Annotated in this window: 47 protein-coding genes (1 of these 47 running past the window's edge); 18 read left to right on the top strand and 29 right to left on the bottom strand. The window is 60.2% G+C overall.

The window, feature by feature from the left end; all coding sequences use genetic code 11:
• Nucleotides 1–225: 225 nt before the first annotated feature.
• Both B0T39_RS16585 and dnaE read right to left on the bottom strand, forming a co-directional pair.
• Nucleotides 226–669 (bottom strand): GNAT family N-acetyltransferase, encoded by a 444-nt coding sequence (locus B0T39_RS16585; protein ID WP_081548509.1) that lies wholly within the window; start codon nt 667–669, stop codon nt 226–228.
• 121 nt (nt 670–790) lie between these two features.
• Nucleotides 791–4,240: a DNA polymerase III subunit alpha gene (gene dnaE / locus B0T39_RS16590; RefSeq protein WP_081548511.1), complete on the bottom strand. Its 3,450-nt coding sequence runs from the start codon at nt 4,238–4,240 to the stop codon at nt 791–793.
• Nucleotides 4,241–4,350: 110 nt separating this feature from the next.
• Between dnaE and B0T39_RS16595 the strand changes: the two genes are divergently transcribed.
• Nucleotides 4,351–4,959: a flavin reductase family protein gene (locus B0T39_RS16595; RefSeq protein ID WP_081548513.1), complete on the top strand. Its 609-nt coding sequence runs from the start codon at nt 4,351–4,353 to the stop codon at nt 4,957–4,959.
• Here the strand turns inward: B0T39_RS16595 and B0T39_RS16600 are convergent.
• The 7 genes from B0T39_RS16600 to B0T39_RS16630 all read right to left on the bottom strand — a co-directional run bounded on the left by B0T39_RS16600 (nt 4,934) and on the right by B0T39_RS16630 (nt 13,612).
• Complete coding sequence (locus B0T39_RS16600; RefSeq protein ID WP_081548515.1) at nt 4,934–5,857, bottom strand: VirK/YbjX family protein; 924 nt, start codon at nt 5,855–5,857, stop codon at nt 4,934–4,936. The two genes, B0T39_RS16595 and B0T39_RS16600, sit on opposite strands and share 26 nt — an antisense overlap.
• A gap of 120 nt (nt 5,858–5,977) precedes the next feature.
• Nucleotides 5,978–7,681: an ArnT family glycosyltransferase gene (locus tag B0T39_RS16605; protein ID WP_081548517.1), complete on the bottom strand. Its 1,704-nt coding sequence runs from the start codon at nt 7,679–7,681 to the stop codon at nt 5,978–5,980.
• 184 nt (nt 7,682–7,865) lie between these two features.
• Entirely contained in the window at nt 7,866–8,120 is a 255-nt protein-coding gene (locus B0T39_RS16610; RefSeq protein WP_081548519.1) for a PhaM family polyhydroxyalkanoate granule multifunctional regulatory protein, read from the bottom strand.
• A gap of 79 nt (nt 8,121–8,199) precedes the next feature.
• Nucleotides 8,200–10,476, bottom strand: a complete 2,277-nt coding sequence (locus B0T39_RS16615) for an NADP-dependent malic enzyme (protein ID WP_081548521.1) — start codon at nt 10,474–10,476, stop codon at nt 8,200–8,202.
• Between the two features lie 155 nt (nt 10,477–10,631).
• Nucleotides 10,632–11,960, bottom strand: coding sequence for a TRAP transporter large permease (locus B0T39_RS16620; protein WP_081548523.1), 1,329 nt, complete (start codon nt 11,958–11,960; stop codon nt 10,632–10,634).
• On the bottom strand, nt 11,957–12,547 hold the full coding sequence (locus tag B0T39_RS16625) for a TRAP transporter small permease (RefSeq protein WP_081548525.1): 591 nt from the start codon (nt 12,545–12,547) through the stop codon (nt 11,957–11,959). The genes B0T39_RS16620 and B0T39_RS16625 overlap by 4 nt, the downstream gene beginning before the upstream one ends.
• 60 nt (nt 12,548–12,607) lie before the next feature.
• A complete protein-coding gene (locus B0T39_RS16630) occupies nt 12,608–13,612 on the bottom strand; it encodes a TRAP transporter substrate-binding protein (protein WP_081548527.1) in 1,005 nt (334 codons plus the stop codon).
• A gap of 249 nt (nt 13,613–13,861) precedes the next feature.
• On the opposite strand from B0T39_RS16630, the gene B0T39_RS16635 reads away from it, so the two are divergent.
• The 3 genes from B0T39_RS16635 (at nt 13,862) to B0T39_RS16645 (ending at nt 17,267) form a co-directional block, all read left to right on the top strand.
• A complete protein-coding gene (locus B0T39_RS16635; RefSeq protein WP_254894578.1) occupies nt 13,862–16,108 on the top strand; it encodes a PAS domain S-box protein in 2,247 nt (748 codons plus the stop codon).
• Nucleotides 16,109–16,261: 153 nt separating this feature from the next.
• On the top strand, nt 16,262–16,594 hold the full coding sequence (locus tag B0T39_RS16640; protein ID WP_141111267.1) for a hypothetical protein: 333 nt from the start codon (nt 16,262–16,264) through the stop codon (nt 16,592–16,594).
• A gap of 166 nt (nt 16,595–16,760) precedes the next feature.
• On the top strand, nt 16,761–17,267 hold the full coding sequence (locus B0T39_RS16645) for a DUF1993 domain-containing protein (RefSeq protein ID WP_081548533.1): 507 nt from the start codon (nt 16,761–16,763) through the stop codon (nt 17,265–17,267).
• 163 nt (nt 17,268–17,430) lie between these two features.
• Here B0T39_RS16645 and nadB read toward each other — a convergent pair whose 3' ends face one another.
• From nadB to B0T39_RS16670, 5 genes are all read right to left on the bottom strand, one after another.
• Nucleotides 17,431–19,023, bottom strand: coding sequence for an L-aspartate oxidase (nadB, locus tag B0T39_RS16650; RefSeq protein WP_081548535.1), 1,593 nt, complete (start codon nt 19,021–19,023; stop codon nt 17,431–17,433).
• A gap of 84 nt (nt 19,024–19,107) precedes the next feature.
• Complete coding sequence (locus B0T39_RS16655) at nt 19,108–19,410, bottom strand: hypothetical protein (protein ID WP_081548537.1); 303 nt, start codon at nt 19,408–19,410, stop codon at nt 19,108–19,110.
• A gap of 191 nt (nt 19,411–19,601) precedes the next feature.
• Entirely contained in the window at nt 19,602–20,030 is a 429-nt protein-coding gene (locus B0T39_RS16660; protein WP_081548539.1) for a hypothetical protein, read from the bottom strand.
• A complete protein-coding gene (locus tag B0T39_RS16665) occupies nt 20,017–20,478 on the bottom strand; it encodes a hypothetical protein (protein WP_081548541.1) in 462 nt (153 codons plus the stop codon). Before B0T39_RS16665 ends, B0T39_RS16660 begins: the two co-directional genes overlap by 14 nt.
• A 12-nt stretch (nt 20,479–20,490) precedes the next feature.
• Nucleotides 20,491–21,036, bottom strand: coding sequence for a hypothetical protein (locus tag B0T39_RS16670; protein WP_141111268.1), 546 nt, complete (start codon nt 21,034–21,036; stop codon nt 20,491–20,493).
• A gap of 562 nt (nt 21,037–21,598) precedes the next feature.
• Between B0T39_RS16670 and B0T39_RS16675 the strand changes: the two genes are divergently transcribed.
• Nucleotides 21,599–21,928 (top strand): hypothetical protein, encoded by a 330-nt coding sequence (locus B0T39_RS16675; RefSeq protein ID WP_081548545.1) that lies wholly within the window; start codon nt 21,599–21,601, stop codon nt 21,926–21,928.
• A gap of 83 nt (nt 21,929–22,011) precedes the next feature.
• On the opposite strand, the gene B0T39_RS16680 is transcribed toward B0T39_RS16675, so the two are convergent.
• From B0T39_RS16680 to tssJ, 15 genes are all read right to left on the bottom strand, one after another.
• The gene (locus B0T39_RS16680) at nt 22,012–22,590 is read right to left on the bottom strand and encodes a DUF3885 domain-containing protein (protein WP_081548547.1); all 579 of its coding nucleotides are present in this window, start codon (nt 22,588–22,590) and stop codon (nt 22,012–22,014) included.
• A gap of 298 nt (nt 22,591–22,888) precedes the next feature.
• Nucleotides 22,889–23,284, bottom strand: coding sequence for a hypothetical protein (locus B0T39_RS16685; protein ID WP_081548605.1), 396 nt, complete (start codon nt 23,282–23,284; stop codon nt 22,889–22,891).
• A complete protein-coding gene (locus B0T39_RS16690; protein ID WP_254894579.1) occupies nt 23,281–24,144 on the bottom strand; it encodes an RHS repeat domain-containing protein in 864 nt (287 codons plus the stop codon). The genes B0T39_RS16685 and B0T39_RS16690 overlap by 4 nt, the downstream gene beginning before the upstream one ends.
• 104 nt (nt 24,145–24,248) lie before the next feature.
• Complete coding sequence (locus B0T39_RS26275) at nt 24,249–24,602, bottom strand: RHS repeat domain-containing protein (protein ID WP_081548549.1); 354 nt, start codon at nt 24,600–24,602, stop codon at nt 24,249–24,251.
• 202 nt (nt 24,603–24,804) lie between these two features.
• Entirely contained in the window at nt 24,805–25,119 is a 315-nt protein-coding gene (locus B0T39_RS25175) for a hypothetical protein (RefSeq protein ID WP_139795181.1), read from the bottom strand.
• Nucleotides 25,120–25,130: 11 nt separating this feature from the next.
• The gene (locus tag B0T39_RS25895) at nt 25,131–26,018 is read right to left on the bottom strand and encodes an RHS repeat-associated core domain-containing protein (protein ID WP_217806266.1); all 888 of its coding nucleotides are present in this window, start codon (nt 26,016–26,018) and stop codon (nt 25,131–25,133) included.
• 142 nt (nt 26,019–26,160) lie between these two features.
• A complete protein-coding gene (locus B0T39_RS16710; RefSeq protein ID WP_176219584.1) occupies nt 26,161–26,583 on the bottom strand; it encodes an NTF2 fold immunity protein in 423 nt (140 codons plus the stop codon).
• A gap of 7 nt (nt 26,584–26,590) precedes the next feature.
• On the bottom strand, nt 26,591–27,553 hold the full coding sequence (locus B0T39_RS16715; protein ID WP_081548555.1) for an RHS repeat-associated core domain-containing protein: 963 nt from the start codon (nt 27,551–27,553) through the stop codon (nt 26,591–26,593).
• Between the two features lie 91 nt (nt 27,554–27,644).
• Nucleotides 27,645–28,061 (bottom strand): NTF2 fold immunity protein, encoded by a 417-nt coding sequence (locus tag B0T39_RS16720; protein WP_176219585.1) that lies wholly within the window; start codon nt 28,059–28,061, stop codon nt 27,645–27,647.
• Nucleotides 28,058–32,677, bottom strand: a complete 4,620-nt coding sequence (locus B0T39_RS16725) for an RHS repeat-associated core domain-containing protein (protein ID WP_081548559.1) — start codon at nt 32,675–32,677, stop codon at nt 28,058–28,060. The genes B0T39_RS16720 and B0T39_RS16725 overlap by 4 nt, the downstream gene beginning before the upstream one ends.
• A 15-nt stretch (nt 32,678–32,692) precedes the next feature.
• The gene (locus tag B0T39_RS16730; protein WP_081548561.1) at nt 32,693–35,722 is read right to left on the bottom strand and encodes a type VI secretion system Vgr family protein; all 3,030 of its coding nucleotides are present in this window, start codon (nt 35,720–35,722) and stop codon (nt 32,693–32,695) included.
• A gap of 19 nt (nt 35,723–35,741) precedes the next feature.
• The gene (gene tssE / locus B0T39_RS16735; protein WP_081548563.1) at nt 35,742–36,221 is read right to left on the bottom strand and encodes a type VI secretion system baseplate subunit TssE; all 480 of its coding nucleotides are present in this window, start codon (nt 36,219–36,221) and stop codon (nt 35,742–35,744) included.
• Nucleotides 36,222–36,224: 3 nt separating this feature from the next.
• Complete coding sequence (gene icmH, locus B0T39_RS16740) at nt 36,225–36,926, bottom strand: type IVB secretion system protein IcmH/DotU (RefSeq protein WP_081548565.1); 702 nt, start codon at nt 36,924–36,926, stop codon at nt 36,225–36,227.
• A 7-nt stretch (nt 36,927–36,933) separates the two neighbouring features.
• Nucleotides 36,934–38,280, bottom strand: a complete 1,347-nt coding sequence (tssK, locus tag B0T39_RS16745; protein ID WP_081548567.1) for a type VI secretion system baseplate subunit TssK — start codon at nt 38,278–38,280, stop codon at nt 36,934–36,936.
• 268 nt (nt 38,281–38,548) lie between these two features.
• Nucleotides 38,549–39,088 (bottom strand): type VI secretion system lipoprotein TssJ, encoded by a 540-nt coding sequence (gene tssJ, locus B0T39_RS16750; RefSeq protein ID WP_081548569.1) that lies wholly within the window; start codon nt 39,086–39,088, stop codon nt 38,549–38,551.
• 375 nt (nt 39,089–39,463) lie between these two features.
• Here tssJ and B0T39_RS25185 point away from each other — a divergent pair, with 375 nt between their 5' ends.
• The 13 genes from B0T39_RS25185 to B0T39_RS16815 form a co-directional block, all read left to right on the top strand.
• Nucleotides 39,464–40,135, top strand: a complete 672-nt coding sequence (locus tag B0T39_RS25185) for a M15 family metallopeptidase (protein WP_254894580.1) — start codon at nt 39,464–39,466, stop codon at nt 40,133–40,135.
• Between the two features lie 27 nt (nt 40,136–40,162).
• On the top strand, nt 40,163–43,933 hold the full coding sequence (tssM, locus tag B0T39_RS16760) for a type VI secretion system membrane subunit TssM (RefSeq protein ID WP_081548573.1): 3,771 nt from the start codon (nt 40,163–40,165) through the stop codon (nt 43,931–43,933).
• 13 nt (nt 43,934–43,946) lie between these two features.
• Nucleotides 43,947–44,966, top strand: coding sequence for a type VI secretion system-associated protein TagF (gene tagF / locus B0T39_RS16765; RefSeq protein WP_081548575.1), 1,020 nt, complete (start codon nt 43,947–43,949; stop codon nt 44,964–44,966).
• Nucleotides 44,967–45,049: 83 nt separating this feature from the next.
• On the top strand, nt 45,050–45,562 hold the full coding sequence (gene tssB, locus B0T39_RS16770) for a type VI secretion system contractile sheath small subunit (RefSeq protein ID WP_081548577.1): 513 nt from the start codon (nt 45,050–45,052) through the stop codon (nt 45,560–45,562).
• 3 nt (nt 45,563–45,565) lie between these two features.
• Nucleotides 45,566–47,050, top strand: coding sequence for a type VI secretion system contractile sheath large subunit (gene tssC / locus B0T39_RS16775; RefSeq protein WP_043640828.1), 1,485 nt, complete (start codon nt 45,566–45,568; stop codon nt 47,048–47,050).
• A 112-nt stretch (nt 47,051–47,162) separates the two neighbouring features.
• On the top strand, nt 47,163–47,660 hold the full coding sequence (locus B0T39_RS16780) for an Hcp family type VI secretion system effector (RefSeq protein ID WP_043640831.1): 498 nt from the start codon (nt 47,163–47,165) through the stop codon (nt 47,658–47,660).
• A gap of 141 nt (nt 47,661–47,801) precedes the next feature.
• A complete protein-coding gene (locus tag B0T39_RS16785) occupies nt 47,802–48,236 on the top strand; it encodes an OmpA family protein (RefSeq protein WP_052370795.1) in 435 nt (144 codons plus the stop codon).
• 133 nt (nt 48,237–48,369) lie between these two features.
• Nucleotides 48,370–50,988 (top strand): type VI secretion system Vgr family protein, encoded by a 2,619-nt coding sequence (locus tag B0T39_RS16790; protein ID WP_081548581.1) that lies wholly within the window; start codon nt 48,370–48,372, stop codon nt 50,986–50,988.
• Nucleotides 50,989–51,018: 30 nt separating this feature from the next.
• Nucleotides 51,019–51,933, top strand: a complete 915-nt coding sequence (locus tag B0T39_RS16795) for a DUF4123 domain-containing protein (protein ID WP_081548583.1) — start codon at nt 51,019–51,021, stop codon at nt 51,931–51,933.
• Nucleotides 51,934–52,012: 79 nt separating this feature from the next.
• The gene (locus tag B0T39_RS16800) at nt 52,013–54,580 is read left to right on the top strand and encodes a T6SS effector BTH_I2691 family protein (protein ID WP_048415592.1); all 2,568 of its coding nucleotides are present in this window, start codon (nt 52,013–52,015) and stop codon (nt 54,578–54,580) included.
• Between the two features lies 1 nt (nt 54,581).
• Nucleotides 54,582–55,742: a DUF6708 domain-containing protein gene (locus B0T39_RS16805; RefSeq protein WP_081548585.1), complete on the top strand. Its 1,161-nt coding sequence runs from the start codon at nt 54,582–54,584 to the stop codon at nt 55,740–55,742.
• 90 nt (nt 55,743–55,832) lie between these two features.
• Nucleotides 55,833–56,996: a DUF6708 domain-containing protein gene (locus B0T39_RS16810; RefSeq protein WP_081548587.1), complete on the top strand. Its 1,164-nt coding sequence runs from the start codon at nt 55,833–55,835 to the stop codon at nt 56,994–56,996.
• A gap of 46 nt (nt 56,997–57,042) precedes the next feature.
• Nucleotides 57,043–57,671, top strand: partial view of a DUF6708 domain-containing protein gene (locus tag B0T39_RS16815; RefSeq protein WP_081548589.1) — the 5' portion only. The gene runs 535 nt beyond the window's last position; the window shows 629 of its 1,164 coding nt (coding positions 1–629); the start codon lies at nt 57,043–57,045; its stop codon lies off the right edge, out of view.

A 57,671-nucleotide genomic window follows, 5' to 3' on the forward strand; every position in this document is an offset into this window, starting at 1 on the left:
ATTGAATGTGTTGTGCTTTGCCAGTCTGGCATCAGCAGGTACGTTACCCGCCCAATTGGCGCGCTTACTGGAGCAGTCGAGGCTGTTTGTGCTGCCACCACGCAGACCAGGCCGACATTGCCCGCGAGTCGTGAAGAACAGGGCACACAAATATCCAACGAAAAATGCCAGTCAGCGTTAACTGACTGGCATTATCCCCATGGGAGGCTTGCTGCGTTTGGGGCGCTAGAAATCCACGCGCATGAGCAGGCGCGGATCGTTGTCGCCGAAGTAATGAGGCTGATGTTCGACGACGACAAAGCCAAGCTGCTGGTACAGCCTGACCGCGGAGTTGTCGGGGTGCACTGTCAGCTTCGCGTAGGTGGCCTGGCGAGTCCGCAGCGCTTGCAGCAGGGCCTGCAGCAGTTGCTTGCCGACGCCCTGTCCGCGGCAATGCTCATGGACCGCCAGCGACATGATCCAGAATTCGCCTTGCCCGCTGCCCGGAGCGCCGATGATGTAGCCGCCCAGTTCTCCGTCTTGAGCGCCTGCCGCGACGAAGAATAGATCCGGCCACAGGTCATGAGCCTGGCGGAAGAAAAAGTCCGGGTAGACGTGATGACCGAATACCGCTTGTTCGATCTGGAAGACCGGGGCGATGTCTTGGAGTTGCGCCGGGCGTGCCATCATCTGAAAACATCCTTTTGTGTAGTGCGTTTGAGCGGGCAAGCCTACTGTAATGTCCGGCGCTTGCAAAGGCGCGGGCAAGAAAAAAGCCGCGCTGGGCGCGGCTTGCAGCGAGCGCGGCGGCTCACCACATCACTTTGACCTTGTCGTTGCCCAGCCAGTCCTGTAGCGCCAGCAAGAGGCCGTCGTCCAAGCGGACGCCCCAGGGCGGCGGCAGCATCAGATCGCCGCTGGCCGCGCCGTTGTTGTAATGGATGCGCACTGGGCAGCCGGCATCCTCGCTACGGAACGGATGCAGCTGGGACTTGAGCTTGCTGACGTCCACCTTGCCGGCCAGTTTCAGAGACAGGCTGCGTGCGTAGCGGCTGCGCGCCTCGCCCAATTCATAGACTTTATCGGCGACGATGCGCAGGCCGCCGGAGAAGTTGTCCTCGCTTACCTTGCCTTCTATCACCAGTACTACGTCGTCTTTCAATCGGCTGCGGTTGGCTTCGAAGCTTTCAGCGAACAGGCTGACTTCCAGCTTGGCGCTGCCGTCATCCAACTGGACGAAGGCCATTTTGCCGCGGTTGCCCACTTTGACCCGGATGCCAGTGACGAAACCGGCCAGGAGTTGCGGCTCTTTACGCGGGCTGAGCCGGGACAGCGGGGTTTTGATGAAGCCGCGAATTTCCTTGGCGTACGCGGCGAAGGGATGGCCTGACAGATAGAAGCCGATGGCCAGCTTTTCCTCCGCCAGTTTGACTGCGTCGCTCCACGGCTTGATTTCCACCATTTCCACGCTGGGGGCGACATCGTCGCCGAACATGTCGAACAGGCCGCCCTGATTGGCGTTGGCGTGTTCTTGCTCGGCGGCGTTCATCGCCAGGCCGACATTGCCGAACAACTTGGCCCGGTTGGGTTCGATGCTGTCGAAGGCGCCGGCGCGGATCAGCGCCTCGATCACGCGCTTGTTGACGATTTTTTTATCGGTGCGGCGGCAGAAGTCGAACAGGTCCTTGAACGGGCCGGATTCCGCGCGTACCGCGACGATGTGGTCGACAGCCGCTTCGCCGGTGCCTTTGATCGCGCCCAAGGCGTAGCGGATGTGTTTGCGGTCTACCGGCACGAAGCGGTAGTAGCTCTGGTTGACATCCGGCGGCAGGAAGATCAGGCCGTTTTTGCTGTCCACGCTGTCGTCGTAGAACACCTTGAGCTGGTCGGTGTTGTCCAATTCAGAGGACATGGTGGCCGCCATGAAGGCCGCGGTGTGATGGGCCTTGAGCCAGGCGGTCTGGTAGGAGACCACGGCGTAGGCGGCGGTGTGCGACTTGTTGAAGCCGTACTCGGCGAACTTGGCCATCAGGTCGAACAGCATCTCGGCCAGCTTGGGATCGTAGCCCTTGGTGGCCGCGCCCTGGGCGATCTTGCCGCGGTGTTCGGCCATTTCCTCGGGCTTTTTCTTGCCCATCGCGCGCCGCAGCATGTCGGCGCCGCCCAGGGTGTAGCCGCCGATGATCTGCGAGATCTGCATCACTTGTTCCTGATACACGATCACGCCGTAAGTCGGGTCCAGGCAGGCCTGCAGGTCCGGGTGGTAGTAATCGACCTCCTGCTTGCCGGCCTTGCGCAGGATGAAGTCGTCCACCATGCCGGAGCCGAGCGGGCCGGGTCGATACAGGGCCAGCACAGCGATGATGTCTTCGAAACGGTCTGGCTTCAGTTTTTCCAGCAGCCGTTTCATGCCGTCCGATTCAAGCTGGAATACGGCGGTAGTGTTGGCCTGTTGCAGTACTTTGTAGGCGGCGGGATCGGTGAACTCGAGCAGGTTGAGATTGGTGTCGAAACTCGGGTCCAGGTTTTTGATGTAGTTGACCGCCAGTTCGATAATGGTCAGGTTGCGCAGGCCCAGGAAGTCGAACTTCACCAGGCCCACTTTTTCCACATCGTCCTTGTCCAGCATCGATACCGGCACCGCGCCGTCGGCGCTGGCTTGGTACATCGGGCAGAAGTCGGTGATCTTGCCCGGCGCGATCAAGACGCCGCCGGCGTGCATGCCGATGTTGCGGGTCAGGCCTTCCAGTTTTTTGGCCAGCACCCACAGCTCGCGCAGCTCTTCCTCGTTCTCCAGTCGCTCGCGCAGCACCGGCTCCATTTCCACCGCGTCGTCCAGCGAGTACTGCTTGCCGGGCGCGGCCGGAATCAGCTTGGATACGCCGTCGCAGAACATATAGGGCAGGTCCAGCACCCGGCCGACGTCGCGCACCACCGCCTTGGCGGCCATGGTGCCGAAGGTAGCGATTTGCGATACCGCCTCGGCGCCGTATTTCTGGCGCACGTATTCGATCACGCGGTAACGGTTGTCCTGGCAGAAGTCGATGTCGAAGTCAGGCATCGATACCCGCTCGGGGTTGAGGAAGCGTTCGAACAGCAGCGCGTAGGCCAGTGGATCGATATCGGTGATGCCTATGCTGTAGGCCACGAGCGAGCCGGCGCCGGAGCCGCGGCCCGGTCCCACCGGGCAGCCATTGTTTTTGGCCCAGTTGATGAAGTCGGCAACGATCAGGAAGTAGCCGGGGAAACCCATCTGGATGATGGTGTCGCACTCGATCTTCAAACGCTCATCGTAGCGCGCTCGTTCTTGGAGGCGCACTTCCGGGTCGGGGTAGAGCTTGGCCAGCCGTTCTTCCAGTCCTTCCTGGGACAGATGCACCAGGTAGTCGTCCAGCGTCATGCCGTCCGGGGTGGGGAATTGCGGCAGGTAGTTTTTGCCCAATTGCACGCTGATATTGCAGCGGCGGGCGATTTCCACTGAGTTTTCCAGCGCTTCGGGAATGTCGGCGAAGCGCTCCAGCATTTGTTCCGTGGACAGGAAGTACTGGTTTTCCTCGAAGCTGCGCGGCCGGCGCTTGTCGCCCAGGGTGAAGCCCTCGGCGATGCAGACGCGGGCCTCGTGGGCCTTGAAATCGTCCGGGTCCATGAACTGGATAGGGTGGGTGGCCACTACAGGCAGGCCGATCTCGCCGGCCAGCCACAGCGAGGCTTGCAACGCGTTTTCCACCTGCGGGTTGTCCAGACGTTGCAGTTCCAGGTAGAAATTGTCCGGGAAGCAGCGTTCCCAATATTCGGCGCGGCGGCGCGCTTCGTCGCGCTGCCCCATCAGCAAGGCCTGGCCAACGTCGCCCAGGTGAGCGCCGGATAGGCAGATCAGGCCGCTGTTGTCGCCGTTTTCCAGCCAGGCGCGCTTGAGTTCGGCGCGGCCGCGGTACTGGTTGTGGGTATAAGCGTCGGCCAGCAGTTCGCACAAGCGTCCGTAGCCCTGGCGGTTCTTTACCGTCAGCATCAGGCGATAAGGCTTGTCGCGGTCTTCCTCGTTTTCCAGCCAGACATCGCAGGACACGATGGGCTTGACGCCTTTGTCCCGACAGCCCTTGTAGAACTTGACCATGCCGAAGAGGTTCATCAGATCGGACATGCCCACCGCAGGCATATTGTCCTTGATGGCGCGCTTGATGGCGTCATCCAGGCGCACGATGCCGTCGGTGATGGAGAACTCCGAGTGGAGGCGCAGATGAATAAAACGAGGTGAGTTCATCGCGCCATTTTACCTGCCGAGCGGTTGCGACACCATCGCCGGGCGCATTTGACGCGCTGGTATTTTGCTGCTTTGCAGCATTAGAATGATGGCATCAGGGAGGAATCAATATGGACTGCGACATCAAGACGCTGCCGCCCGAGGCGGTGTATCCCTTGCTGGTGGGCGGCGTGCTGCCCCGGCCCATCGCCTGGGTCAGCACCCAGGACTTGCGGGGCGTGGCCAACTTGGCGCCGTTTTCCTTTTTCACCGTGGCCAGCGTGAAGCCGCCGGTGTTGGCGCTGAGCATTCTGACGCCGGCCGACGGCGGGGAGAAGGATACCTTGACCAATATTCGCGCCACCGGCGAGTTTGTGGTCAACGTGGTGCCGGAGCGCTTGGCGGAAGAGATGAACCTCAGCTGCGGCCCTTATGCGCCGGAAGTGGATGAGTTCGATCTGGCCGGCGTGGCCAAGGCGCGCAGCCGGCAGGTAAGGGCGCCGGGCGTGGAGCTGGCGCCGCTGCGCTTCGAGTGCGTGTTGAGCCAGTGTCTGACCTTGGGCGACGGCGCGGGCGCCGGCAACCTGGTGCTGGGCGAGGTGCGCCAGGTGTATGTGGCGGATGAGGCGTGGCGGGACGGCCGCGTGTCGGGCGAGGCCCTGGCCTTGGTGGGCAAGCTGGGCGGCGACGAGTTCAGCCGCGCCGAGCCCGCCTTCAGTTTACGGCGACCGGGAGCGTGACGGCGCGGCGGCTTTGGCTGATCAGTTCGTCCAGCAGCGCGTAGCGCCGCTGATATTCCGCGCGCTTCTTGCTGGCGATCTCGCTCAGGGGCTTGCGCGGCAATTGCAGCGGCAGGCTGAAGAAGCGTTTGCAAGCGGTGGGCTGGGCGTCGAAGGTATCCCAGAAGCTGTCGTAATCGGCGAAGAACTGGCGACGATAGCGCCAGGAGCTGTAGATATGCTGCCATTTGCTGACGGCCAGCACCTGGCTAGCGCCTATTTCCTGGGCCAGCGCGACCAAGGCCTCCACCGCCAAACGCTTGGGAAACAGACCGTGGCTTTGCTTGGTGAGCTGGTGCACGGCTTCTGCGCCATGGGGTTTGCGCGGGCCTTGGAGGCCGCCGATGATGATGGCGGCTTCACCTTGATGGCGGGTGATGGTGAAGGTCAGCGTGGCGATGGCGATCCCTTCCTCCGAGCAGATCTGCAAGGACAGTTCGCCTTCTTTGTCGAAGCTGTGGCGGTGCGTCAGCACCGCCGTGATCGCGGCCTCGTTTTTGCCGAGCAATTCGGCCAGCGTCAAGCCGGCATCGGAGAGGAGGCTGCGGTAAGCGGCGGGAGACACCCGCTCGGCCAGCGTCTGATAGTGTTCGCGCAAGGCCGCCAGCTTGCCGCTTGGGCCAAGAGAACGGTACAGGTAGGGGCGATGCAGCTTGCAGGCCAGCCTAGGATTGGCTTGCAGGTGGCGGCGCAGCGCGGGTTGACCCCAGCTGTCCAGCCAGCGCAGTGTCCAGGGCAAGGTCAGCAATCCGCGCAGCGCGAACTTACAGCGGTTCTTCCCTTCGTCGAATCCATCCTCGCGGGAGAAGCGCCCGCTGGCCAGGGACCAGAACAAATCCACCGCGTTCAGCGCCGACATACCATAACCTCAAGAAAAAAAGGGTTAAGGCTACGTTATCCCGGCGCTGTGATTGTTAAGAAATATTGGGCAAACTGTGACGAATTGTGACAATTTGATCGTAAATTAAATACGTTGTAATTATTTTGCCGCACCCAGTAGCTGGCCCAGCGGTTGTTCCAACCGATAAAGGCGGAAGCGTTCTTTCGGGTCGCCCGGACGCTGGAAGCTCTCTAGCGGCGTCAGGCCGGTCAGGTAGGGCGGCAACTGGTCATGCAGGGACTGGACCAGCAGCCAGCGGCAGTTTTTGGCCTGCGGCGTGCTTTCCAGCCGCTGAGTGCGGTAGTTGGCGTAGTAGTCCAGCAAGGCTCGTTGGGGCTCGCCGAGGCCGACGCTGGCGACGCATTCGCCCTGCCGGCCGATGTCGGCGAGGATGGGGCGCAGCGGAGCGAAGGTTTCGCGATAGCGCATGCCGTGATCCAGCGCGGGTAGCCATAAAGTGGCTAGGCCGCCCCACAACAGCATGATGGTCAGGCTCCAGCGCCAGGCGAAGCCGGGAGCCGTGTTTGACGGGAAACGTCGCCATAAGCAGACCACGCCGCCGGCAATCAGGCTGAAGGCCAGCCAGGTCCACGGGTGCCATTGCGGATGCCAGTCGGTGAATTTGCGGTGCAGCAGGTGGCGGGCGAATTGCGCGGGCTCGCCGGTGGAGAGCACCCAGGCGATAGCTAGCACGACGGCGCTCAGCGTCAGGCAGAGCAGAAGGCTGAAGCCAGACAGCGCGCGCCAGCCGCGGTGGGCTTCGCTGGCGCGCAAGCCTGTGATGGCCAGCAGCGCCAGCGGCAGCAGGAGGGGCATCGCATACAGTTCGCGGGCGTCGCCCGCCAGCGACAAGACCGCCAGCGTCACCAGCCAGAGCAGGGCCGGCGCGGCGGGCCAGGCGCGGGTCCATTGCCGGCGGCCGCGCCACAATCCCCACAAGGCCAGCGGCAACACCGGGATGCCGTACCAGGGCAGGGTGCGGCCGTAGAACAGGCGCGGCGCCTTGGGACCCAGGTGGGCGCTGCCGTCGAAGCGGCCGAAGTTGTTCACTTTGAACCAGAGCTGGAATAGAGCGGGATCGCGCAAGTACAGGCTTAGGCCCCACAGCGCGGTCAGCGGCAAGCCGATCAGCGCGGCGAGCAGCAGGCCGCCGGCGTAACGGCGGCTGCGGTAATCGGGATGCAGCGGCAGCAGCAAGGCGGTCAGGCCCAGGCAGCCGGGGCCCAGCAGTCCCTTGCTCAAGAAAGCGGAGGCTCCGCCCAAGCCCAGCAGCGCGCCGCCGAGCCAGGCGCGCCGGCGCAGCAGCACCAGCCCGGCCAGACCCCAGGCGACGCCGGCCAACAGAGCGGTATCGGTAATCATTTGATGGGCGCGCATCGGCAGGCCCAGGCATCCCAGCAGCAGCAAGGCGCCCCAGGCCGCGGCGCGACGGCCATACAAGGCCCCGGCGGAGACGGCGGTGCCGGCCAGGGCCAGCGCCATCCAGCCGCCGGCGGCCAGCCGCGCGGCGTCCGGCGCGCTGAGCCAGCCGCTGAACAATTGCATGGTGAAGGCAGCGCTGATGAAGAACAGCGGCGGCTTTTCCATGAAGGGCTCGCCGGCCAGCGTCGGCACGACCCAGTCGCCGGTCTGAGCGATATGGCGGATCAGGCCGAAGGTATAGGCTTCGTCCGGCTTCCAGGGCTCATGACCCACCAGGCCGGGCAGCAGCCAGGCGACGGCGATGAGCAAGAACAGCCAGGCGGGGATGGACGGCAGGCCGGAATCTGCGGGCTGCGCGGCGGGAGGGGTGGAAAAACGCATGGAGTCCGCGGAAAAGTTGTCGTTAATTGTTATGGGAAAGGGGAGGACGCGCCGTCCCGTTCATCAGGCTAATGCGTAGCGGCCACGGGCTTCTGCCAGGAAGGTCCGCGGCCGGATGGTAGAGTGTAGCGTTGTTTGCGCTTCAAGCAAACTTGAGCTCGGCCGCTTGGGGACGAGGGCGGCCTCAATTGGGCGGCGGGTCTTTCGGCCGCATCGAGTGCAGCGCGGACTTTTGCATTTCCAGGGCTTTGATCTGCATGCTCAACATGCCCATATTCATGGTCAGCCAGCTTTCCACCACGCGCAATTCAGCCAGTTTGCGGTCTATTTCTTCCTCGCTCATTGGCGGGAGAAAGGGTTGCATGCCCGGCGGGGTGGCGGTTTGCCAGAACTGGCGGAACAGGGCGAAGGGATCGTTGGGGTTGAATTCGTTGCTCATGGGCTGCTCCCTCGGCGAAGAAAAAACGGGCAAGCTGCGCTTGCCCGTTCAGTATATGCCTTTAAATCCAGGCCGACGCTTACTTACTGTTCTGCGCGTCCACGGCGGCCAGGGCCACCATGTTGACGATGCGGCGAACCGAAGCGATTGGGGTCAGGATGTGAGCCGGCTTGCTCATGCCCATCAGGATGGGGCCGATGGTCACGCCGTCGGAGGCGGAGACGCGCAACAGGTTGTAGCTGATGTTGGCGGCTTCCACGTTCGGCATGATCAGCAGGTTGGCGGAGCCTTTCAGCGTGCTGTCCGGCATCGCCTGGTTGCGGATGCTTTCCACCAGCGCGGCGTCGCCCTGCATCTCGCCGTCGATTTCCAGGTCCGGCTGCGCCGAGCGGATCTGGTCGAAGGCGGCGCGCATCTTCTGCGCCGACGCGCTGTTCAGCGTGCCGAAGCTGGAGTTGGACAGCAGCGCGGCCTTGGGCGCGATGCCGAAGCGCTTGATCGATTCGCTGGCCATGCGGGTGATGCTGGCTAGTTGCTCGGCGCTCGGGTCGGCGTTGACGTAGGTGTCGGCGATGAAGATGTTGCCGGTGGGCAGGATCAGCGCGTTCATTGCGCCGGCCACTTGCTCCGGGTTGTTGTAGCCGAGCACGGTTTCAACAATGTCGAAGTGCTGGCGGTACGGCCCGTAGGTGCCGCAGATCATCGCATCGGCGTCGCCGCGGCGCACCATCATCGCGCCGATCAGCGTGGTGTTGCCGATCACGCGGCGGCGAGCCTGCTCCTGGGACACGCCCTTGCGCTTGGTCAGCTGGTAGTACTCTTTCCAGTACTCGGCGAAGCGCGGGTCGGATTCGTTGTTGACGATCTCGAAGTCCTTGCCGGCCACCAGCTTCAGGCCCAGCTTCTGGATGCGCATGTCGATGACGCTGGGGCGGCCGATCAGGATGGGCTTGGCCAGGCCTTGGGTGACGATTTCCTGAGTGGCGTGCAGTACGCGCTCGTCCTCGCCCTCGGTCAGCACCACGCGCTTCTGTTCTTTCTTGGCCTGAGCGAACACCGGCTTCATGAACAAATTAGTCTTGTACACGAATTGGGCCAGTTGATCGGCGTAGGCGTCGAAGTCCTGGATCGGGCGGGTGGCCACGCCGGAATCCATCGCGGCCTTGGCCACGGCGGGAGCGATCTTGACGATCAGACGCGGGTCGAACGGTTTCGGAATCACGTATTCCGGACCGAAGGACAGTTCCTGGTCGCCGTAGGCGGTGGCCACTACATCGTTCTGTTCGGCCAGCGCCAAGTCGGCGATCGCGCGCACGGTGGCCAGCTTCATCTCTTCATTGATGGTGGTGGCGCCCACATCCAGCGCGCCGCGGAAGATGAAGGGGAAGCACAACACGTTGTTGACCTGGTTCGGGTAGTCCGAACGGCCGGTGCCGATGATGGCGTCCGGGCGCACTTCCTTCACCAGCGGCGGCAGGATTTCCGGCTCCGGATTGGCCATGGCCAGGATCAGCGGCGAGCGGGCCATGGATTTGACCATGTCCTGGGACACCAGCCTGGGGCCGGACAGGCCCATGAAGATGTCGGCGCCGGCCATGGCGTCGGCGAGCTTGCGCTGGCCGTTGTCCTTGATCGCGTAGCGTTTCTTGGAGTCGTCCAGCTTCTCGTCGCGGCCTTCGTAGATCACGCCCTTGGAGTCGCAGACGGTGATGTTCTCGCGCTTCACGCCCAGAGCCACCAACAGGTCCAGGCAGGCGATGGCGGCGGCGCCGGCGCCGGAAGCCACCACGCGCACTTTGGCGATGTCCTTCTCCACCAGGCGCAGGCCGTTGAGCACAGCGGCGGCGGCCACGATGGCGGTGCCGTGCTGGTCGTCATGGAACACCGGAATGTTCATGCGTTCGCGGCATTTCTTCTCGATATAGAAGCACTCGGGCGCCTTGATGTCCTCAAGGTTGATGCCGCCGAAGGTGGGTTCCAGCGAACAGATGATGTCCACCAGCTTGTCCGGGTCCAGCTCGTTGACCTCGATGTCGAACACATCGATGCCGGCGAACTTCTTGAACAGCACGCCCTTGCCTTCCATCACCGGCTTGCCGGCCAGCGCGCCGATATTGCCGAGGCCCAGCACCGCGGTGCCGTTGGAAATCACAGCCACCAGATTGCCGCGCGCGGTGTATTTGTAGGCGTTCAGCGGATCTTCCACGATGGCGTCGCAGGCGGCCGCCACTCCGGGGGAGTAGGCCAGGGCGAGGTCGCGTTGGGTGGTGAGAGGCTTGGTCGGGGCAACCTGGATTTTGCCCGGGTTGGGGTACTGGTGGTATTCCAGTGCGCTCTGGCGCAATTGCTCGTCCATTCTCTGGGACTCCTGAGGTTGATCTTTAGGTGGTTGGTTGGTGTAAGAGAGTAACTACACATTATACGGGCTTAAGGGCGGGCGGGGCTATCGCCTTGTCGGACAAAAAACGCGATGGCGCATGCCATCGCGTTTTCACGCCTGTCAGGCGGATGCTAATTCACCATGCCCAGCGCGCGCGGCAGCCATAGCGAGATCTCCGGAATGTAGGTGACGGCCACCAGGAAGCCCAGCATGGTCAGCAACCAGGGCCAGACCGCCACCGTCAGTTCAGTGATGCCCATCTTGGTGATCCCGGAAGCAACGTAAAGGTTCAATCCCACTGGCGGATGGCACATGCCCACCTCCATGTTCACCGCGATCAGAATGCCGAAGTGGATGGGATTGACGCCCAGTTTCACCGCCACCGGATAGAGGATGGGCGCCATGATCAGCACGATGGCGGACGGGTCCATGAAGTTGCCGGCCGCCAGCAGCAGGATATTGGTCAGCAGCAGGAAGGCGACGATGCCCAGGCCCTGGCCGGTCATCCAGGCCGCCATCGCCTGCGGAATCTGCTCGGACGCCAGCAGGAAGGAGAACAGCACCGCGTTGGTGATGATGTAGAGCAGCATGGAACTCATGGACGCGGCGTTCAGCAAGACTTTGGGCACATCCTTCAGCCCCATGTCCTTGTAGACGAAGACCGCGATCACGAAGGCGTACACCGCCGCCATCGCCGCCGCCTCGGTGGGCGTGAAGATGCCGCTGTAAATGCCGCCTATCACCAGCGCGATCAACAACAGGCCCCAGACGCTGTCGCGGAAAGCCTGCCAACGCTCGCCCCAGCCGGCGCGGGGCAGGCGCGGGTAGTCGAACTTCTTGGCGCGGAACCAGGTGGTCAGGCCCAGAAGCAGGGACAGGCACAGGCCGGGCAGTACCCCGGCCATGAACAGCTGGCCCACCGAGGCGGTGCTGACGCTCATGCCGTTGGGGCCGGTGACATCCATGCCGGCGGTGGCGATGCTGTACATCACCAGGTTGATCGACGGCGGAAACAGAATGCCCAGCGCGCCGGAAGTGGTGATCACGCCGGCGCCGAAGCGCTGCGGATAACCCTGCTTGACCATGGCCGGCAGAATGATGGAGCCCACCGCCACCACGGTGGCCACCGAGGAGCCGGTGATCGCGGCGAACAGCGCGCAGGACACCACGCCGGCCAGGCCCAGGCCGCCGTACCAGTGGCCCACCAGCGTGGTGGCGAAGCGGATCATGCGTTTGGCCACCCCGCCGTGCATCAGGAAGTTGCCGGCCAGGATGAAGAAGGGGATGGCCATGATTTCAAACTTCTCGATGCCGGTGAACAGCTTCAGTGCCACCGAAGTGACCGGCACGTCCGTCATGGTGAACAGGAAGGTCAGCACCGTCAGGCCCAGGGAGATGGAAATCGGCATGCCGGTCAGCATCAGCAGCATCAACAGGCCGAAAATGATCAAGGCGCTCATGGGCGGCCTCCGTGATGCATATCGTGCGGGTGCATATTGTCCAGCTGCTCGTCGCCCTCAATGCCGTCCACATGGCCGTGGTCATGCTTGGGCAGCGAGCCGGTCTTGACGAAGTTCCAGGCCACTTGCAGGAAGCGGAAGCACATCAGCGAGGAACCACAGGGAATGGCCAGATAGACCAGCCACATCGGCGCCTCCAGATCCGGCGAGGTTTGATCGGTGTGGGCGATGTTCCAGACAAAATCCCCGCCCATGACGGCGACGGTGCCGGTGAACAGCGCGCCGGCCAGCAGGCCGAACACGATGAAACGTCCGCGACGTTTGTCGCTGAGCCGGTTGATCAGCACATCGACGCCGACATGGATGCCGGTGCGCACGCCGTAAGCGGCGCCGAACTTGGCCATCCAGACGAATAGATAAATGGTCAGCTCCTGCGCCCAGGACATATTGATGTGGGCGAGCAGGGGCTGCAGAGTGGCGATGCCTGAACCATAGCGGTGCAGCACCGCGGTAAAGGTGATGAGGGTGGCCGCCCCCATCAGGCAGGCGATCATCCACTCCTCAAGGTGATCGAGGAATTTGAGCATGACGGTCTCCGCATGGAACAAGAGCATGCCTGGCGGACATGCTCTTGAGCCGGGCTGGCTTTATTTGGCCGGATTGAAACCGGTTTCTTTATAGATCTGGTTTAGCAGATCCTGGCCAATACGGCCGGCCATCTTGGTGTGAACCGGCGCCAGCGCCTTTTTGAAGGCGCTGCGTTCCTGCGGAGTGGGGGTGTAGATTTGGGTTTTGCCGGACGCCTTGATGCCGGCCAGCGCGCGCTCGTTTTCCTTCTTGGCGATATCGTTGGCGTAAGTGGACGCATCGCGGATCGCGCTGTCCAGCTGGGTGCGCACGTCGGCCGGCAGGCCGTCCCAGAACTTCTTGTTGACGATGACGGCGTAGCCGAGGAAGCCGTGCTGGGTCAGCGTCAGCTGTTTTTGCACCTCATAGGCCTTGCTGGTGTACAGATTGGACGCTTCCAGCTCGGTGCCGTCCACCACGCCGGTCTGCAGCGCCTGATACACCTCGGAGAAAGCCATCACCTGCGGCAGCGCGCCCAGGGTGCGCATTTCCTCTTCCAGCACCTTGGACGACTGGATGCGGATCTTCAGACCCTTGAGGTCGGCGGGGGTGCGGATGGGCTTGTTGGCGGAGAAGTTCTTGAAGCCGTTGTCCCAATAGGCCAGGCCCTTGATGCCCTTGCTCTCCAGCTTGCCCAGCAATTGCTTGCCGATGGGGCCGTGCATCACCTTGTTGACCTGATCGTAGTTGTCGAACAGATAGGGCAGGTCGAACACCTCGAACTCCTTGACTCCCAGCGGGCCGAACTTGGCCAGGCTGGGCGCCAGCATCTGCACCGCGCCCAGTTGCAAGGCCTCCAGTTCTTCCTTGTCCTTGTACAACTGGCTGTTGGGATACACTTGCACCTTGACCTTGCCCTTGGTGCGCTCCTCCGCTAGTTTCTTGAAATATTCAGCGGCTTTGCCCTTGGGCGTGTCCGGGGAGACCACATGGCTGAACTTGATGAGGATTTCGCCGGCGGCGTTGGCAACGCCGGATAAAGCGAACGCGGCGCAGAGGGCCGCGGCGGCTGTCTTCAGTTTCATTCTCTATCTCCATCGTACTTGTATAGTGTTATAGGGAAGCAACCAACCCATTGGCATTTTATGGCCGGCAAAAGAGATTTAGCCGGCGCCATGGGCGATTTTTCCTTATGCGCTGTCCTTGTGGACAGTCTGCTTGTTCCGTGTAAAGTAGAATTTCCTATTTCTTTCAACTATTAGGGACTTCCGCATTAGGGCTTTCCCTAGCATGTCATGCAGATAAAAAATTTATTGTCGCGTCGTTCCCCCCGCATGCTCTGGCTCAGCGCCGGCGCCTTGCTGTTGGCCCTGCTGCTGGCGTTGGGCAGCCTGTTCTATCTGGTATACCGCGACTGGCGCGACGAGCAACAAGACAACCTGATCCAGGAAGTGCTGTGGCTAGAGCAGTCCCTGCGCATGTATCTGGAAGGGCAGCAGGAATGGGCTGAAAACCTGGGCCGGGAAATCGAGAGCGGCAATATCGACAGCCAGCGTTTTGCCCGCCAGGCTGCGTTTTACCTGCGGGGCAACCCGGAATTGCTGAACATCGAGCAGGTAGATCCGGACGGCAAGGTGCTGCGCGACCAGCACGGCACCCGCCGCGACGGCAGCGTGCTGTCCGGCGAAACCTTCGACGCGCTGTGGCGCGCCAACCGACTGTTGCGACCCAGCTACGGCGCGCCCTATCAGGGCGGCGACGGCAAATATCGTTTCGACCTGGCCGTGCCCATCGTTCACGACGGCAAAGCCCTGGGCGGCTTGCGGCTGTCCTACCAGATGGACCTGCTGCTGTTCAACCAAGTGCCGTGGTGGATCGCCTCCAAGAACTACATCAGCATCCAGGATCTCAGCGGCAAAATCCTGGCCAGCAAGTTCGATCCGGCGGAGCGCCCCGGCACCCTCTCGCATCAGACCAGTTTCGACCCGCCCGGCTACGGCCTCTATCTGCACGCAACCAGCTACCGCGCTGGCTTGGGGTTGACCCTGCCGGTGCTGTCCGGCCTGATCGCGCTGCTGGTCAGCGCACTCTTGTACGCCGCCTGGCGCATCCGCCGCCACGTGCGCGAACGCGCGCACGCCGAGCAGGCGCTGGCCAAGGAAGTGTCCTTGCGCCAAGCGATAGAAGACTGCATGAAAAGCGGCCTGGTGGCCTTGGAGGACGAAGGGCGCATCGTGCGCGTCAACCGCGCCTTCTGCGACATGCTGGGTTTCAGCGCGGATGAACTAGTGGGCCAGGCGCCGCCCCATCCGTTCTGGCCGGCGGACGACCATGAAGCCATGACCGCGGCGATCGCCGCGGTGCGCGACAACCGCCAGCCGGAGCAAGGCTTCGAACTGCGCTTCGCGCGCAAGAACGGCGAATTCATCGAAGTGCGGCTCTACGCCACCCCGCTGGTGGAAGCCGACGGCAGCCAGCGCGGCTGGATCGCCTCCCTGTTCGACATCACCGAGCGCAAGCGGCAGCGGCTGGCGCTCAACGCCTCCCATCAGCGCTTCCTCACCGTGCTCAACGGCCTGGTGGCCGGCGTCTGCGTGATGGAGGAAAGCGGCGGCCTGCTGCTGTACGCCAACCCTGCGTTTGCCCGGCTATGGCTGGCGGAAGAACCGGACGGCCCCTGCTGCGTGCTGCTGCCCGGCCTGCAGGACCAGCCGGAACAGGACGAATACGGCCTGGAGTTCACCACCGACGGCGGCGGCAGCTGGTTCCAGATGCACCGCCGCCGCATAGACTGGGTAAACGGCGAATCCGCCTGGCTGGCCATCCTGGCCGACGTTAGCGAAGACAAGGCGCGCGAGGGGAGGGAACTGGCGCAGCAGGAACGGCTGCAAAACACCTCGCGGCTGATCGCCATGGGCGAGATGGCCTCCTCGCTGGCGCACGAACTGAACCAGCCGCTGACCGCCATCAACACCTACGCCGCCGGCGTCAGCCGTCGGCTGCCGGCGGAGCTGGAACTGCCGGCCGGCGTGCGCGAGGCGATCCAGGAAATTGCCGGGCAGGCCAAGCGCGCCGCCCAGATCGTCAGCAGCATCCGCGCCTTCGTCAAAAAACACGAGCCGCAATTGCAGCGGGTGGAACCGGGGCCGGTGGTCCTGCGCGCCGTCGGCCTGGCGGAAGGCCTGGCCGTCAAGGCCGGGGTCAAGCTGCAGGTGGAGCAAGACCCGGCCGCCTGCCTGCTGGACATGGACCCGGTGCTGATTGAACAAGTGCTGCTCAATCTGATGAAAAACGCCGTCGAAGCGATGCAAGAAGCCCAGACCAAGCGGCCCAGGGTCAAAGTGCGCACCTCCATCGGCACCGCCTTTTGGCGGGTGGAAGTGGTGGACAACGGCCCCGGCCTGTCCGAGGCAATGAAGAGCAATCTGTTTACTCCGTTCTACTCCACCAAGCCGGAAGGCATGGGCATAGGCCTGAACATCTGCCGCTCCATCGTGGAATTCCACCGCGGCGAATTCGGCGCCAACAGCACCGTGGCCGGCGGCTGCGCGTTCTGGTTTACCTTGCCGCTGGCCAAGTAAGGGGCTTGAAGCCGCAGGGGGCAGGGGTGACAAGTGGCTAATGGGTCAGGTGAACGGCGGGCGCCTCAATAACTATTGTTTGTCATGAGGCCTGGACCGACGCGTGTCGCCCGCCAGCGCCGCGCATCCATTCACTCAGGCAGGAGATCACTCATGAAACCAATAAGCGCGATGTGCATGCTGGCAGGCCTGCTGGCCACCTTGACGATGGGGGCCGCCAATGCGGCGATCACATTCAAGAAAGGCTGGAACGATCCCGCCAACAGCGATGTGAAAACCTATACCCAGGCCGAGGCCACCACCTACCTGCGCAATAAAAGCGATGCCTTGAAGGAAATGATCGACAAGTCGGCCTGCCAGTTGAATGTGTCCAAAGGCTGCCATCAGAAGAGCGATCCGCATTTCACCCTGGACGGCATTGGCTCCAAAGCGTCTTGCAAAAATATTTACGCCGGTTCGAAAAGCATCCACGTCCCCTGCCCGTGAGCGGAGGCGGTGTGAATCAGGCCGCGGCCCGCAGATAGCGGGCCGTCCTTGACTGGCCGTGGCCGGGCGCGGGCATTTTCCCCGACGCCGCCGGATTGGCTTATGCTGTGGCGGCGCGCCGGAACGTCCGCCGCGCCCGCCTTTCCTAATCTGATAGGAGCCCGCCATGTCCGTTTCCATGTACCAAGCCTCCGTCCCGGCGCTGATCCGGGGCCTGAACAATCTGTCCGCCATCCTGGACAAGGCCGCCGCCGACGCCGCCGCGCGCAATATCGCGCCGGACGTGCTGCTGAACGCCCGGCTGGCGCCGGACATGTTCGCGCTGACGCGCCAGGTGCAGATCGCCAGCGACAGCGCCAAAGGCTGCGCCGCGCGGCTGGCGGGCGTCGACGTGCCCAGCTACGCCGACGACGAAGCCAGCTTTGCCGATTTGCAACAGCGCATCGCCAAGACCGTGGCTTTTTTGCAGGGTTTTAACGCCGCGCAGATCGACGGCAGCGAGACGCGGGAAGTGGTGCTGAAAGTGCGCGGCGACGAAATCCGCTTCAGCGGACAGAACTATCTGCTGGGCTTTGTGCTGCCCAACTTCTACTTCCACCTCACCGCCGCCTACGCCATCCTGCGCCACAACGGCGTGGCGCTGGGCAAGATGGATTACTTGGGCGGCGTGTAAGAACCTGTTCACGATCTGCTGCGCATCGGCGATACGGCGTTGAAACCAAGCTCAAAATGCTCATGTACCACGTGTACATTCCGCTTTTTCGCTCGTTTCCGCCTTGTCTCGCCTTAGCTCGCGAGATCGTAAACACGTTCTAAGTCCTGGGGGCCGCCGCCGCTCAGCCGCCGGCGGCCGGAACATCCGGCATCAGGATGGTCTCCTGCGCCTGCTCCAGCTTCTCCGGATAGTCGCGGCTGTAGTGCAGGCCGCGGCTCTCCTTGCGCAGCAGCGCCGACCGCACGATCAATTCCGAAGTCTGCACCAGATTGCGCAGCTCGATCAGATCGTTGCTGACGTGGAAATGGCGGTAATACTCGTTGATCTCCTCGGACAGCAGGCGGATGCGGTTCTGCGCCCGCATCAGCCGCTTATTGGTGCGCACAATGCCCACGTAGTCCCACATCGCCCGGCGCAGCTCGTCCCAGTTGTGGGAAATCACCACCTCCTCGTCCGGGTCCGTTACCTGGCTGTCGTCCCAGTCCGGAATCTTGGGCAGTTTGATCTCCGGCGCGGCCAGGATGTCCTCCGCCGCCGCCTTGCCTATCACCAGGCATTCCAGCAAGGAGTTGCTGGCCAGCCGGTTGGCCCCGTGCAGGCCGGTGCAGGCCACTTCGCCCACCGCGTACAGCGCGTCCACATCGGTGTGGCCGGTCAGGTCCGTAACCAGGCCGCCGCAGGTGAAATGCACCGCCGGCACCACCGGGATGGGCTGCTGGGTGATGTCTATGCCCAGCTCCAGGCAGTGGGCGTAGATATTGGGGAAATGCTCGCGGATGAAATGGGCCGGCTTATAGGAAATGTCCAGGTAGACGCAGTCCAGGCCGTGCTTCTTCATTTCAAAGTCGATGGCGCGCGCCACCACGTCGCGCGGCGCCAGCTCCGCGCGCGGATCATGCTCCGGCATGAAACGGGTGCCGTCCGGCAGCTTCAGGATACCGCCCTCGCCGCGCACCGCCTCGGTGATCAGGAAAGACTTGCTGTGCGGGTGGTACAGGCAAGTGGGGTGGAACTGCATGAATTCCATATTTCCCACCCGGCAGCCGGCGCGCCAGCCCATGGCGATGCCGTCGCCGGTGGCGGTGTCCGGATTGGTGGTGTACAGGTAAACCTTGCCGGCGCCGCCGGAGGCCAGAATGGTGTGCTTGGCGGCAATGGTCACCACCTGGTCCGCCTGCTTGTCCAGCGCGTACACCCCGTAAGCGCGGTTGCCCGGCAGGCCCAGCTTGCGCGAGGTGATCAAGTCAATGGCGATATGCTCTTCCAGCTCGGTGATATTGGGGTGAGCCTTGATCTTCTGCCCCAGCGTGCTGGTTACCGCCGCGCCGGTGGCGTCCGCCGCGTGGATGATGCGGCGGTGGCTGTGGCCGCCCTCGCGGGTCAGGTGATAACCGGTGCGGTGGGTTTCATCCTTGGTGAAGGGCACGCCCAGCGCAATCAGCCAATCAATGGCCTCCTTGGAGTGCTCGACAATGAAGCGCGCGGCCTCCTCATTGCACAGCCCTGCGCCGGCAATCAGCGTATCGCGAATGTGTTCCTCCACCGAATCCTCGGTGTCCAGCACCGCGGCGATGCCGCCCTGAGCGTAAGTGGAACTGCCTTCCAGCAAATCGCGCTTGGTAATCAGGCCCACCTTGCGGCTTTCCGCCAGGTGCAAGGCCAAGGTCATCCCGGCCAGACCGCTGCCGATGATCAGAACATCAAACTTAAGCATGATGAAATCCTGCAGGACGCAGAGTCGAAATGGATAGGCAGCGTAGCAGACTTCATGCTGGTGTGACAGATGGGGGAGGGGCACTCATGACGACGGGGGCTGCGCTTGCTCATAGGCCTGCAGCAAGTCTTTAATCCTGTAATCCAGTGCGCTCATATTGTGCTCGTCGTAGACGAGTTGCGGTTCCACGATCTCCCTCAGTTCCGCAATCAGCGTGGGCAGGCGCTGCTGCAGATCCAATTGCTGAAACGTTTGGCAGGTGGCGGCCCAGGCCTCGGCCGGGCTCAAATCCTCACAGGCTATCCGCACGCCCAAGCGATGAAATACGGTGTCGATCAGGCTCAGGGTGCAGATTGCCTGTTGTAGGGCTGCTTGTGACGGGGTCATGGTCTTGGCTCCGATATTGCGGCAGGCACACCGCGTGCGTTTGCAAAATGGTATCTATGTCGCGCCCCTGAGTGTGGTGGCGGCTGTTGCCAGGGGGAGGGGCTGGGCGTAAATGATGGGGCGGCAAGAGGCAGAGCCTTAATTCATGATGTTCTCTGCTGGAGGGGGGCCTTGGAAGCCGACATTATTTCCTACGGTATTTCTTCGGTGCCGGCGTGATAGAACAGATACAAGCCATCTTCGCGATCTTGCAAATCCAGCGTGGCCCCCTCTGTATCGAAAAACACTGTCAGGTCCTGAGTGCCGTTGGCGGACCAGACGCTTTTGACGAAGCTCTGGACATCGCTGATATCGGCTTGAATGCAGTAGGGCTGTTCAAAGGGGAGGGTGACTGTTGAAGCATGGCGGGCAAAGATCGAGGTCAGCGCCTGAAGTGCTGCAGGCTCATCCGCCGCCAGCTTTTGTTGCGGCTCGGCATCGAGATGGCAGTGTTGCTTCAGGAATGCCCGGTTCTTGGCGTAGTCATCAGCCCGGATTGGCGTCACCGCGCCGCTGGACAGGCCGGATAGCCGCTTCAGCGCAAGCCTGGCGCGGTATTCGATTAATTTATTGTTCAGCATGCTTGGGGACATCATGAGGGCTGCGACCGAAGTCCATGAGTCCTTCGCTACTGAGGCAAATGCACCAGTTTGCCTGCTCATCGAAAAAATAGTGATGCTGAGGGATATTGGCGAATAGCGTTTTACTATGTGCCAATAGCACGCTTTTTTCCCATCGGCTGGTAAATTCCAAAGCGTTATCGTTGACGTAGAAAATCGCTGTCGATGGGTTGCAACCGGCTAAGCATTGATTCAGGAAGTGGGATTGTTCCATGTTGGCATTGCTGTCGGCGGAAGAGGTGGTTGCGGTTAAATGATCCAGAGTTCGGCTCCAATCTATCTTGCTGCCCAGGAAGGGAAAGCGAAGCGGGAGACGATTCATGGGTTCCGGCGAGTCGATGATGGCGATTTGACCGGTATGAATTTCGTGTTGAAACAAGGTGTGGAAACAGTCTGCAAAATAAGTCATGGCTGGAGTGCGTTATCGTGTTTTCAAAACGGGAGCTAAGTCCTGGCCCCAGTGCGACAACTCATATTCCGCGCCGTCGAACATGCCGTTCTCCGGCTGCGGCAGCGCGGCATGAGAGCTCAGCACCACACCGGCCTGGCTATTGGGCAGGGAACAGGCGAGAAAGGACAGCGACTGACACGGCAGCGAGCTCAAAATGAGCAAGGCTTGCTCATGGCTGGTTTCGATGATGGGCAGTTCTGGAATGAGGTAATACGTCTGGTCCGTATAGCCGCTACCTTGGTAGTCGGCGATGCACAGATGGATGGGGAATGGGCAAGGGGCGAAGTGGCGCAAGCGCTCAAGCAGCAGCGCAAACGCCTGCTCCGGCTGTGTGCTGGTGTAGCACACATGATGCAGCGCCTGGCCCATGGTGGCCTTGAGCCAGACCGAGGCCTGTTCCACGCTTAACTGCCTGCTGTTGGCGAACATTGTTCTGATGGGCGAAAGGCAGTCATAGCGCTGCTCAAGATTCCTTCTCCATCCCTGCTGTATTTTCAGTTCGTCGGCCCTTCTCATGCTTGATCCTTATGCAATGTCTTGCCGAGATTGGCTCTGCGCTCCCCGCTTGGTGGCTTTAAGCAGAGCTATCTTGCCGCAACGTTCAGGCTGCTCTTGCCATTCTGCAATTGGGATCAGGAGGCTGTGCCCAAGTGATTGGAGTGGTAGCAGTCGTACAGCGTTGTCGGCTTACTCGGTTCCGGTGCTGGTTTGTGTAACGAACCCAGGCGGAGTTGTCAGATCGGTATTGGTGCCAGCACGGGATTTTGATACTGCATATAGTGTCAGTGGGGACCTGGCGGACGCAAGCGCCTTGCCTCCCAGCGCCAAGCACGTGATAATCCGGCCGTGCTGTGCATCAGCACCGGAATTAGCGTTCCGAATCAGTAAGGCGGACAGCCGCCACATGCGGCATTTTTACGTCCGTAACACCATTGGTACATCCCTTTTACTGGCTGGCCATGGTGGGAGCGTGCTTGCACGCGCCGGGTCCTTACTGCCGGTAACGCTAATCCTGCCATGTGCCTGCCGCCCCCGATTAGCGTCGGAAGGTGGGCTTAATGCTCAGTAAGGAGTCGCCATGACTAGCGCCATCCCTTTCCCGTCCCCCTACGTCCCATCGCTACCCACCTTGCTGTTCCAGCTGAAAAGCTTGCGTCAGCAAAACCCCTCACTACAGCCGATTGACCCGCTGTTGCAACAGCTCGACGAATACGACGAGCACTTCCATCACTGCGCCCATCTGATCTGCCTGGAACTCGGCCAGGTCAGCAGCGCTTTGAGCGCGTTGGCGGCCATGCTGGACCAATCCAACCTGGACACGCTGGAGTGCGAGCAGATGTATTGCCTGCTGGAACCCTTCGCCCGCCGCTTGCAGCAGACCACGGTGCAAATACAGGAACTGGCTTAATCCTTCCAAAAGCCCAAAGCCCCGGATGGGGCTTTGGGCTTTTATTCTGTGTTTTGCAAATAGGGTAATGATTGCGTGTCTTACTATTTAAAACTACTTTCCATTTTTTCTATATCATAATTAATGAGCAGGTGATGTAATTTATTGAAAGCAGTCTTGAGTTTGCTTTTTTCCCCAATGACATCAATTCCGCGCTCATCGTAAGGGTGTGCTAATACTTTGTTTTCAATGCTGAAGATATGTAAATCAAGCCAGGTGGATGGGCTTATGCCAAGCTCGTGTGCGATTTTCATCCAAAGTAATTTGGTGCATTCTTCTTTGCTTGTTTGGAAAATTATTCTTGCAATTTTTTCGTCTCCATCAATGTCGTAATCGATAAGTCTTTGGCTTGGAATCGTGAACCCACCATGTTGTAGCTCTTTGATTTGAGATCGGGCAGGTAATAAACTATCACCGGATAAACTAAGTGAGCAGTATACCTCAGTATCCTTTTCGAAAATGAAGTGCAATATGGTTTTGGTATTTTCGTATGCAGTTGCAAACGGATTAATTCTGCTGTCTCTTTGACTTATTTCGAAACGTAAGCTGTCTTTGTATTTGTAGAAAACTGCGCTCGAAAAACAGTTGTCCCCAAAAATTTCTTTTATTATAGCTGTCTTCATTTAAGCGTCCTTACACTTCATGTTCTTCATATCCATGACTTTCCCTGTGTCGTCTTTATGCTTGTCAGTCATGTGGTCGTCGAAAAACATCAGCATTATTGGTGCTTGAATTGTTGCCCTGTACGTGCTGAGTTTCTTAGTACAGTTTGTGTGCGACAGGTAAACAATGTTGAAGTGGCCGAACCTCTGGCTTGCAACACGGGAAGACGGCTCATATGTGCTGTCATGAGCAAAAATTTTGACCCGTACTTTTTTGGGGGGGCATATTTTTACAAATTTATTTTCTCTTTGCATGAAGTTATCTGTTTTGGATATTGTATTTTGCGACACTTGCTACATCTTCATCATCGTCATTTATTAAAAAATTTAATATATCGATTGGTGCTTTTTTGTTTGCTGCAATTGCTTGACGTACTGTTGATTCAGCGTCATTTGCAAGCAAATAAAATAACTCTTTAGATAGCTTTCTTTTTGTGGCAACAAACTGTCTTGTTTCTGGCCCGTGTTTGCATAACTCTTCTAGTATTTCAAGAGGTACTGTTTTGTTGTGTGCGACCCATTTTTGATACTCAGGAAAACGGTTAATAATATCTATCCATACATGGTTTGGGGCTTCTTCTTGTGCGGACCTGTCATATTCTTCTTTTTTTTCACTGTCTCGTAAAGCAATAAATTCTTCGGCCGAGTTGATCATTTTGAATCCTTGCATTTTAAGGAGTTGAAGTTGATATTTTTTCCAACTTCGCTCTTGTGCTTATTCATATAGTCACCGTAAACGTCAGCATCTGCAACCCAGGTGCCATTTTTATCAAACACCTTCCACGCACTATTCCCATGGCCAGTTTGATCCTCAGACCACCACATACCGGTTGATGGGTCTCTGAGGTATTTAGCATGGCAAACTCCTGGGACATTGCCTGCACATACACGGTCGAATCTATTTACTTCCCATTTTTTTCGACAAGGACATTTAGCATTCTGGTTGGGCTTGTCAGATGCTTGTTTTCTTCCTGCCGAAGAGGAAGCTTTGGATAGGCCAAATGGGTCCACCCACTCAACTGGGTTCGGCGCATAACTGTGGATATTAATCCCACCCATCAACCCAATCGGATCCCTTGAAATAAACCGCCCGATTTCCGGATCATAGTAGCGGTGGCGGTTGTAGTGTAGCCCGGACTCTTGGTCTTGGTACTGCCCCTGGAAGCGGAAGGGGTTGCGGATGCCGGCCTTGTTGGCGGCGTCGGTGATGATTTCGCGCGCTTGCCCCCAGGCCTGGTAGTCCATTTCCAGCGCCAGCGCGCCTTGTTCGTCGGTCAGCGCCTGCGGTGTGCCCAGGTGGTCGGTGTGATAGTAGTACACCGCCGTCGGTTCGCTGGGTTCCGGCGCCGGTTTGCGCAGCGGGTCCAGGTCCGAGTCATAGGGGCGGTGCTGGCTCCAGCGCGGCACTTTGACGCCGCGCACGGCTTCGGTGTGGACTTGGGCCAGCGGCGCGAAGCTGTCCGGTTCAAACAGATAATGCACCGCTTGTTCGTCGCGGGTTTCGAAGGCCAGCACGTCGCCGTCCCAGCCGTAAAGCGTGGTCTGGCCGGCCTGGGTTTTGGCGATGCGGCGGCCCAGCGGGTCGTAGTGGTAGTCGGTGTTCTGGCCGTTAGGCGTGGTCAGGCGGGACAGGCGGTTGTGGCTGTCCCACTCCAGCTTGGTGAGCGCGCCGTTGACGCGTTTTCCACCAGATTGCCGCGGCTGTCGTAGCGGTAGTGGCGGCCAGCGTACTGGCTGAGCAGGTTGCCCAGTAGGCTGTTGTCCTGGTGGCCGTCGGCGGCCGGGGTGTTGTCCAGCAGGTTGCCGGCCGGGTCGAAACGGAAGCTTTCCACGCCCTTGGGAGTAGCGGCTTCCAGTAGGCGGCCCACCGGGTCGTAGCGGTAGTTGAGCTGGCCGGCGCGGCTGTCGGCAATGCCGGTGAGCTGGCCGGCGACGTCGTACTGGTATTGGCGGTTCCACTGGGTGCTGCCCATCAGCCGCTGGCTGGACAGGCGGCCGGCCTTGTCGTATGCCAGGGTCTGCTTGGTCTGTCAGGTCAGCTTGAACCTGCGGTTGGAGATAGTGTGCGGCCACGGCAGCCTGGCGGTAAAATTAAACTCCGTCTCAGACCAAATAAAAGCCTACCAATCCATACTGACTTGGTAGGCTTTACATGTTGATCAAAAATAATACTAGCTAAGCCCATCTAGATAATGGCGAGCCTATAACCAAGTCATTCAGTTCAGGGTCCGACAAAATCCCAGCAGATTGAAGAGGAGAAACTATTTCTTCAAGAATTTCAAAATCCTCTTGGCATCCTGTGTTTTCAATCAAAACATCAATACTTTCCTTCACAAGCTGATAATCCCTATTTTTATGTGCATGAATTATCAGGTCCACTATCTCTTCTTTGATACTTTTATTTTCAGCTCTCTCTACATCATCCGAATCAAAAGATTTATCATAAAAATCATCTAAATTCTTTTTTATCGCCTCAAGCCGTTCACTCATAAAAATACTCCTTACTCTATAACCTCGTACGAACCCTTAGGAATGCCATTTCTTATTAATACTTCTTGGTCTTTAGTTGCAAACCGCTTAGCTTTTCCTGTCAATCCTTGGCCCTTGCTAACATCAATGATGTCGCAATCAGGTATCTTTGACAGATCTACTTTTATTTTGCAATTGCATTTATTATAAAAGTCGCTTGTTTTTTCACTTTTAGTTGTTGAAATGAACTGTGTTTGCAGTTTTCCATTTTCCACATGTTCCTGAGGGCTATAACTAGCGCTAGGGTCCTTTGGGGATATATCTTGATTTTTTAATGCACATTGCTTTTGCTTCGGTGTAAGTGCCCGGTAAACCGTCCCTGTAAACTGTTTCCCCGTCAAACCTAACGGGTCCATCCAGACTATGGGATTTAGTGCATAACCATAGATATTGATTCCGCCTTTTAGCCCAATCGGATCCCGCGAAATAAACCGCCCGATCTCCGGATCATAGTAGCGATGGCGGTTGTAGTGCAGTCCAGACTCTTGGTCCTGGTACTGGCCCTGGAAGCGGAAGGGGTTGCGGATGCCGGCCTTGTTGGCGGCGTCGGCGATGATTTCGCGCGCTTGCCCCCAGGCCTGGTAGTCCATTTCCAGCGCCAGCGCGCCTTGCTCGTCGGTCAGCGCTTGCGGGGTGCCCAGGTGGTCAGTGTGGTAGTAGTACACCGCCGTCGGTTCGCTGGGTTCCGGCGCCGGCTTGCGTAGCGGGTCCAGGTCTGAGTCATAGGGGCGGTACTGGCTCCAGCGCGGAACTTTGACGCCGCGCACCGCTTCGGTGTGGACTTGGGCCAGCGGCACGAAGCTGTCCGGTTCAAACAGATAGTGCACCGCTTGTTCGTCGCGGGTTTCAAAGGCCAGCACGTCGCCGTCCCAGCCGCAAAGCGTGGTCTGACCTGCTTGGGTTTTGGCGATGTGAGGGCCTAGAGAATCGTGGGTTAGTACGAATTCCTATTCAGAGTTACTGGCTTGGCTATATGTCTTTAGGTGCCAATTCTCAATGAGGTTATATGGAATTCTTTTTTCTCCAATTTTGTCCGTCAATGCTTTGGTATGCCTGGTCAATCTTGTAGGTACCTTCTTTCTGCAAAACAAGATACTTTGAATAGCTGTTTTGTTTTTTTCTATTTTTTGAAATGACTTCAAACTTTAAGGAAGAGCTTTCAGTGCAGGAGATGGCTTCCTGATCGTAGAGGCGAGGTCTTCCAACTCCTAATGTTTCTAGCTTTTCCTGTCCAATCTTACTAAAGGCAGATTCAGTTAAAAATGATCGTAGAATAAGCTCTAGTTTGGATCTGGATTCTTGGTCGGTTTTTTTAATGAACTCATTGTCTGTTTCATACTCTGGTTTTTTCTTTTCTGCATAATACCAGTCCTCCCAGTTAAGCATTTGCTCGAAAAAGTTAGTGGCGAATTCGGTAGGGGTCATTTTTGTCTCACGGGCAGTCTGGGTTTTTAAATATAACAGATTCGGTTGTGCCATTTACTCGTCGCTGGTATAAAATCTCGTGAGGCCGAGTTTCACCAGTCTTATATTTTGGTATTACTCTGACGAATACGGTATTGTTTTTTGCTAAGGCAGCTGTTTCATTTTCGAAGTCCCTAAATTCTCCACGATTTTTGTTTTTGTTTTGCGGGAAAATGCCATTAATTCCACCGCTGCCGCCTAATTGTTTGCCAATTGCATGGCCTGCATCATCGCATTCTTGTCCTAAACGACGAGCTTTAGCGCGAGAGCAACAGTTTGTAGCTGTGCCTTTGGCGCCAGGGGTTATTTTGCCAAACGCGGAGCGTAGCTCTCCATTCTTACCATGACGATAGCGAACATTAGAGCCACTTAAGCCAAGAACGTCTACCCATTCAACTGGGTTAGTCGCGTAGTGATATAGGTTGAAGCCCCCGAACAACCCAATCGGATCCCGCGAAATAAACCGCCCGATTTCCGGATCATAGTAGCGGTACCGGTTGTAGTGCAGCCCGGACTCTTCATCCTGGTACTGGCCCTGGAAACGGAAGGGGTTGCGGATGCCGGCCTTGTTGGCTGCGTCGGTGATGATTTCGCGCGCATGCCCCCAGGCCTGGTAGTCCATCTCCAGCGCCAGCGCGCCTTGTTCGTCGGTCAGCGCTTGCGGGGTGCCCAGGTGGTCGGTGTGATAGTAGTACACCGCGGTCGGTTCGCTGGGTTCCGGCGCCGGTTTGCGCAGCGGGTCCAGGTCCGAGTCATAGGGGCGGTGCTGGTTCCAGTTTGGTACTTTGACGCCGCGCACCGCTTCGGTGTGGACTTGGGCCAGCGGCAGGAAGCTGTCCGGTTCAAACAGATAATGCACCGCTTGTTCGTCCCGGGTTTCAAAGGCCAGCACGTCGCCGTCCCAGCCGTAAAGCGTGGTCTGGCTAACCAAACTCTATAATTGCCCTGAAGCTTAAGCAGAACTCTTTTCTAAATAGAAGAGGCGCTTGAGGGATAGGTGGTGATAGTGAAAAAAATCGCTCTTAAAGTGACTCCGCAAGCTTCCATTTTTTTCCATCAGTAGAGAAGTGTAATTTTTCAATCAGCCATTTTGAATTGTTTTCTTGAAGGGTGTATTTGAAAAAAATTTCAAATCCACTGTTTTGTTTTGTTTTGACGTAACTGTGTGAAGAGGACGTTTCTTCAATAATGGTTTGCTCGTAAGCCGGGGGGCGACCCACAGCCATAGTAGTTAAAGCGGCGTCGGCAATTTTATTGTGTTCGCCATCTTTGACATACTTCTCAAATATAATGCGCAGTCTTTCTCTTGCCATCTTTTTTGATTTCTCACGCTCGGTGGGGTCGGCTTTATAAGCTTCACTTCTTTGTTCTTTGTAGAAGCTTATTTCCCAATCGAGCATCTCTTTTAAGTATTGTCCTATGGTTTCTTGGGGGGTCATTTTTTTTCTCCGCAACAACATGTTAAAGGATTGTCAAAGACTCTCGTAGTGGTTTTGCCATTTACTCTCGTTTGGTATAAAACAGAATGGGGTCTAGTGGATCCCTTGTCATACTGTGGAACGACTCTGACAATTACATTGTCACCGGCTTTAACTTTTTCTGCAATTTGAGCTTCGTGAGTTCTATATTGTCCACGGTTAATTCCCAGAGTTTGGGGGAATACTCCATCATCGCCACCAGATCCCCCTAGTCTATTCGCAATAGCATGGCCAGCATCATCGTGTGGGCAACCTAAACTACGGGCGAATGCTCTAGAGGAGGTGCTAGTTTTTGTGCCTGTATTCAAATCTTCGGGTCTAATTTTAGCAACACTGCTTCTAATTTCACCATTGGGGCCATATTTATATTTGTACTTGGCACCTGCTGCCCACAGACCTAAGGGATCAACCCATTGTATTGAGTTAGGTGCATAGTTATGTGTATTTATACCACCCATCAACCCAATCGGATCCCGCGAAATAAACCGCCCAATCTCCGGATCATAGTAGCGATGGCGGTTGTAGTGTAGTCCGGACTCTTCATCCTGATACTGGCCCTGGAAACGGAAGGGGTTGCGGATGCCGGCCTTGTTGGCGGCGTCGGTGATGATTTCGCGCGCTTGCCCCCAGGCCTGGTAGTCCATTTCCAGCGCCAGCGCGCCTTGTTCGTCGGTCAGTGCCTGCGGGGTGCCCAGGTGGTCGGTGTGGTAGTAGTACACCGCAGTCGGTTCGCTGGGTTCCGGCGCCGGTTTGCGCAACGGGTCCAGGTCCGAGTCGTAGGGGCGGTGCTGGTTCCAGTTTGGTACTTTGACGCCGCGCACCGCTTCGGTGTGGACTTGGGCCAGCGGCAGGAAGCTGTCCGGTTCAAACAGATAATGCACCGCTTGTTCGTCCCGGGTTTCAAAGGCCAGCACGTCGCCGTCCCAGCCGTAAAGCGTGGTCTGGCCGGCCTGGGTTTTGGCGATGCGGCGGCCCAGCGGATCGTAGTGGTAGTCGGTGCGTTGGCCGTCCGGCGCGGTCAGGCGGGACAGGCGATTGTGGCTGTCCCATTCCAGCTTGGTGAGCGCGCCGTTGACGCGTTTTTCCACCAGATTGCCGCGGCTGTCGTAGCGGTAGTGGCGGCCGGCGTACTGACTGAGCAGGTTGCCCAGCAGGCTGTTGTCCTGGTGGCCGTCGGCGGCCGGAGCGTTGTCCAGCAGGTTGCCGGCCGGGTCGAAGCGGAAGCTTTCCACGCCCTTGGGGGTGGCGGCTTCCAGCAGGCGGCCCACCGGGTCGTAGCGGTAGTTGAGCTGGCCGGCGCGGCTGTCGGCAATGCCGGTGAGCTGGCCGGCGGCGTCGTACTGGTATTGGCGGTTCCACTGGGTGGCGCCCATTAGCCGCTGGCTGGCCAGGCGGCCGGCCTTGTCGTAGGTCAGGGTTTGCTGCAAGGCATTGCCCAGCACGCGCTGGGTTTCGCGGTGTAGCTTGTCGCGCTCCAGGTTGATGATGTCGCGCTGGCCGAACAGCAGGCCGTGCACGTGGCCGCTGCCGTAGCTGAGGATGTCCACGCGGCGGCCGTCCGGACGCACGGTGGCAATGCGGTTGCCCAGCGGGTCGTGTTCATGTTGCCAGCGGTAGGTTTCCTTGACGCCGGCCACGCTGTAGCCGTGGTGTTCTTCTATGACGTTGCCCACCGGATCGTAGATCCAGCGCAGGCTGGCGTAGCGGTTCTTGGCCTGGTACAGCCGGCCGGCGGCGTCGTAGCCGAAGCTTTCCTTGCTGTTTGGCGCGCTGCGCTCGATCAGGCGGCCGGCGCGGTCGTAGCGGTAAAGGGTGGCGACATCGCCTTCCTGTTGTTTTTCCAGCTGGCCGGCGTGGTTGTAGTGGTAGCGGGTGGCGCTGCCGTCAAAGCCGGTTTCGCTGATCAGTTGGCCGCCGGCATCGTACTCGAACAAATACTGGCGGTGGTTTTCATTGCGCAGCGCGGTAAGCCGGCCCAGCTTGTCGTATTTGTAGGCCAAGCTGTGGCCGTTGGCGTCGGTGCGGGTTTGCAGCCGGCCGGCTTTGTCGTAGTCGTAATGGGTGGCGCGGCCCAGCGGGTCGGTCAGCTTGAGCAGGCGCGCCTCGGCGTCGTGTTCCAGCTGGGTGGCCTGGCCGTCCGGCTGGACGATGGCTTGCAGGGTGCCGTTGGCCGCGTATTGGTAGCGGGTGGCGCTGCCCATGGCGTCGACGATCAGTTGCGCGCGGCCGCGTTCGTCGTACTGCCATTGGGTGGCGCTGCCGGAGCAGTCGGTATAGCTCTGCAGCAAGCCGTCCGGGCGGTAGGCAATCTGCTTCTTGCCGCCCTTGGCGTCGGTGATGGCCACCGGCAGGCCTTGCTCGTTGTAGGCGTATTTGGTCTTGTGGCCCAGCGGATCGGTTTCCTCGATCAACTGGCCTTTGTCGTCGTAGGCGCGCAGCCATTTTTCGCCCAGCGGATCGGTGATCTCCACCAGATTGTCCTGGGCGTCGTAGGCGAAGGCCACTTCACTGCCGTCGCGGCGCTCGTGCAATACCAGATTGCTCTTGTCGTCGTAGGAGAAGCTGTCTTGCGAACCGTCCGGGTAGATGTGGTTGACCAGGTTTTTCTGGGCGTCGTAGTCGAACCATTCTTCCTTGTGGTCCGGGTAGATGATGCGGTAGTTGTAGCCCTTGTCGTCGAAGTAGTACTCGGTGGTGCGGCCGTAGGCGTCGGTGACGTAGGTGAGGTCGATGTTGTCGTCCCAGGCCAGGCGGATGTCTTGGCTGCCGTCATCGGCGTATTCGCGCACGGCGCGTGCGTCCAGGTGGCTGCCGTCCCACTCCAGGTGGATGCCGCGGCCGGTACGGTCGGTGTAGCGGGTCAGCAGGTGGTGCTGGTACTGGTAGCTCCAGCTTTGACCGTTTTCATCGCTGGCGGCCAGCAGGTCGCCGGCATCCGCGGCCAGCGGGCCGGCGTCGTCGTATTGGTATTGCGCCAGCGTGCGCAGCGGCAGGCCGGTTTCCGGGTCTTGCAGGCTGATGCGGACGATGCGGCCGCGCGCGTCGTGGCTGAGGTCCGTTACGTAGCCGGCGCTGCTGACCAGCTGGATCAGCCGGCCGTCGCGGAAGTTCATCGCAATGCTGTTGCCGGCGCGGTCTTTGATCAGCGCCAGACGGAAGCTGTCGCCGTGGCGTTCGTATAGTTGCACCAGATCGTGGCCGTAGGTCTGGGAGATCAGGGTGTCGGACAGGCGGCTGAGGGTGAAGCCTTCCAGCTCGTCCTTCAGGGATTCGCCCACCGGCAGCAGCGGGTAGTCCAGGGTGCGGCAGCTGTCGTCGTGGAGCTTCAGCGCTTCGCCTTCAATGTCGAAGCGCGCGCCGTAAGCCACGCCCCAGCGCGCGCCCAGATCGCCGTGGGCGTCGTTGCCGTCGAAATTGGAGCGGTATTGCCGGGTCCAGACGATGGGCAGCACGCCGGGCAGGCTGAAGTCGGTATGCTGCAGCGATTCTTCGCCCAGCACATAGCCTATGCTGTTGGGCGAGGCGGCGCAGGCGCATTTGGGCGGCGGCTTGATCTTGCCCTTGAAGCGGCTGGTGACCTCCTGATAAAGCTGCTGGGTGCCTTTCTTGGCCTTGTTGGTGACTTTGTTGGCCACCGCGGCGGCCTTCTTGGGCAAGTGCTTGAGGAAGGCTGCCAGCAATTTGTTCAGCAAGGGCTTCAGGTGGCTGGAGTACATGGACAGCAGCTTGGCGGTGAGCTGGCCGGCCCAGGCCAGCAAGGTGCGGCCCAGGCTCAGCATCATGCGGGCGGCGGCGCTGCCTTTCAGCGCCATGTCTATGCCCTTGGCCGCGGCCACGGTCATGCCGGCGGCGGCTTCTTTCTTGGCGTTGGCGGCGGCGCGGTTCAGTGCGTCCAGTTCCGCGCCCACCGATGCCCAGAAGCCTTGCTTATTGGTTTTCTCCAGGTGGTATTTGACCGGCGCTTGCGGCACGTGTTGTTTGACGTAGCCGCTGAAGTTGCCGGAGCCCAGGCTGATCAGCAGATTGGCCAGGTCCGAGATGATGACCTTGCCCTTGCCGCCGCAGGTTTCCAGCGTGCTCTGCATTTTGCTGTCTACGTGCTTGACCCACTGGTCCGGCATATTGCGGAAGTCGGCCGGCAGCATATTGGCCACTTTTTGGGTCAGCGAGGCGGACAGCTCCATTTTCAGCCAGTCGCCGCCGGCGCGGCGCACGCTGCTGGCGCACAGCTTCAGCGTGGGGCGCGCGCCCATTTTGAACAGGCCGCCTGCAGCCGGCACTACGCCCACCAGGTCCACGCCCAGAAACAGCCAGTCGAAAACGTCGACTTCCTGTTTTTTCTTGCTCTTTTCTGACATCTCCATCAGATCGACGATGACGTCGCCCACCGAGATCAGGTTGCCGACGATGGGCACCGCGCTGCCTATGGTTTTGAGGCTGTCCACCGACAGATGCCCGTCGCTGATGCTTTGCAGCCATTGATCGAAGGTCTTGCCGGTTTGCTGGATGACCTGGGCTGCGTTTTGCGGCGTGCCGTTGATCACGGCGACGGGTTTGGCTTGGGCTGCGGTGCTCATGTTGGAGAAGGGCTCTTAAACGATATTCTTGATCATGCCGGCGGCGGAAGGGAGGGACGCACCGGAGGCAAGTTGTTTGATGTCGCGCGCTTGTTGCAGCGCGGCCTGGGCTTGGGAGGCCATGGCTTTGGCCTGGTCCACCGCGCCTTTGGCCTGGGCCAGGTTTTGCGCCAGGCCGGCGGCGCCGGGCGGCAGCGCCTTGCCCACCAGGCTGCCTAGCTGGCTCATGGCCTGCTGCTGCACCGCGGCGCCCATTTTTTGCAGCGCCGCTTCCGGCTGCGGCACAAAGGGGAAGATGTCCGCCTCGCTCTTGTGCGGGCGGCCCAGGAACTGTACTTGCGCCGGCCCGGTGGGCAGGCCGTTGACCATGGCCTTGCCGGCGGCGTCCAGCACGCCGCTGTGCTTGACGCCCAGCGCGTCGGTGACCACGAATTTGCCTTGGTCCATGGAGTAGCCGTTGGCGAAATCGTGAATGACTTGCAGATTGCCCATGCCCGGTTTGTTGAAGGTGGGCGTGGGCGTGCTGAGGCTGGCCGGGCCGGTGAGCGCGTGGCTGGTGCCTTTGACGCTGACTTCGCCCGGGCAGTGCACTTCGATATTGCCGCCCTTGAGCCGGATGTAGCCGCCGCCGCTGGTGAGCAGGATTTCCTGGCCGGCGGCGATTTCCACCTTGCCCTTGCAGGCGGTGACGGTCACATCCTTATCCGCGGTCACCTCGATGCTGTCGCTCTGCGCTTGAACCTGCACCTTGCCCTTGGCCGCGATCAGCTTCAGCGCGATCTGATCCTTGACCCCGGCGACGAACAGGCTGATGTGCTGGCCCACATTGTGGATCCAGCGCCGGCCGCTGGTCTGGTTGGTGTCGCGCTGCGCCACCAGGTCCAGGTTGGTGCCCGCCGCCACGGTCTGGCTTTGCTGGCTCAGGCTGGCGATGCCCGCCGGCGCGGACAGCACGATCAGCGGTTGTTGGCCGGCTTGGTCTTTTGCCGTCTTGCCGTCCTTGTCGGTGTTGGAGCCGGCTTCCCAGGCTTTCAGCGCGGCGGCCTGGTGTTGCAGGTGGCCTTCGGTTTTCTTGGCGGCCTTGGCGTTGTCCGCGCCGATTTCTTCCGGCCCGGTTTCCATGGTGTCGGCCTGCTGGCCAGTGGCGGTGTCGGCCAGGCTTTGGCTCAGGCCCAAAGCCGCGTCCAGCTGGCTTTGCGCTTGTTCGCGCGCCAGTTGTTTGCCGGACGCACCGTTCTGCGCTTCGGTGCTCAGCAGCAGGCCGTGGCCGGCGCGGATGGCGCCGTGGCTGTCGGTTCTGAGTTCGAAGCCGTCGCCGCGCGGCTCGGCCTTGCCGTTGCTGCGCGGGTGGGTGAGGAAGCCCTGGTTGAGCTGGGTCTTGCCGGGTTCGGAACTGAGTTTGGCTCTGACTTCGCCGGGGGTGTCGTCGAACAGCAGTTCGTTGTACTGGCCGCCCTGGTGTTCCTTGGATTTGATGCCGGACAGGGTTTTGTTGGCCGGTAGCGCGCCGGCGCCGCTGAAGTCCGGGGTGGGGTGGCTGCCGTTGTAGAGCACGCCGGTGATCACCGGGCGGTCGATATCGCCTTCGATGAAGTCGACCAGCACTTCCTGGCCGATGCGCGGGATGAACTGGTGGCCCCAGCCGGCGCCGGCGCTGGGCATGACCACGCGCAACCAGCAGGAGGATTTGTCGTCCATGCCCGCGCCTATGCTCGGGTGTTCGTCCATCCGTTGCCAGTGGAACTGCACCTTGATGCGGCCGTGCTGGTCGGTGTGGACTTCCTCTCCTTCCGGCCCCACCACGGTGGCGGTCTGTACGCCGCGGGACTTGGGCTTGGCCAGTTCGGTGTGGGCGTAGGCCGGGGTCAGCGGCACGCCGCGGCGCTGAGCGTCGAAGTCGGCGCGGAAGGGTTGGGCGTCCTCTGCTTTTGCCAGCGCTTTGAGGTCGGCCGGCAGGTTGTTGCGCGCGCTCAGGGTTTGGCGGGTGACGACGAATTCGCGTTGTTCGCTGCTGTCGCCGTCGTGGGCCGGGTGCTCGTCCAGGCGAAACCATTGGCCGGCGGCCAGGCCGCGCACCGAGCCGCCGCCGCTGAATTGTTTGGCCTTGAGGTCATGCGCTTGTTGGCGCAGCTGGGCGTAGTGGCTGAGTTGGTCGGCGTCGCCGGCGTAGTACAGCGATTGCGGGTCGTAGTCGTGCAAGGAAGACTGCAGCGCCTTGCCGTTCTGGCCTTGATCAATGCGGCTGTCGTCGCCGCTGTGCTGGGTGCTGACGGGTTGGTAGTCGAAGCTGGCCAGCGCCACCGCGCCGGGGACGATCTGGCGCAGGGCGTTCCATTCGGTCAAGCCGTCCTCGGCCTCGGTGGCGTCGCTGCGGTGGAAACGCACGCGCTCGACGCCGGCCGGCGGCAGGCTGTAGGGGTCGTCGAAGGCGACCAACCGCACTTGTGGTACCTCGCCATCGAGGTGATCGAAGCGCCAGGCATAACCCTCTTCGTGCAGCAGCCGCACGATGAAGTCGTAATCGGATTCTCGGTATTGCAGGCAGTAGCTGCGCGGGGACGCCGCGCCGGTCTTGAAGTCCAGCGTCTGCACCCGGGCGAACACCGGGTTGGCCTGCTGATGCTCGGCCAGAATCTGTTTGACGATGTCCGGCACCGTCAGGTCCTGGAACACCCGCGAGCTTATGCGATGACGCAGCAGCGCGAACGGCGGCTCGATGGTGAGCTGATAACGGCTGAAACCGCCGTCGGATCCCAGGCTTTCCACCTTGGACACCACGCCGCAACGCAAGGACTCCGCGCCGGCGGCGTCGAGGATGCCAAGCCGGGCGGGCAGGCCGAGCAGGGTCTTGAGTTCGATCGCCCCGTCCGGGGACAGACAGGTGAGTTGGTAGGCGTAGGGCCGGGACACGCCTTCTTCGCCGGCCAGGCTCAGGGGCAGCAGTTGCTCGGCCGCCACGTTGCCGTCGCCCAGGCTGAGGGTGAGCAGGCGTTGGTCTTGGTTGAAGGCGGAGGCGAAGCTGGCGAGCAGGGTGCTGAGGTCCATGGGGCGCTGTCAGGCTGGGTCAGCCTTGTACCTTGTAAACGTTGGAGGAGAGTTGCAGGGTGGCGTCGAAGGTGACCGGCGGCCGGTGCGGATGCACTTTCAGCACCGCGTCGACGCGGAAGCGCAGGTGGCGCTCCATCTCGCGCGGCGCGTCCAGATTCACCCGCACGCGGGACAGCCGCGGTTCGTGCACTTCGATAGCGCGGCGCAGCTGTTCGCGCAGCAGTTCGCGGTCTTGCGGATTGAGCAGGCTGATGCCGGACAAATCCGGAATGCCGAAGCTCAGCATGCTGTCGTGGGCCTGCGGGTACATGTCGAACAGTTCTTGCAAGGGCGCGAGCCGGGTGTTCAGCAGCGCTTCCAGATCCCGCGCCAGCGAGCGCTTGATCTGCGGCAGTTCGTACAACATGGTTTCCGCGCCGTGGCTGTTGTCCGGCTGGTCGTCCAGCAGCCGGTCCAGCACCGACGGCAGGATCTGGGCGTGACGGCCGCTGTGCATGGCTTACAGGCCGAAAATGGATTGGAGCTGGTTGGACAGCAGCCAGCGGTAGGCGACGAAGATGCCGGCGCCCACCACCGCCAGCAGGGCGAAGTACAGCCACAGCGGCAGTTCATGGCGGACAAAGGCCTGGAAGCGTTGCGGCAGCTGCCAGTTGGGCGCGAACTCGGCCTTGCCGCCGCGCACTTGCTGGATTTCCTGGCCCAGCTTGTGGGTCAGGTAGCCCAGTTTTTCCTGGCCTTCCAGCAGGTATTTGCCTTGGAAGCCCAGCAGCAGGCAGGTGTAGAACACTTCCAGCGGCTCGATATGGGCGGCTGGGTCCAGGCGCAGTTGTTCCAAGCGGTTGAAGAAGCCTTCGCCGGCCAGATGCTCGCCAAACAGCCGCAGTTGCAGCGGCATGCGCTCCCATTCGTCGCGGATGTCGAACTCGGAGGACAGGATGATCTCGTCCATCAAGGCGCAAAACGCGTACTTGGAATGGTTGATGGCGTTCTGGTCCTTGCCGAAGTTGCGGGCGTTGCGCTCGTACTGGTTCAGGAACTGATCGACGCGGCGGTTGAACTCCACCGCGCTGCTGGGGGCGTTGCCGTCCCGCAGCAGGAATAGCAGGTAGATGCCGTCTTCCAGCATTTCGCGCAGGGTGGGGGCCGAGGCGGAGGCTACGGCCAGCGGGCGTTCTTGGAGTGTTGCGGCGGTTTGGTTCATGGCGGCCTCAGCGGAATACGGCGATCAGTTCAAGCGTCAGGTTGGAGAGCGTCTGCGGCATATAAATGCAGATGCTGCGCGATTGCAGCATGCGGCCGAAGATGTCGCCGTGCGGTTCCAGCGCGAAATAGTGGTTGCCCACGCGCACCGGGATGGCGGACGGGGTCTGCGCCGCATGGCTGAGCGCCACACCGCGCATCGCGGAGTTGAGGATTTTTTCCACGTCGTCCGGCGCGCCGATTTTCATCTTCAGCGGCACGCTGTCGATGATCTGGCTGGCCGGCAATTCGCTCTGCACCGACAGGTAGTAATCGACGTTCTCCAGCAGGCGGTCGCTCTCCAGCCGGCCGATGTAGAAGGACGGCTTGGGCGAATGCAGCGGGATGATGGCGTAACGCGAGGAGATCACGGTTTCCAGCAGTTCGCGGATCTGCGTGTCCAGCGCGGCCAGCACGGCGTGCAGGTCGTCGTGGCGGTAGGCCGGGATGTCGGACAGGGTGTAATGGGTGGAGAAGGTCTGCAGCTCGCCGCAGAATTCGGCCAGCGCCAGGTACAGTTCTTCTGGGTGCAGCGGGCTGGACAGGGACAGGTGGCGTAGCTTGGCAAAGTTGCGGTTGACGGTGTGCAGCAGCCAGAAGGAGCTGATGTCGCTGGAGCTGTACTCCATCACGTTCTTGGCGCGTTCGCGCTGTCCGCCGGACAGCGCCTGGTTTTTGACCAGCAGGATGTCCAGCAGGCGGCGCAGCATGTGGCTGACCTCGCGCGAGCCTTCCACCGTGGCCAGCGGCGGGATGAAGCCGCCGCCCAAGCCCCATTGGCCGGTGGCGTCTTTCTCCAGGCGGCACAGCGGAATGGCGTCGTAGCCGTCGCGGTTCTCTTCCTCGATCATCAGCCGCACGTCCAGCTCCAGCGTGGACAGATCGGCGTCCAGAGCCTGGGTGTAGAGGTCGGCCACTTCCGCGCTGGCGCTTTGAAAGCGGGCGGGGCGGGACATGACTTCGCCGTTGCGGGTATTGCCGCCGTAAGGCTGCATATGGGCGAGACAGGCGTAAAGCGTGGTCTTGATGCCGGCTTGCGGCAAGGTGTTCAGGTCGCGGGACAGCGGCAGCGGCGCACTGGCCGGCGCTTGGTACAGCGTGCCGTCGCGGAACAGGATGGACAGCGCGTCGATGCGGACGGTGCCGCCCTTGAGCGCCTGTTCGTCCAAGGCAATATGCTGCAGGCCCCAAGCGTGGCGCTGGCTCAGTTGCTGCCGCGCGGCGACATGCTGTTCCAGCAAGAGGGTTTGCTGCTGAAAGTGCTGCGGGCGCAGGAACATGCCTTCGCCCCAGAGCACTCGTTTGGCTTGTTGCATTACTGATACACCTTGTCTGGATACCTACGTCAATTTCAATTGCGCCTGAAAATTCATTGGCTTGTCAGCCGGGCGAGGCCGCGGTGGGCGAAGGAGCGAACGGGCTTTGAGCCACGTCATGGCCAAGACTGTCCGCATCCGGTAATAACACCCTGTTCAAACTGTGTACACGATCGCTAAAATGCGCGACATTTTGCAGCAAGAGCGCCGCCCTTGTCATGCAAAAGAGTTTGTTAATTTTCAGCGTTGCCCGGCGCCGCGGCGGGCCTCAGTTTCGGCTGGCGGCGCAGTCCGCCTTGGCGGACGCAGGCTGGCCAGGCATGGTCAAGGCCTTGGGCTTGATGGCTTCCAGGTGGCAATCGGCGGCGCGGAAGCTCAGGTCTTTGCTGCGGACGGCGTCGGCGTCGTACAACAGACGCCAGAAGTGGGCGTCCGGACGGCGGAAAAAGCCGACGACGCCGATGAATTGAGCGTCTTTTTCAATGGTGACGTCTTCCAGTGTCACTTTACCACCTGGCAAAAAGGTCAGTTCTTTGCTGTTGATCAGACTGTCGCCCAGCAGTTCTGATTCAGGCTTGCCGCTGGACAGCGCCTCCATGGTCAGGCGGTTGAAAGCCTGCTGGTTTTTCAGCTGGTAGACGTGTACCACCACGGACAGCGGTTTGCCTTTGGCGTCGCGGTTTAGCGACGCGCTGCCCTCTGCTTTGATGTCGATGGTCTTGGTGCTGGAACAAGCGGTCAGAGAGGCTATGGCAATGGCGTAAAATAGGGCTCGGGCCCGTTGCCAGCTGGGGCGTTTTTTCATCATGACGGCGGTTCCTAACGATTGGATTTGTGACTATCTGCTATCGAAAGTATCCCAAATTTTTGGTTTAATTGGAATGCATGCTTTGCCGCAAATTGATTTGCATGTGGTGGTTAAAATCAGAGATCGGGTAGCTCAAGCTATTGATTTAAATTGTAATGTCATTTATCGTCTCGCGTCAAAATGCATTTGAACTATATCTTGCCGATCCTGGTGCTTGGCATCGTTTTGCTCCTGTCCTGGTTGGGCTGGAAATTCTTCCTGGGACAGCCCCGCATCTTGGAAGGGAGCCGCTCGCCAAAGCCTGTTCTGTCTGGAGGGGAGGCTTTGGCCGGAGCCATTGCCGCAGGGCCGGAAACACTGACTGAAAAGCGGGCGGTGAGCGCCGCTTTTTTGCGTGTGTCGCGCCGGGCGCCCAGCGCCGCCGCGCGTTACTGGCGGGTGTGGCTGCCGGTGGTGTCACTGTTGCTGGTGGCCTTGGCGGTGGCCATCACGCTGAAATTGAACCGTTTTCACCGCAGTCCCGAGTTTGAAGCGGCAGAATATGCCCAAGTCATAAGAATTAAGCAGACGCTGTTGGAGGAAAAACTGGTGCCCCCGCCGCCGCTTCCTCCGGAAGCATTTGTCAATGTCATTGCGGAGCGACCCAGTCTGGGACATGCGGACCGAGACTGGAGCAAGCTGAATCCCGAGTTTGTGCAAGTGGTGCTGCGGGTAATGGAAAAAATGAAGGCCAGAGGCTTCCCCATGGTGCTGCTGGAGGGCTATCGCAGTCCGGAGCGCCAGGATTCGCTGGCCGGGCAGGCCACGCTGGTGACCAAGGCCAAGGGCGGGCAGAGCAAACATCAATACGGTTTGGCGGTGGACCTGGCGCCCATTCGCGAAGGCAAGGTAGTGATATCGGAACGCGATCCCTGGGCGATGCAGGCTTACAACGCGCTGGGAGAAGAGGCGACGGCGGCCGGCCTGACTTGGGGCGGCAACTGGAGTTTCAAGGATTTCGGGCATATCGAGCGCTCAGGCTCGCTGAAGTCCTTACTCAAAAAATAACGGTTTTCAAGAAGGTGGTGGGTGTTTATGAAAGGTTGGCTGCGTCACGCCAAAGTGGCTTCGGCAATCGGGTTCCTGATCCTGATCGCTCTGATCTGGTTCCTGGGGCCGTGGTTGGGCCTGGAGTCGCTGGAAGCCCGTTTGGGCTGGATTATCGGCGTCATGTTGTTATGGGTGCTGACCCTGCTGGTGGGCCAGGTTTTGGCGCGCCGCGCCGGCGGTCTGGTGGAGCGCATGCTGCGCAAGCAGGCGGACGAGGCGGTGATCAACGCCAGCTCCGACAAGCGCGCCGAGGTCACCCTGCTGCGCCAGCGGCTGCTGGGCGCGATAGACACCTTGAAGAAATCCAAGCTGGGCAGCGCCAGCGGCAGCGCCGCCTTGTACGAGTTGCCTTGGTACATGATCATCGGCCACCCGGCGGCGGGTAAAAGCTCGGCCATTCTGCAGTCCGGCCTGACCTTTCCGTTCAGCGACAAGAGCGGCATTCAGGGCGTGGGCGGCACCCGCAACTGCGACTGGTTCTTCTCCACCGAAGGGGTGCTGCTGGACACCGCCGGCCGCTACGCCACCCAGAGTGAAGATAGGGTGGAGTGGTTGGAATTCCTCAAGCTGCTGAAAAAACACCGGGCCAAGGCGCCGGTCAACGGCATCTTGATCGCCATCAGCCTGCCGGAGTTGGCGCAACACCATAGCGAAGGCTTCACCCTGTACGCGCGTCAGATCCGCGAGCGCATTCACGAGGTGTGCAACACTTTCGGCCTCTTGGTGCCCATCTATCTGGTGTTCACCAAGCTGGACCTCTTGGGCGGCTTCGCCCAGTTCTTCCAGGATGCTAGCGACGAAGACCGCGCCAGGGTCTGGGGCGCGACGCTGAGCGCGGATCAGGGCACGGGCTTCGACGTGGCCAATGTGACCGGCCAGCAGTTCGAACTCTTGTATCGCGGCCTGGTGCAGGCCGGCGAGGAAAAACTGATCCAGTACCGCGGCGATCAGGTCAAGCCGGCCCATTTCGCCTTCCCCATCGAATTCCATGGCCTGAAAGAGGCGGTGGTCAAATTCGTCAAGCTGCTGCACGAAGAAGACCCTTACCACGCGCGGCCTTTGCTGCGCGGTTTCTATTTCACCAGCGCCCTGCAAGAGGGCGTGCCGCGCATCGTGGCCGCCAATCGCGTGCAAGGCCAGTTCGACCTGAGCCAGGGCGGCCAGGAGATGAAGCAGGCGCCGGCGTCTTACAGCTACTTCCTGCGCAATCTGTTCCGCGACGTGCTGTTCCAGGATCAACACCTGATCTCCCGGCAGACCAAGCCCAGCGGCAGCCGCTGGCGTCTGTTCGGCATGGCCGCAGGAGTGTTGTCGTTGGCCGCGCTGGCCAGCTTCTGGACCTGGTCCTTCATCGGCAACCAGCATTTGCTGGACGAGGTGAAGGCCGAGCGCGCGCAGGCGCAAAAGCTGGCCGCCAGCGGGCAGCTGTACGACAAGCTGCGTTCGCTGCAGATCCTGCAGAAGCGCCTTGAGGAATTGCAGTCCTACCGCAAGAACGGCGCGCCGTGGCAAGTGGGCCTGGGCCTGTACCAGGGCAAGGAGCTGGAGCCGCAACTGCGCCGCGAGTACTTCGCCGGCCTGAAGGAAGCGATGCTGCGCCCGGTGCAGCGCAATCTGGAAACCACGCTGGTGGCCCTGAAGCCGGAAGCGCCCGCTCCGACGCCCGCGCCCGCACCGGTAGTGAGCGAACCGCCCAAACCGGCCGCGCCCGCGCCCGCTCCGTTCAAGCCCAAGCCTAAAAAGCACGCGCCGCGCGGCGGCCTGCCCAATATCAACCTGAGCGCGCTGGATTGGCCGCAACGCGCCACCACCGCCAAGCTGGAAGCCTCCGCGGCGCAAGGCGAGGCCGCCGCTGCGCAACGCAATCCGCAGCAGCTGGACGCCAGCTACAACGCTTTGAAAACCTATCTGATGCTGCACGAGCAGAAGCGTATGGACGAAGCGCATCTGATCGACCAGTTGCCGCGCTACTGGCGGCCCTATCTGGAAAGCCAGCGCGGTCAGTATTCGGTCGAAGAAGTGATGGCGGTGGCCGAGAAGCTGGTGGCTTTCTACGTTAGCCAGATCAAGGAAGCGGACCTGCCGCTGATCGACAACAACGCCAAGGTGGTGGGCGAAGCGCGCGACGTGCTGCGCGGCTCCTTCAAGCGCCTGTCCGCCCAGGAGCGGGTGTTCAACGAAATCAAGGCCCGCGCCAACACTCGCTTCGCGCCGCTGACCGTGGCGCGGATTCTGGACAACCGCGACTTGGATGTAATGGCAGGCAGCCAGATGGTAGAGGGCGCCTACACTCGCGAAGCCTGGAACAGCTACGTTAAGGGCGCTATCGACGAAGCCAGCAAGGGCGAAATCCGCAGCGACGACTGGGTGCTGGCCTCGTCCACTCAGGACAATCTGGGCCGGGACGGCGACGTGGAGAAAAACCGCGCCGCGCTGGAAGCCCTGTACCGGGGCCAATACGCCGCCGCCTGGAAGAAATTCCTGATCGGCGTCACCACTCGCGACTTCACCAATCCGGCCCAGTCCGCCTCCGCGATGGCGCGGCTGTCCGACAAGCAAAGCTCGCCCATCAAGCTGGTGCTGGCGCGCGCGGCGATGGAAACCGCCTGGGACAACCCGTCGGAACTGAACCGCTCGCTGGAAAACGCCAAGCAGTCGATGCTGGAAAAAACCGCGGAATTCCTCAAGGGCGGCAGCTCGTCGGCCCAGGCGGACAAGACCAAGCTGTACGGCGAAGTGGGCCGTCAGTTCGCCGGCGTGGCGCAACTGGTCAAGGGCGACAACCCGCCGATCAACGCCTACCTGGATCAGCTGGCCAAGCTGAAAGCCAAGCTGGCGGCGATCTCCAGCACCGACGAACCCGGCCCGCAAGCCCGCGCCGCCTTGCAGGCGACCCTGGGCGGCTCCGGTTCGGAACTGGGCGACACCGCCTCCTTCGTAGACAACACCCTGCTGAGCCAGGTCACGCCGGAAACCGGCGAGATGGTGCGGCCGATGTTGGTGCGTCCGCTGACCCAGTCCTACAACGCTCTGTTGGGGCCGGTGGCCAACGACATCAACCAGGCCTGGGCCAACGAAGTGCTGCCGCAGTGGAAGCAACTGGCCGGCAAATATCCGTTCGCGGATTCCAGCAACAGCGCCTCGGTGGCGGAGATCAGCCGCTTTGTCAAAGCCAACGACGGCACGCTGGACAAATTCATCAACAAATACCTGAACGGCCTGGTGCAGAAGAAGGGCGATCAATTGGTGCCGCGCGCTTGGGGCAATATGGGGGTCAAGTTCAACCCGGCCTTCTTGTCCAGCGTCAGCAGCCTGTCCGCGCTGGCCAACGCCCAGTTACAAGATGGCGAAAACACCCGCTTCGAACTGCAGCCCACTCCGACGCCGGGCCTGTCCGAAATCGTGTTCGAGGTGGACGGTCAGGAACTGCGCTACCGCAACGGCCCGCAGGCCTGGCAGCCGTTCACCTGGCCGGGCAACGGCCAGAACGCCGGCGCCCGCATCCAGGTGGTGTCCTATAGCGGCGCCAGCAGCGTGGTGGGCAACCAGCCGGGACGCATGGGTCTGATGCGCTTGCTGTCCAGCGCCAAGGTCAGCCAGGACAGCCCGGACTCAGCCCAGCTCACTTGGAACCTGCGCAAGCCCGACGGCGAGGCGCAGACGGTGAAATTCAATTTCCGCATGGTTGGCGGCGTTAATCCGCTGCAACTGAACAAGCTTTACAAGCTGACCTTGCCTGAGCGCGTGACGCTATAAGGGAGACACAGTCATGGCGTTCAATTTCAAGCGGGCGCAGGAAACGCCTCCGCAATTCTGCATTTTCGGCAAGTTGCCGCGCCGCGGCGACTTCGTCCGCGTCAATGCCACCCACCCGGCGGCCACTCAGCTGGACCAGCTGCTGGCGCAAAGCCTGGGCGGGCTGGAGGCCGGTCCGGGCGCGGTGGAGCGCTACCGCGCGATGCCGGGCACCAGCTTTGTGCTGCGTAGCCACGACCAAATGTGGCTGTCGCTGGGCGTGATGCAGCCCAGCCGCGATGAAAGCGGCCGTAATTATCCCTTGGTGGCGGCCTCGCTGATGCCTTGCGACGGGCCTTTGCCGCCGCTGTCGGTGTTGATGCTGGCTAATGAGCTGTTCTTCTCCGGCTTGAAGGAGCAACTGAGCAGCGCCATCGACAACGCGGTGGAAATGCTGGCTTGCCGCCAGTTTCTGGAGGAGCAGTCCTTGTTCGGCATCTCCTCCGTGGCGGATCTGGACTTGGCGCAGCAACTGCTGGAGCGGCATCTGAGCGTGACGCCGGCTTCTCATCTGAGCCGGCTGTTGAGCAGCCGGGGCCTGCCGGATCTGGAAACGGTGCTTCTGGCCTTCACCTTCCACCACCAGCTGTTGCGCAAGTTCCAGGGCAGCCTGACGGCGCAGACCTATCTGCTGCCGCTGCCGGACAGCGATGGCGAAGACATGTTGGCCGCGGCCACTTGGTTGTCGCTGTACCAGGCGGCTACCGCCGGCCAGGCCGGCCAAGCGGAGCAATGTCTGCTGATTCACCGGCCGGAAGGGCGCTTCCTGGCCCTGCTGCCGGGCGACTTGAATGAGCAGATTGTCTCGCAGTGCTGGGGAGGGCAGCTGGATGCCCGCTTCATCGTCGACGTGGCTGAGCCGCAGGCGCCGTGGCGCAGCCATCAGGCCTACGCCGAAGCGGCTTACATCCTGGGGCGGAGGCTGAACGATCCGTCCATTTCGGTGGCGCAGTTGCGCGAAGTGGCGTCCAGCCTGTCGCGCAGCGTGGCCTGAGTAGTGACGTAACACCGGAACGGCCGGCGATATCCGCAGAGGCCGCTCCAATCAGAGCTTTGTGAACTTGAGAGAGAACCATCATGGCCAAAGAAAGCACACAGAAAAAACTGTCGCGGGTACGCCCGCCGCGCGTGCAGATCACTTACGACGTTGAAATCGGCGACGCCATCGAAACCAAGGAACTGCCCTTCGTGCTGGGCGTGCTGGGCGACTACTCCGGCCACAGCAAGGAGCCGTTGCCCAAGATGAAGGAACGGAAGTTCGTTCAGATCGACCGCGACAACTTCGACGAAGTGCTCAAGGGTATGGCGCCGCGCCTGGCCATCAAGGTGGACAACAAGCTGAAGGAAGACGGCAGCCAGCTGGCGATGGAGCTGAACTTCGAAGAACTGGCCGACTTTGAACCGCAGAAAGTGGTGGATCAGGTCGAGCCGTTGAAAAAGCTGCTGGATGCGCGCAAGCGCCTGGCCGACCTGCGCAACAAGATGGCGGGCAACGACAAGCTGGAAGAATTGCTGGACGAAGTAGTGCGCGATACCGAAAAGCTGAAGGCAATCAGCCAGGCCGCGCATCCGGACAAAGCGGGAGAGTGATAGATGAGCGCAGAACAACAACTTGAGGCCGTCGCGGCCGCAGCACCGGCGGCGGCCGGCAGCCTGCTCGACTCCATCATCGAGCAAAGCCGCGTCGCCACCAACGACAACGAAAAGGGCCACACCCGCGACCTGATCGGCGAACTGGTCGACCAGGTGCTGGAAGGCAGCGTCAGCGTATCGCGAGACCTGTCCGCCAGCATTGACGCGCGCATCGCCGAGATCGACGCGCTGATCTCCTCCCAGCTGAACGAGATCATGCACCACAACGACTTCCAGAAGCTGGAAGCTTCCTGGCGTGGTCTGAAGTACCTGGTGATGGAGTCCGAAACCAGCACCATGCTCAAGATCAAGGTGCTCAACGCCTCCAAGAAAGACCTGGTCAAGGACTTCAAGGCGGCGCCGGAATTCGACCAGAGCGCGCTGTTCAAGAAAATCTACGAAGAAGAATACGGCACCTTCGGCGGCGCGCCTTACGCCGGCCTGGTGGGCGATTACGAATTTACCCGCCACCCGGAAGACTTCTACCTGCTGGACGAACTGTCCCACGTAGCCGCCTCCGCGCACGCGCCGCTGATCACCGCGGCCTCTTCCGGCCTGTTTGGCCTGGAAAGCTTCACCGATGTGGGCAAGCCGCGCGATCTGGCCAAGATCTTCGACACCGTCGAATACGCCAAGTGGAAATCCTTCCGCGAGTCGGAAGACTCCCGTTACGTCGGCCTGGTGTTGCCGCACGTGCTGGGGCGCCTGCCTTACGGCCGCGACAACGTGCCGGTGGAGGAATTCGACTTTGAAGAAAACGTGGACGGCAGCACTCACGAAAAATACCTGTGGACCAACGCCTCTTACGCCTATGCCGCGCGTCTGACCTCCGCCTTCGCCCAATACGGCTGGCTGGCGGCCATCCGCGGCGTGGAAGGCGGCGGCTTGGTGGAAGGCCTGCCGGCCCACACCTTCAAGACCGACGACGGCGAAGTGGCGCTCAAGTGCCCCACCGAAGTGGCGATCACCGACCGCACCGAAAAACTGCTGTCCGACTTGGGCTTCATCTCGCTGGTGCACTGCAAGAACACCGACTACGCGGCCTTCTTTGGCGGCCAATCGGTGCAGAAGGCCAAGACTTACAACACGGACTCGGCCAACGCCAACGCGCGCCTGTCCACCCAACTGCCCTACATCTTCGCGGTATCGCGCATCGCGCATTACATGAAATCCATCATGCGCGACAAGATCGGCAGCTTCGCCTCGCGCCAGAACGTGCAGGACTTCCTGAATACTTGGCTGGCGCAATATGTGCTGCTGGACGACTCCGCCAGCCAGGAAGCCAAAGCCAAGTATCCGCTGCGCGAAGCGCGCGTCGACGTGGTGGAAGTGCCGGGCAAACCCGGCGTCTATCGCGCCGCCGCCTTCCTGCGGCCGCATTTCCAGCTGGATGAACTGACTATTTCCCTGCGTTTGGTGGCGGAACTGCCGCAACCGGCGGGTTAAGGCTGGAGAGTCCGCGCGCGTCCGCCGGGTTTAGGCGCGGCGGCGGGCGCGGGCGTCTTTTGGAATGGGGGGCTTAGCCTCCAATTTTTGACCTTTGTTTAAGGAGAAGTAAATGGCTTTTGATGCATTCCTGAAAATTGACGGTATTCCTGGCGAAAGCAGCGACGACAAGCACAAAGACTGGATCGAGATCCAATCCTTTGCTCACAAACTGGAACAGCCGGCCCAGGCTACCGCCAGCTCCGCCGGCGGCGCCACCGCCGAGCGCGTGAACCACGCCGCTTACGAAATCACCCACTTCCTGGACAAAGCCAGCCCGAAGATCTACGAAGCCTGCTGCAAGGGCCAGCACATCAAGGAAATCACCATCGAACTGTGCCGTGCCGGTGGCGACAAGGTGAAGTACATGGAGATCAAGATGGAGCAAGTCCTGATCGCCAAGGTTGAGCCGCATGGTTCCGCTAACGACAACGGCTTCCCCAGCGAAAAAGTGAGCTTCACTTACGGCAAGATCAAGTGGACCTACACCCAGCAGAAACGCGCTGACGGCGCTGGCGGCGGTAACGTCAGCTCCGGTTGGGACCTGACCGCTAACAAAGCGATCGCCTAATTTCCTAGCGGTGCTGGAAAGCTGACCCGCCCGTCGTTCGGGCGGGTTTTAGGCATCCGGGAAACTGCCGCGCGCCGGCCCGGCGCAGCGGTTTCCCGGCTGCTCTTTGCCATGTTTAAAGTCAATCCGGGAAGTAATGCTATGAAACGTTTGCTGATGGTCGCCGCGCTCGCCTTGTCGCTGGTGGGCTGCAAGACCAATCCTAACGCTCAACAAGCCTCGAAAGACCCCGCCGTGATCAAGGCGGCGGAAGAAAAGGCCGCGCTGGACAAGGCCGTGGCCGCCAATATGGCCATAGACCCCAACCTGATCCCGTTTGAAAAAATGAGCCCGAAATTGTCCCCGGTGGGCGAGGCTCAATTGCAACTGCTGCTGCCCAAGCTCAAGACCGCCAAATCCATTCTGGTGCGCGGCCATTGCTACCGCGGCGACATCGGCAACGCTCGCGCCGCCGCGCAAACCCGCGCTATCGCCGTCAAGCAGTTCCTGACCGATGCCGGCGTGCCGGCCAATAAAATCACCGTGCGTTACGACACCGAGCGTCAGTTGCACGCGGTGCGTTTGATCGCCAACTGAATCTCGGCGCCGGGCCGCCATGCGTAAGCGGGCGGCCGGGCGTTTTCGGGTGCTTAAGCAAACCCGGCGCTACCGCGCAGGGTTTGCTTAAGGACTCGCCAATTGCGCAGTCGATTTGAATCGGGTTAACGCCATGGACCTCAGCACCCTGCTCGCCAGCTTCGCCTCCGCCTTCAACCAAGACCAACGCCTGCTCACCCTCAGCCTGGGCGACGGCAGCGTGGCGGCCGAGCAACTGCTGCCCCTGAGCCTGGCCGGCGAGGAAGGCGTGTCCCGGCCCTACGCCTACCAGCTCACCTGTCTGTCCCCGGACGGGGCCATCGAACTCAAGACCCTGCTCGGCCTGCCGGCCCGCATCGGCATCCTCGACGCCGCTGGCGCCGAGTCCTTGCGTTGTGGCGTGGTGTCCAAAGTGGAGAGCCTGGGCTCGGACGGCGGTTTCAGCCGTTATCAGCTCACCATCGAGCCGCCGTTCGCGCTGCTGCGTCATCGCGTCAGCTCGCGGGTGTTCCAGGACCTGTCGGTGCCGGACATCGTCAAACAGATCCTGGCCGAGCATCAGCAGGCCAACCCGGTGTTCGCCCGGGTGCAGACGCTGGAATTCAAGACCGGCGCGGCGTCCCCGCGCAGCTACTGTCTGCAATACCGTGAATCCGATTACGACTTCATCGTGCGGCTGCTGCACGAAGAGGGCTATGCCTGGCGTTTCGATCACCTCGACGGTGACACTCCCCAGGTGCAACTGGTCGCCTTCGACGACCCCTACAGCCTGCCGCCGGCCAGTGTGGAACGGGTGCGTTTCCACCGCAGCGACGCCACCGAGGCCGAAGACGGCCTGACCGAGTGGAACGCCCAGCGCCAGATCGTCCCCGGCGCGGTGGCGCTGGCCAGCTTCGACTACCAACCTGTTAGCACCCAGCACAGCGGCGACGACAGCCGCATTGATCAAGGCCAGAACGGCAAGGCGCTGCAGTCTTCTTTACACGACTACGACCCGCAATCGCTGTACTACGCCGGCGACGCCGACCAGCTCAGCCACTACGCCCAGTTGCGCCAGCAAGCGCATGACCTCAAGGCCAAGCAATTCAGTGGCGGCGGCTCTGTGCGCGGTCTGGCCGCCGGCCAGTGGTTTCGCCTGGACGACCACCCGGCCCACGACGGCGACAGCAGCGAGCAGCGCGAATTCGTCGTCACCCGTCAAACTCTGAGCGCGCGCAACAACCTGCCGGCGGACCTGAAGGCGCTGGCGGGTGAGAAAGACGCCCAACCCTTCCGCGCCGAGTTCGACGCCCAGCGCCGCGGTGTGCCGCTGACCCCGGCCTACGCCCACACCGAGCTGGCCAAGCCCAAATCCCGCGGCGTGCAGACCGCCACCGTGGTCGGCCCCCAGGGCGAAGAGGTGCACACCGACCAGCACGGCCGCATCAAAGTGCAATTCCACTGGCAACGGCCGGACGAACACCCGAGCATCGGCGCCAACCTGGACGACAAATCCTCCTGCTGGCTGCGCGTGGTCATGCCCAGCGCCGGCGCCGGCTGGGGTCACCAATTCATCCCGCGCATCGGCCAGGAAGTGCTGGTCGACTTTATCGAAGGCGACATCGATCGCCCGGTGATCACCGGCGTGCTCTACAACGGCAGCCACCCGCCGCCGGACTTCAGCGGCGCGGGCGCGCTACCTGCCAACAAGACGCTGTCCGGCATCAAATCCAAGGAACACCAGGGCGGCCAGTACAACGAACTCTTGTTTGACGACACCCCCGGCGAAGTCAGAGCCAAACTCAGCTCCGAACCCGGCAAGACCCAGCTCAACCAAGGCTTCCTCACCCACCCGCGCAGCAACGGCAAGGCCGAGCCGCGCGGCGACGGCTTTGAACTACGCACCGACAATCACGGCGCCATCCGCGCCGGCCACGGCCTGCTGCTGAGCACCGAAGCGCAGAACGGCGCGTCCGGCAAACAGCTGGCGCGCGAACAGGCGCAAAGCCAGTTGGACGCGGCCCTGGCCCTGAGCCAAAGCCTGGCCGACACCGCCACTGGCCAGCAGGCGGACACCATGGAAACCGGGCCGGAAGAAATCGGCGCGGACAACGCCAAAGCCGCCAAGAAAACCGAAGGCCACCTGCAACACCAGGCCGCCGCCTTGAAAGCCTGGGAAGCCGGCTCCAACACCGACAAGGACGGCAAGACGGCAAAAGACCAAGCCGGCCAACAACCGCTGATCGTGCTGTCCGCGCCCGCCGGCATCGCCAGCCTGAGCCAGCAAAGCCAGACCGTGGCGGCAGGCACCAATCTGGACCTGGTGGCGCAGCGCGACACCAACCAGACCAGCGGCCGACGCTGGCTGCACAATGTGGGCCAGCACATCAGCCTGTTCGTCACCGGGGTCAAGGACCAGATCGCACTGAAGCTGATCGCGGCCAAGGGCAAGATCCAGGTGCAGGCGCAGAGCGACAGCATTGAAGTTACCGGCGACCAGGACGTCAAGATCACCGCCATCAAGGGCCAGCAGCTGTGGAACGGCAAGAAGGAGATTCTGCTGACCAGCGGCGGCGCTTATGTGCGGATCAAGGACGGCAAGATTGAGTTGCACGCGCCCGGCACCGTCAGCTTCAAGGGCGGAAGCCACGATTGGAGCGGGCCGGCCAGCACCAGCCTGCCCACGCCTTCGTTCAAGCCGCCGCAACCCTGCAACTATCAGGCCGCGGACGCCGCCCACGCCGGCGCGGCGAGCGCGCCGTATCCGGATTGAGCGTTGCGGCCAGGATGAGAGATTAGACATATGCAGGCTTTGCATGAAATTTTGCAGGCGGATGCGCCGGAAGGCTGGTATCTGCTGTTGGACCGGACTCTGGGCGACCCGCTGGCGTCGGAGCAGTTGGCGGCCTGTTTTCCGGAGCCCGCGGTCACGGTGTTGAACGACGCGTTTTTTGCCCATGCGCCGGAACAGGCGCCGCTGCTGATAGACCTGGCGCAAACCGTGGACTTTGGACCGGAGGAGCGCCAGGCCTGGCTAAGTCGGGGGACCGACGACATCGGCGACTCGCTGCGCAAGGGCGGCGCCGTCATGGTCAGCGCTTGGCTTCGGTCCGCGCAGCCGGCGGAGCAGGTGGCTAGGCATTTGAAGCGCCTGTTCGCCCAGCCGCATCCCGATGGACGGCAACATCATCTGCGTTACTACGACCCCAGGATTACGAGCCTGTTGGACCAGAGCCTGAGCGGCGAGGACAAGAATCAGTTGCTGGGGCCTATCGATCATTGGTGCTATCCGGCCCATCCGGCCGCGTATCGGCATATGGCGATAGACGAAGCCAAGGGCCGCGCCAGCGCGGTGTCGCTGCGCGCCGAGCACTGGGCGCGGCTGGACTGGGCCGCGCATTACCACAAGCTGCTGCGCACGGTGGCGGGCTTGAGCGAACTCCATCCCGACACGGTGGCGGCGCAGTGGCCGGACTTTCCGCTGGCCTTGCAGTGGCTGCGAGAAGCGGCGGCCTTGCCCTGGGTGGACACTGAGGATGAGGCCGCGGGCTGCGTCGCGCTGTGGTGGCTGCTGGGGCGGGATTGCGAGGAGCGCTACCCGAACGTGGCGGCGGAGTTGGAGCAGTACCGGCAGGACAGAGCCCCGACCTTGACGGAGTGGCTGCTGTTCGCCGGCGCGGAGTTTTGGAACAAGCCAAGTCAGCCGCCGTTGGCGTGATGACGGCGGCCAATATCGTCGGAGTAAAGCCTGAGGCAAGTTGGCGCAAAGCAGCGTCGGAAAACCTGGAATCAATCAAGTGAGCACTAAAACCCCCTGCGGTAACAAATTTTGCGGCAAGACCGGGCTGATGCTGCTGCCGCTGCGCTATGCGGTGGCGGCGAGCGAGGAGGGGCACGCCGAGTTTCCGGAACTCAGCGGCACCCTGGGCCAGGGCGTGGCGGACAAGAAGCTGCGCACCGCCGCCTACACCGTCCGCATGCTGCGCCAAGGTTATCTGTACGTGATGACCAAGCGTTCGGGCAAACTCAAATGGGAGAGCGCCTGGGCGGTCAATCACCAGGGCTACATCGCCAGAATCGCCTTGGGCGACGCGGTGCAGCCCCCGCCGTTCACCTGCACCACCAAGGGCGACGACATCAACGCCTCGATGATCTCCATCGAGAAAGCGCAGGATGTCAGCGAATTCCGCGTGCTGTTCCTGCCGGACCCGCTGTCCAAGGCCGCGCTGAGCAAGATCGAATCCGACAGCAAGCTGCATAACAAGCTGCAAAAATTCCAGGCCAAGGCCGTGACGCAGCCGCATGCGCTGCAGCCGGGCGACCTGCGCTCCAAGGTGGTGGAATTCCGCTCCATCGAAGGCGGCGAGCGCAAGCTGGCCCCGCGCTTCAACAACCACATGCACCCCTTCTTCGGCGCGGAAGCCAAGCTGGTCAAGAATGAGCCTTACCCCTATACCGGGCGGCTGAAAAACCTGGGCGTGGAACTGCTCAATAAAAAGGGCATGGCCATCGTCTTGCACGACCCGCTGGGTCTGGCCCAGGAACTGAACAGCTGGCGCAATCTGTCCATCGCCCGGCTCTGCACGGTGATGGCGGCGGAGAGCACCGTGTTCGCCAATTACAAGAACGAGCAACTGATGGCCATCATCCGCTCGGTCAACGCTGCGGAGGAGCAGGTGCGCAACGGCGCCATCAGTCGGCGCGAACCCAAACTGGGGGTGGCCCTGGATGACTTGGCCAAGGAGGCGAAAAACAACCCAAAGTTCCGGGCTCCAGATTTGAGAGGCATCCCGTATGACAGTATCTACAAGAACCGGGAAGAGTACGAAAGCAAAAAGCAGGAATGGCGGCGCAAGTACGCCAAGGGTATAGGGGATGGTGCTTGGGAGAAATATGGCAAGCGTTTGTGGCCCAAGTCGTCCTACAACGCGGTGCTCAAGAGCTTCGAGGCGCTGGGCGACGTTTGCGACCAGAAAAACCAGGAGCGGGCGCAAGACTTGATGCAGTGGCTGAACGCGCCGCTATTGCACGACACCCTGGGGTTTTACGATGACCAGCACTTTGAGAGCGGCGTCGCTTTCGCCGGGCAGGTCGGTTTTTGCGTGCACGGCCTCAATAGCTGCGACATTGGTCAGGAATGGCTGATCAAGCAGGTCGAGCAAAAAGACCTGAAGCCCAGCGCGATGGTGTTCAAAGCCGCAATGCTGAACTATAAGACCGCGACCGAGGCCTATGTGGCGAAAGGCGGGCTCAGCGACGCGCTGTCCCCGTATGAAAAAATACAGGAGGCCGGCAAGGGCATCAGCGATGTCTGGTCCAAGGTCAAGGACCTGGCCGAGAAGCTGGAAACCGTCGCCCATGTCAGCGGCGTCAGCACCGCCCACCTGGGCGGCGTCAACCTGCTGCTGTTGCAACTGGGCCACGCCGGGCTGGCGCGGATGCCGGGCGGCAAGCTGCTGGACAAGCAGGTGCTGCGCGCCGGCGTGGTCCACCGGCTGCTGTCGCTGTCGCTGGGCAAGATCATGAACAAGGATCTGGCGGCGGCCTACCCCAATCCCAACGCCTTCGATGCCAAGAGCGTGGCGGCGGCCAAGGCCCAGCGCAATCAGATCAATAAGCTGCTGACCGCGGCCAGCAAATCCAACAGCATGAACGGCCTGCGTTTCGGCTCGGTGGTGGCGATGCTGGAAATGATGAATGTGATGATGAAGGCCGGCAAGCTGGGGGAAAAGCCGGCGCAGCGCGAGGCCTGGGAGCTGACTGCGGCCGCCTTGGGCCTGGGCGCGGTGATGCTGGAGCTGACCGGCAGCGTCTGCGAGAAGATAGGCGAGAGCCGCAACCCGGCGCTGATCAGCGGTAGCAAGGTGGGCGTCGGCGCCTTGAAGCTGGCTTCCGGCGGCTTGGGTACGGTGGCGGGTGTAATTGGTGCGATTGTAGACTTTGATAATGCTAACGATGCAAAGTCCAAAAATATTAATTTGGCAACCGTGTATTTCCTTAGAGGTATTGTCTCCACTTCTGGAGCCGTGGTTGGTGTCGGAATTGCCTTAGGAGCCTCTGGGCCATTTTTGGAGTGGTTGCTCAAACGTGCAACAAGTGATTTTGGTCGGACTTTATTGCAAGGGATGCTTAATGTCAGCAAATTTGCGGCAGGGGAGCGTATTGCCTTATTGCTACTGCGTGGCGCACGTTTATTCACTGTGGTAGGCATAGGTTTGACTGTGGCGATCTGGTTGTTTAGCGATAATGCGTTGGAAAGCTGGTGTGACAAATCCTGCCTGCGCAAGGATAGAAAGGCCGCGGGTTTTGGTAGCGCGGTGGAAGAGGGTGCGGCTTTGGATGCTGCCGTCTTGGAGGTAAAGTGAGATGTATCTGATGGAATGGATGGTGGTCTTGGACCACAAGCGCTACAAACCTGGATCGATATGGGATGAGCAACAAAAGAAGAATGCCGAGCGTGAAAAAAAACATGAGAAAAAACTGTTCGCTCAAGGCCTAGGGCATTTGCGGACGGCGAAAGAGTCGGATATCCATGAAAGCCGTTCAGAGGTGGTGGATGACAATGGATCTATCTACCGTAAGACAAAGGCTTACTTGGATGTTTGTACTTACAACGATGATAAACGAGGTTTGATCACTTTACTTATGGGAGTAGTTTGTCTTTATCTTATAGGTGGAGTTGATTTTTTGGTTTTTATTTTGCGGCAAGCTGTAACAGGACTTGATGAGAGTGGAGAGGTCGTTTCTCTCTCTAGTTTGATTTTTCCTTTGGTAGCATTTAGTGTCGTTGTTCCATTGTTGTATTTTGTTTTTTTTCGTTATTTAATAAAGGCTTGGCGTTTAGAGGCTTTTACTGTGCGCCGATTGATGGTGCGATTCAATAGAGAAACGCGCAAAGTCTATTTGTTGCGACCTGGTTTTTTGGGCGGGGTCAAAGCTTATGACTGGGAGGAAGTTGACGCCATTTTGCCAAAAAATATGCCGAATCATGAGGGTATAGGCGGCATGCTGGTATTGGCGGTTAAGACGGAAGAAAACGAAAATCCTTATCGGGATTTTGGCGTGGATGGCGCCTTCCTGGGCTTGCCGAGCCGGGACTACCAGCATTTGCTGTCGTTCTGGGAATATATTCGCCGCTTCATGGAGGACGGCGCGGACGCGGTGCCGGCGCCGAAGCGGCTGCGCAGCAAGTGGCCCAACCCCTTGACCAGCATGTGGACGGTGTCGCGGCTGAGCCTGCCGGGCGGTTTCGATCTGGGGCGCAGCTTTTTGTGGCTACGCCTGGCGTTGACGCCGGTGTTCGTGATCTGGGGCCTGGGCCATTACGCCTCGCTGCTGTTGAGCTACGAGGGCCGCTTCCCCAAGGCGATTCGAGAGGCCAGCGGGGAGTCGGAGCTGCGTTCCTGGCTGGAGTTGCTGGCTTACAACCTGCTGCCGCTGCTGTATACCGCTGCGGGCCTGTGGCTGTACTACGCGTGGCGGCATGGTCTGGATTGGCGTTTGCCTTTGCAGTACTTGGGCGTTTAAATCGTCGACCCCTTTGAGATAGCCTGTGATACTCCGCAATGGGCAAGCCATGAGCTTGTAATGTGTGTCTCAAGCAGGAGGGCGAAGGCTGTGTATTTATTAGAATGGATGGTAGTGCTGGACCACAAGCGCTATAAACCTGGTTCAATATGGGATGAGCAGCAAAAGAAAAATGCCGAGAGTGAGAAAAAACACGAGAAAAAGCTGTTCTCCCAAGGCCTGGGGCATTTGCTGACTACGAAGGAGTCGGATATTCGTGAAAGTCGTTCAGAGGTGGTGGATGACAATTGCTCTATCTACCGAAAAACGAGTGCCTATTTGGATGTCTGTACTTACAATGATGATAAGAGAGGCTTACTGACCCTTCTGTTTAGCGTGATTTGCTATGGATTATATACCTGTACTTATATTTTAGGTTTTCTCATTTTTCAGCTAATAACTGGTAAAGATAGTTTTGGGTTCGACTTTGAGCCAGATTTGGATTTTTGGATTGGTTTTGTAGGGTTTGCAGTTATCACTCCTGTAGTTTGGGGCTGTTTCTTTCGTTATTTGCTAAAGGCTTGGCGTTTAGAAGCCTTTACCAAACGTCGATTGGTGGTCCGTTTCAATAGGGTGACGCGCAAAGTCTATTTGTTGCGGCCTGGTTTTTTGGGCGGGGTTAAGGCTTATGACTGGGAGGAAGTCGATGCCATTTTGCCCAAAAATATACCGAATCATGAGGGCATAGGCGGCATGCTGGTATTGGCGGTTAAGACGGAAGAAAACGAAAATCCTTATCGGGATTTTGGAGTGGACGGCGTCTTCCTCGGCTTGCCAAGCCGGGACTACCAGCATCTGCTGTCGTTCTGGGAATATATCCGCCGCTTCATGGAGGACGGCGCGGACGCGGTGCCGGCGCCGAAGCGGCTGCGCAGCAAGTGGCCGAATCCCTTGAGCAGCATGTGGACGGTGTCGCGGCTGAGCCTGCCGGGCGGTTTCGATCTGGGTCGCAGCTTCTTGTGGTTGCGCCTGGCGTTGACGCCGGTGTTCGTGATTTGGGGCCTGGGCCATTACGCCTCGCTGCTGTTGAGCTACGAGGGCCGCTTCCCCAAGGCGATCCGGCAAGCGAGCGGGGAATCGGAACTGCGTTCCTGGCTGGAACTGCTGGCTTACAACCTGCTGCCGCTGCTGTATACCGCCGTGGGCTTGTGGCTGTACTACGCCTGGCGACACGGTCTGGACTGGCGTTTGCCCCTGTCTTATTTGGGGCTATAGGCAAAGCCGGATGATGATGGCGATTTGAAAACAGGAAGAGAGGCTTATGTACTTTTTGGAATGGTCGCTGGCGATGGGGCGGCGCAAGCATAAGCCTGGATCCTGGTTTGATGAAATTCAAAAAGATATTGTCGAAGACAATAAAAAAGATGCAAAAAAAATGCTGGCACGGGGCGTGCATTATGATCCAGATGCCCGTGAGGTTGATGTAAAAGAGAGTAGGTCTGAGCAGCTAAGTGATAATGAATCTATTTATCAGAAAACTGATAACTACTTGGATGTTTGTACTTACAATGATGATAAAAGAGGGTTGCTGACTCTGGTTTTCTCAACATTTTGTTATGCAATATTTCTCCTTGTGGATTTGTTTGTTCTGATGTTATCAGAGCTGATTGAAGGCAAAGATAGCTCCGGAGATGTGCTTTACTTAGATGGTGGCTACTGGTTTGCTTTTTTAGGCACAGTTATCGTTACTCCTTTGATTTGTTACTTTTTTTTACGATATTTGGCGCGTGTTTGGCATTTGGAAGCCTTTACTATGCGCCGATTGGTTGTACGCTTCAATCGGGTGACGCGCAAAGTCTATTTATTGCGGCCTGGCTTTTTGGGCGGCGTCAAAGCCTACGACTGGGACATGATCGATGTTGGCCTGCCCAAGGACATGCCGAATCATCA

Origin of the sequence: Chromobacterium haemolyticum, assembly GCF_002081825.1 — a bacterium.
Classification (GTDB): Bacteria; Pseudomonadota; Gammaproteobacteria; order Burkholderiales; family Chromobacteriaceae; genus Chromobacterium; species Chromobacterium fluminis.

Excerpts from the sequence above, each read along its gene's own strand:
- tssC (WP_043640828.1), top strand. The coding sequence starts at position 45,566 with ATGAGCGCAGAACAACAACTTGAGGCCGTCGCGGCCGCAGCACCGGCG.
- B0T39_RS16640 (WP_141111267.1), top strand. The coding sequence starts at position 16,262 with ATGAAACCAATAAGCGCGATGTGCATGCTGGCAGGCCTGCTGGCCACC.
- B0T39_RS16645 (WP_081548533.1), top strand. The coding sequence starts at position 16,761 with ATGTCCGTTTCCATGTACCAAGCCTCCGTCCCGGCGCTGATCCGGGGC.
- nadB (WP_081548535.1), bottom strand. The coding sequence starts at position 19,023 with ATGCTTAAGTTTGATGTTCTGATCATCGGCAGCGGTCTGGCCGGGATG.
- B0T39_RS26275 (WP_081548549.1), bottom strand. The coding sequence starts at position 24,602 with ATGGGCAGCACCCAGTGGAACCGCCAATACCAGTACGACGTCGCCGGC.
- B0T39_RS16655 (WP_081548537.1), bottom strand. The coding sequence starts at position 19,410 with ATGACCCCGTCACAAGCAGCCCTACAACAGGCAATCTGCACCCTGAGC.
- B0T39_RS16635 (WP_254894578.1), top strand. The coding sequence starts at position 13,862 with ATGCTCTGGCTCAGCGCCGGCGCCTTGCTGTTGGCCCTGCTGCTGGCG.
- B0T39_RS16620 (WP_081548523.1), bottom strand. The coding sequence starts at position 11,960 with ATGAGCGCCTTGATCATTTTCGGCCTGTTGATGCTGCTGATGCTGACC.
- B0T39_RS16730 (WP_081548561.1), bottom strand. The coding sequence starts at position 35,722 with ATGGACCTCAGCACCCTGCTCGCCAGCTTCGCCTCCGCCTTCAACCAA.
- B0T39_RS16795 (WP_081548583.1), top strand. The coding sequence starts at position 51,019 with ATGCAGGCTTTGCATGAAATTTTGCAGGCGGATGCGCCGGAAGGCTGG.
- B0T39_RS16660 (WP_081548539.1), bottom strand. The coding sequence starts at position 20,030 with ATGCTGAACAATAAATTAATCGAATACCGCGCCAGGCTTGCGCTGAAG.
- B0T39_RS25175 (WP_139795181.1), bottom strand. The coding sequence starts at position 25,119 with ATGAGTGAACGGCTTGAGGCGATAAAAAAGAATTTAGATGATTTTTAT.
- B0T39_RS16710 (WP_176219584.1), bottom strand. The coding sequence starts at position 26,583 with ATGACCCCTACCGAATTCGCCACTAACTTTTTCGAGCAAATGCTTAAC.
- B0T39_RS16725 (WP_081548559.1), bottom strand. The coding sequence starts at position 32,677 with ATGAGCACCGCAGCCCAAGCCAAACCCGTCGCCGTGATCAACGGCACG.
- B0T39_RS16615 (WP_081548521.1), bottom strand. The coding sequence starts at position 10,476 with ATGGACGAGCAATTGCGCCAGAGCGCACTGGAATACCACCAGTACCCC.
- B0T39_RS16595 (WP_081548513.1), top strand. The coding sequence starts at position 4,351 with ATGGACTGCGACATCAAGACGCTGCCGCCCGAGGCGGTGTATCCCTTG.
- tssE (WP_081548563.1), bottom strand. The coding sequence starts at position 36,221 with ATGCACAGCGGCCGTCACGCCCAGATCCTGCCGTCGGTGCTGGACCGG.
- dnaE (WP_081548511.1), bottom strand. The coding sequence starts at position 4,240 with ATGAACTCACCTCGTTTTATTCATCTGCGCCTCCACTCGGAGTTCTCC.
- tssJ (WP_081548569.1), bottom strand. The coding sequence starts at position 39,088 with ATGATGAAAAAACGCCCCAGCTGGCAACGGGCCCGAGCCCTATTTTAC.
- B0T39_RS16785 (WP_052370795.1), top strand. The coding sequence starts at position 47,802 with ATGAAACGTTTGCTGATGGTCGCCGCGCTCGCCTTGTCGCTGGTGGGC.
- B0T39_RS16605 (WP_081548517.1), bottom strand. The coding sequence starts at position 7,681 with ATGCGTTTTTCCACCCCTCCCGCCGCGCAGCCCGCAGATTCCGGCCTG.
- B0T39_RS16610 (WP_081548519.1), bottom strand. The coding sequence starts at position 8,120 with ATGAGCAACGAATTCAACCCCAACGATCCCTTCGCCCTGTTCCGCCAG.
- tssK (WP_081548567.1), bottom strand. The coding sequence starts at position 38,280 with ATGCAACAAGCCAAACGAGTGCTCTGGGGCGAAGGCATGTTCCTGCGC.
- B0T39_RS16685 (WP_081548605.1), bottom strand. The coding sequence starts at position 23,284 with ATGATCAACTCGGCCGAAGAATTTATTGCTTTACGAGACAGTGAAAAA.
- B0T39_RS16585 (WP_081548509.1), bottom strand. The coding sequence starts at position 669 with ATGATGGCACGCCCGGCGCAACTCCAAGACATCGCCCCGGTCTTCCAG.
- B0T39_RS16790 (WP_081548581.1), top strand. The coding sequence starts at position 48,370 with ATGGACCTCAGCACCCTGCTCGCCAGCTTCGCCTCCGCCTTCAACCAA.
- B0T39_RS16675 (WP_081548545.1), top strand. The coding sequence starts at position 21,599 with ATGACTAGCGCCATCCCTTTCCCGTCCCCCTACGTCCCATCGCTACCC.
- B0T39_RS16630 (WP_081548527.1), bottom strand. The coding sequence starts at position 13,612 with ATGAAACTGAAGACAGCCGCCGCGGCCCTCTGCGCCGCGTTCGCTTTA.
- B0T39_RS16805 (WP_081548585.1), top strand. The coding sequence starts at position 54,582 with ATGTATCTGATGGAATGGATGGTGGTCTTGGACCACAAGCGCTACAAA.
- B0T39_RS16670 (WP_141111268.1), bottom strand. The coding sequence starts at position 21,036 with ATGAGAAGGGCCGACGAACTGAAAATACAGCAGGGATGGAGAAGGAAT.
- B0T39_RS16665 (WP_081548541.1), bottom strand. The coding sequence starts at position 20,478 with ATGACTTATTTTGCAGACTGTTTCCACACCTTGTTTCAACACGAAATT.
- tssB (WP_081548577.1), top strand. The coding sequence starts at position 45,050 with ATGGCCAAAGAAAGCACACAGAAAAAACTGTCGCGGGTACGCCCGCCG.
- B0T39_RS16720 (WP_176219585.1), bottom strand. The coding sequence starts at position 28,061 with ATGACCCCCCAAGAAACCATAGGACAATACTTAAAAGAGATGCTCGAT.
- B0T39_RS16780 (WP_043640831.1), top strand. The coding sequence starts at position 47,163 with ATGGCTTTTGATGCATTCCTGAAAATTGACGGTATTCCTGGCGAAAGC.
- B0T39_RS16625 (WP_081548525.1), bottom strand. The coding sequence starts at position 12,547 with ATGCTCAAATTCCTCGATCACCTTGAGGAGTGGATGATCGCCTGCCTG.
- tssM (WP_081548573.1), top strand. The coding sequence starts at position 40,163 with ATGAAAGGTTGGCTGCGTCACGCCAAAGTGGCTTCGGCAATCGGGTTC.
- tagF (WP_081548575.1), top strand. The coding sequence starts at position 43,947 with ATGGCGTTCAATTTCAAGCGGGCGCAGGAAACGCCTCCGCAATTCTGC.
- B0T39_RS16600 (WP_081548515.1), bottom strand. The coding sequence starts at position 5,857 with ATGTCGGCGCTGAACGCGGTGGATTTGTTCTGGTCCCTGGCCAGCGGG.
- icmH (WP_081548565.1), bottom strand. The coding sequence starts at position 36,926 with ATGAACCAAACCGCCGCAACACTCCAAGAACGCCCGCTGGCCGTAGCC.
- B0T39_RS16680 (WP_081548547.1), bottom strand. The coding sequence starts at position 22,590 with ATGAAGACAGCTATAATAAAAGAAATTTTTGGGGACAACTGTTTTTCG.